Annotated in this window: 43 protein-coding genes and 14 pseudogenes (2 of these 57 only partly in view); 27 read left to right on the forward strand and 30 right to left on the reverse strand. The window is 69.0% G+C overall.

Features of this window, described 5'->3' with window-relative positions; all coding sequences use genetic code 11:
* The 4 genes from AB0J12_RS13740 to AB0J12_RS13755 all read right to left on the reverse strand — a co-directional run.
* Positions 1-487: the 5' end (the start) of a serine hydrolase domain-containing protein gene (locus AB0J12_RS13740; protein WP_363264472.1), read on the reverse strand. 1,046 nt of this gene lie to the left of the window's left edge; the window shows 487 of its 1,533 coding nt (coding positions 1-487); it begins with the start codon at positions 485-487; its stop codon lies beyond the left edge, outside the window.
* A 103-nt stretch (positions 488-590) separates the two neighbouring features.
* Positions 591-2,456 (reverse strand): alpha/beta fold hydrolase, encoded by a 1,866-nt coding sequence (locus AB0J12_RS13745; protein WP_363264473.1) that lies wholly within the window; start codon positions 2,454-2,456, stop codon positions 591-593.
* Positions 2,457-3,422: 966 nt separating this feature from the next.
* Positions 3,423-3,893 (reverse strand): DIP1984 family protein, encoded by a 471-nt coding sequence (locus AB0J12_RS13750; RefSeq protein ID WP_363264474.1) that lies wholly within the window; start codon positions 3,891-3,893, stop codon positions 3,423-3,425.
* 333 nt (positions 3,894-4,226) lie between these two features.
* The gene (locus AB0J12_RS13755; RefSeq protein ID WP_363264475.1) at positions 4,227-4,649 is read right to left on the reverse strand and encodes a MerR family transcriptional regulator; all 423 of its coding nucleotides are present in this window, start codon (positions 4,647-4,649) and stop codon (positions 4,227-4,229) included.
* 55 nt (positions 4,650-4,704) lie between these two features.
* On the opposite strand from AB0J12_RS13755, the gene AB0J12_RS13760 reads away from it, so the two are divergent.
* A complete protein-coding gene (locus tag AB0J12_RS13760) occupies positions 4,705-5,676 on the forward strand; it encodes an SDR family NAD(P)-dependent oxidoreductase (protein WP_363264476.1) in 972 nt (323 codons plus the stop codon).
* A gap of 365 nt (positions 5,677-6,041) precedes the next feature.
* On the opposite strand, the gene AB0J12_RS13765 is transcribed toward AB0J12_RS13760, so the two are convergent.
* Positions 6,042-7,004, reverse strand: coding sequence for an AraC family transcriptional regulator (locus AB0J12_RS13765; protein WP_363264477.1), 963 nt, complete (start codon positions 7,002-7,004; stop codon positions 6,042-6,044).
* 82 nt (positions 7,005-7,086) lie between these two features.
* Between AB0J12_RS13765 and AB0J12_RS13770 the strand changes: the two genes are divergently transcribed.
* The gene (locus AB0J12_RS13770) at positions 7,087-7,947 is read left to right on the forward strand and encodes an SDR family oxidoreductase (RefSeq protein WP_363264478.1); all 861 of its coding nucleotides are present in this window, start codon (positions 7,087-7,089) and stop codon (positions 7,945-7,947) included.
* 298 nt (positions 7,948-8,245) lie between these two features.
* Here the strand turns inward: AB0J12_RS13770 and AB0J12_RS13775 are convergent.
* From AB0J12_RS13775 to AB0J12_RS13785, 3 genes and pseudogenes are all read right to left on the reverse strand, one after another.
* Positions 8,246-8,658: pseudogene (locus AB0J12_RS13775) on the reverse strand (VOC family protein).
* Complete coding sequence (locus AB0J12_RS13780) at positions 8,655-9,239, reverse strand: dihydrofolate reductase family protein (RefSeq protein WP_363264581.1); 585 nt, start codon at positions 9,237-9,239, stop codon at positions 8,655-8,657. Before AB0J12_RS13780 ends, AB0J12_RS13775 begins: the two are co-directional and overlap by 4 nt.
* Positions 9,240-9,321: 82 nt before the next feature.
* Complete coding sequence (locus tag AB0J12_RS13785) at positions 9,322-9,711, reverse strand: hypothetical protein (RefSeq protein ID WP_363264479.1); 390 nt, start codon at positions 9,709-9,711, stop codon at positions 9,322-9,324.
* Positions 9,712-9,728: 17 nt separating this feature from the next.
* Between AB0J12_RS13785 and AB0J12_RS13790 the strand changes: the two genes are divergently transcribed.
* Positions 9,729-9,911: a hypothetical protein gene (locus AB0J12_RS13790; protein ID WP_363264480.1), complete on the forward strand. Its 183-nt coding sequence runs from the start codon at positions 9,729-9,731 to the stop codon at positions 9,909-9,911.
* 101 nt (positions 9,912-10,012) lie between these two features.
* On the opposite strand, the gene AB0J12_RS13795 is transcribed toward AB0J12_RS13790, so the two are convergent.
* Positions 10,013-10,459, reverse strand: a complete 447-nt coding sequence (locus AB0J12_RS13795) for a MarR family transcriptional regulator (RefSeq protein ID WP_363264481.1) — start codon at positions 10,457-10,459, stop codon at positions 10,013-10,015.
* Positions 10,460-10,626: 167 nt separating this feature from the next.
* On the opposite strand from AB0J12_RS13795, the gene AB0J12_RS13800 reads away from it, so the two are divergent.
* The 5 genes and pseudogenes from AB0J12_RS13800 (at position 10,627) to AB0J12_RS13820 (ending at position 15,745) form a co-directional block, all read left to right on the forward strand.
* Positions 10,627-12,123: an MFS transporter gene (locus AB0J12_RS13800; protein WP_363264482.1), complete on the forward strand. Its 1,497-nt coding sequence runs from the start codon at positions 10,627-10,629 to the stop codon at positions 12,121-12,123.
* A gap of 28 nt (positions 12,124-12,151) precedes the next feature.
* Positions 12,152-12,949 carry a maleylpyruvate isomerase family mycothiol-dependent enzyme gene (locus AB0J12_RS13805; RefSeq protein ID WP_363264483.1) on the forward strand — a complete coding sequence of 266 codons (798 nt, stop codon included), beginning with the start codon at positions 12,152-12,154 and terminating at the stop codon, positions 12,947-12,949.
* A gap of 625 nt (positions 12,950-13,574) precedes the next feature.
* The gene (locus tag AB0J12_RS13810) at positions 13,575-14,813 is read left to right on the forward strand and encodes an Ig-like domain-containing protein (protein WP_363264484.1); all 1,239 of its coding nucleotides are present in this window, start codon (positions 13,575-13,577) and stop codon (positions 14,811-14,813) included.
* A gap of 435 nt (positions 14,814-15,248) precedes the next feature.
* Positions 15,249-15,554, forward strand: a pseudogene (locus AB0J12_RS13815) (DUF2199 domain-containing protein).
* Positions 15,461-15,745, forward strand: a complete 285-nt coding sequence (locus tag AB0J12_RS13820) for a DUF2199 domain-containing protein (RefSeq protein ID WP_363264582.1) — start codon at positions 15,461-15,463, stop codon at positions 15,743-15,745. The pseudogene AB0J12_RS13815 and the gene AB0J12_RS13820 overlap by 94 nt, the downstream one beginning before the upstream one ends.
* 349 nt (positions 15,746-16,094) lie before the next feature.
* Here the strand turns inward: AB0J12_RS13820 and AB0J12_RS13825 are convergent.
* Positions 16,095-16,401 (reverse strand): annotated as a pseudogene (locus tag AB0J12_RS13825) (GNAT family N-acetyltransferase); the annotation flags it as partial.
* Between the two features lie 437 nt (positions 16,402-16,838).
* Between AB0J12_RS13825 and AB0J12_RS13830 the strand changes: the two are divergent.
* Both AB0J12_RS13830 and AB0J12_RS13835 read left to right on the forward strand, forming a co-directional pair.
* Positions 16,839-17,477 (forward strand): NAD(P)-binding domain-containing protein, encoded by a 639-nt coding sequence (locus AB0J12_RS13830; protein WP_363264485.1) that lies wholly within the window; start codon positions 16,839-16,841, stop codon positions 17,475-17,477.
* A 57-nt stretch (positions 17,478-17,534) separates the two neighbouring features.
* Positions 17,535-17,744, forward strand: coding sequence for a hypothetical protein (locus AB0J12_RS13835; protein WP_363264591.1), 210 nt, complete (start codon positions 17,535-17,537; stop codon positions 17,742-17,744).
* 117 nt (positions 17,745-17,861) lie between these two features.
* On the opposite strand, the gene AB0J12_RS13840 is transcribed toward AB0J12_RS13835, so the two are convergent.
* Positions 17,862-19,136, reverse strand: a complete 1,275-nt coding sequence (locus AB0J12_RS13840) for a geranylgeranyl reductase family protein (RefSeq protein ID WP_363264486.1) — start codon at positions 19,134-19,136, stop codon at positions 17,862-17,864.
* Positions 19,137-19,604: 468 nt separating this feature from the next.
* Here AB0J12_RS13840 and AB0J12_RS13845 point away from each other — a divergent pair, with 468 nt between their 5' ends.
* Positions 19,605-20,963, forward strand: a complete 1,359-nt coding sequence (locus AB0J12_RS13845) for a chloride channel protein (protein WP_363264488.1) — start codon at positions 19,605-19,607, stop codon at positions 20,961-20,963.
* Between the two features lie 104 nt (positions 20,964-21,067).
* Here the strand turns inward: AB0J12_RS13845 and AB0J12_RS13850 are convergent.
* Both AB0J12_RS13850 and AB0J12_RS13855 read right to left on the reverse strand, forming a co-directional pair.
* A pseudogene (locus AB0J12_RS13850) lies at positions 21,068-21,256 on the reverse strand (replication initiator); the annotation flags it as partial.
* Between the two features lie 396 nt (positions 21,257-21,652).
* A pseudogene (locus tag AB0J12_RS13855) lies at positions 21,653-22,616 on the reverse strand (DUF389 domain-containing protein).
* Positions 22,617-22,971: 355 nt separating this feature from the next.
* Between AB0J12_RS13855 and AB0J12_RS13860 the strand changes: the two are divergent.
* The 4 genes and pseudogenes from AB0J12_RS13860 (at position 22,972) to AB0J12_RS13875 (ending at position 28,011) form a co-directional block, all read left to right on the forward strand.
* A complete protein-coding gene (locus AB0J12_RS13860; RefSeq protein WP_363264489.1) occupies positions 22,972-24,792 on the forward strand; it encodes a glycoside hydrolase family 15 protein in 1,821 nt (606 codons plus the stop codon).
* Positions 24,793-24,795: 3 nt separating this feature from the next.
* On the forward strand, positions 24,796-25,734 hold the full coding sequence (locus tag AB0J12_RS13865; RefSeq protein WP_363264490.1) for a cyclase family protein: 939 nt from the start codon (positions 24,796-24,798) through the stop codon (positions 25,732-25,734).
* Between the two features lie 26 nt (positions 25,735-25,760).
* Positions 25,761-26,253 (forward strand): annotated as a pseudogene (locus AB0J12_RS13870) (gluconokinase).
* Between the two features lie 174 nt (positions 26,254-26,427).
* Positions 26,428-28,011, forward strand: a complete 1,584-nt coding sequence (locus AB0J12_RS13875) for a GMC family oxidoreductase (RefSeq protein WP_363264491.1) — start codon at positions 26,428-26,430, stop codon at positions 28,009-28,011.
* A gap of 10 nt (positions 28,012-28,021) precedes the next feature.
* Here AB0J12_RS13875 and AB0J12_RS13880 read toward each other — a convergent pair whose 3' ends face one another.
* From AB0J12_RS13880 to AB0J12_RS13895, 4 genes are all read right to left on the reverse strand, one after another.
* Entirely contained in the window at positions 28,022-29,062 is a 1,041-nt protein-coding gene (locus AB0J12_RS13880; RefSeq protein WP_363264492.1) for a cytochrome d ubiquinol oxidase subunit II, read from the reverse strand.
* Entirely contained in the window at positions 29,062-30,549 is a 1,488-nt protein-coding gene (locus AB0J12_RS13885) for a cytochrome ubiquinol oxidase subunit I (protein WP_363264493.1), read from the reverse strand. The genes AB0J12_RS13880 and AB0J12_RS13885 overlap by 1 nt, the downstream gene beginning before the upstream one ends.
* 88 nt (positions 30,550-30,637) lie before the next feature.
* Positions 30,638-31,978 (reverse strand): NAD(P)/FAD-dependent oxidoreductase, encoded by a 1,341-nt coding sequence (locus AB0J12_RS13890; protein ID WP_363264494.1) that lies wholly within the window; start codon positions 31,976-31,978, stop codon positions 30,638-30,640.
* Positions 31,979-31,984: 6 nt separating this feature from the next.
* The gene (locus AB0J12_RS13895; protein ID WP_363264583.1) at positions 31,985-32,824 is read right to left on the reverse strand and encodes an SDR family oxidoreductase; all 840 of its coding nucleotides are present in this window, start codon (positions 32,822-32,824) and stop codon (positions 31,985-31,987) included.
* Positions 32,825-32,967: 143 nt separating this feature from the next.
* On the opposite strand from AB0J12_RS13895, the gene AB0J12_RS13900 reads away from it, so the two are divergent.
* Entirely contained in the window at positions 32,968-33,348 is a 381-nt protein-coding gene (locus tag AB0J12_RS13900; RefSeq protein ID WP_363264495.1) for a DUF1214 domain-containing protein, read from the forward strand.
* A gap of 91 nt (positions 33,349-33,439) precedes the next feature.
* Here AB0J12_RS13900 and AB0J12_RS13905 read toward each other — a convergent pair whose 3' ends face one another.
* Entirely contained in the window at positions 33,440-34,084 is a 645-nt protein-coding gene (locus AB0J12_RS13905) for a GAP family protein (RefSeq protein WP_363264496.1), read from the reverse strand.
* Positions 34,085-34,258: 174 nt separating this feature from the next.
* On the opposite strand from AB0J12_RS13905, the pseudogene AB0J12_RS13910 reads away from it, so the two are divergent.
* The 4 genes and pseudogenes from AB0J12_RS13910 to AB0J12_RS13925 form a co-directional block, all read left to right on the forward strand.
* Positions 34,259-34,461 (forward strand): annotated as a pseudogene (locus AB0J12_RS13910) (transcriptional regulator); the annotation flags it as partial.
* Between the two features lie 1,917 nt (positions 34,462-36,378).
* Positions 36,379-36,963, forward strand: coding sequence for a TerD family protein (locus AB0J12_RS13915; protein WP_363264497.1), 585 nt, complete (start codon positions 36,379-36,381; stop codon positions 36,961-36,963).
* A 90-nt stretch (positions 36,964-37,053) separates the two neighbouring features.
* A complete protein-coding gene (locus tag AB0J12_RS13920) occupies positions 37,054-37,326 on the forward strand; it encodes a hypothetical protein (RefSeq protein ID WP_363264498.1) in 273 nt (90 codons plus the stop codon).
* A complete protein-coding gene (locus tag AB0J12_RS13925) occupies positions 37,298-37,612 on the forward strand; it encodes an ankyrin repeat domain-containing protein (protein ID WP_363264584.1) in 315 nt (104 codons plus the stop codon). The genes AB0J12_RS13920 and AB0J12_RS13925 overlap by 29 nt, the downstream gene beginning before the upstream one ends.
* On the opposite strand, the pseudogene AB0J12_RS13930 reads toward AB0J12_RS13925, so the two are convergent.
* Positions 37,602-38,057: pseudogene (locus AB0J12_RS13930) on the reverse strand (IS5 family transposase); the annotation flags it as partial. The gene AB0J12_RS13925 and the pseudogene AB0J12_RS13930 sit on opposite strands and share 11 nt — an antisense overlap.
* A gap of 234 nt (positions 38,058-38,291) precedes the next feature.
* Between AB0J12_RS13930 and AB0J12_RS13935 the strand changes: the two are divergent.
* On the forward strand, positions 38,292-39,494 hold the full coding sequence (locus tag AB0J12_RS13935) for an IS110 family transposase (RefSeq protein WP_363264499.1): 1,203 nt from the start codon (positions 38,292-38,294) through the stop codon (positions 39,492-39,494).
* Between the two features lie 20 nt (positions 39,495-39,514).
* Here the strand turns inward: AB0J12_RS13935 and AB0J12_RS13940 are convergent.
* Positions 39,515-39,613 (reverse strand): annotated as a pseudogene (locus AB0J12_RS13940) (IS5/IS1182 family transposase); the annotation flags it as partial.
* Between the two features lie 85 nt (positions 39,614-39,698).
* Between AB0J12_RS13940 and AB0J12_RS13945 the strand changes: the two are divergent.
* A complete protein-coding gene (locus tag AB0J12_RS13945) occupies positions 39,699-40,439 on the forward strand; it encodes an alpha/beta fold hydrolase (protein WP_363264500.1) in 741 nt (246 codons plus the stop codon).
* A 363-nt stretch (positions 40,440-40,802) separates the two neighbouring features.
* On the opposite strand, the pseudogene AB0J12_RS13950 reads toward AB0J12_RS13945, so the two are convergent.
* Positions 40,803-42,198 (reverse strand): annotated as a pseudogene (locus tag AB0J12_RS13950) (NAD(P)-binding domain-containing protein).
* Positions 42,199-42,308: 110 nt separating this feature from the next.
* Between AB0J12_RS13950 and AB0J12_RS13955 the strand changes: the two are divergent.
* From AB0J12_RS13955 to AB0J12_RS13965, 3 genes and pseudogenes are all read left to right on the forward strand, one after another.
* A pseudogene (locus tag AB0J12_RS13955) lies at positions 42,309-42,587 on the forward strand (FAD-dependent oxidoreductase); the annotation flags it as partial.
* A 167-nt stretch (positions 42,588-42,754) separates the two neighbouring features.
* Positions 42,755-43,129, forward strand: coding sequence for a metalloregulator ArsR/SmtB family transcription factor (locus AB0J12_RS13960; RefSeq protein ID WP_363264501.1), 375 nt, complete (start codon positions 42,755-42,757; stop codon positions 43,127-43,129).
* Between the two features lie 40 nt (positions 43,130-43,169).
* Complete coding sequence (locus AB0J12_RS13965; RefSeq protein WP_363264502.1) at positions 43,170-43,664, forward strand: N-acetyltransferase family protein; 495 nt, start codon at positions 43,170-43,172, stop codon at positions 43,662-43,664.
* A 3-nt stretch (positions 43,665-43,667) separates the two neighbouring features.
* Here AB0J12_RS13965 and AB0J12_RS13970 read toward each other — a convergent pair.
* The 3 genes and pseudogenes from AB0J12_RS13970 to AB0J12_RS13980 all read right to left on the reverse strand — a co-directional run bounded on the left by AB0J12_RS13970 (position 43,668) and on the right by AB0J12_RS13980 (position 46,145).
* Positions 43,668-44,725: pseudogene (locus AB0J12_RS13970) on the reverse strand (ArsO family NAD(P)H-dependent flavin-containing monooxygenase).
* Complete coding sequence (gene arsB / locus AB0J12_RS13975; RefSeq protein WP_363264503.1) at positions 44,722-45,840, reverse strand: ACR3 family arsenite efflux transporter; 1,119 nt, start codon at positions 45,838-45,840, stop codon at positions 44,722-44,724. The pseudogene AB0J12_RS13970 and the gene arsB overlap by 4 nt, the downstream one beginning before the upstream one ends.
* Positions 45,837-46,145, reverse strand: coding sequence for a metalloregulator ArsR/SmtB family transcription factor (locus AB0J12_RS13980; RefSeq protein ID WP_363264504.1), 309 nt, complete (start codon positions 46,143-46,145; stop codon positions 45,837-45,839). Before AB0J12_RS13980 ends, arsB begins: the two co-directional genes overlap by 4 nt.
* Positions 46,146-46,236: 91 nt before the next feature.
* Here AB0J12_RS13980 and AB0J12_RS13985 point away from each other — a divergent pair, with 91 nt between their 5' ends.
* Both AB0J12_RS13985 and AB0J12_RS13990 read left to right on the forward strand, forming a co-directional pair.
* A complete protein-coding gene (locus AB0J12_RS13985) occupies positions 46,237-46,671 on the forward strand; it encodes an arsenate reductase ArsC (RefSeq protein ID WP_363264505.1) in 435 nt (144 codons plus the stop codon).
* A gap of 1,234 nt (positions 46,672-47,905) precedes the next feature.
* A complete protein-coding gene (locus AB0J12_RS13990; RefSeq protein WP_363264506.1) occupies positions 47,906-50,071 on the forward strand; it encodes a carbohydrate-binding module family 20 domain-containing protein in 2,166 nt (721 codons plus the stop codon).
* A 149-nt stretch (positions 50,072-50,220) separates the two neighbouring features.
* On the opposite strand, the gene AB0J12_RS13995 is transcribed toward AB0J12_RS13990, so the two are convergent.
* The 6 genes and pseudogenes from AB0J12_RS13995 to AB0J12_RS14020 all read right to left on the reverse strand — a co-directional run.
* On the reverse strand, positions 50,221-50,580 hold the full coding sequence (locus AB0J12_RS13995; protein WP_363264507.1) for a TetR/AcrR family transcriptional regulator C-terminal domain-containing protein: 360 nt from the start codon (positions 50,578-50,580) through the stop codon (positions 50,221-50,223).
* A gap of 196 nt (positions 50,581-50,776) precedes the next feature.
* Positions 50,777-51,307, reverse strand: a pseudogene (locus AB0J12_RS14000) (hypothetical protein); the annotation flags it as partial.
* 702 nt (positions 51,308-52,009) lie between these two features.
* Complete coding sequence (locus AB0J12_RS14005; RefSeq protein ID WP_363264508.1) at positions 52,010-52,825, reverse strand: leucyl/phenylalanyl-tRNA--protein transferase; 816 nt, start codon at positions 52,823-52,825, stop codon at positions 52,010-52,012.
* Positions 52,819-55,851: an amino acid adenylation domain-containing protein gene (locus AB0J12_RS14010; protein ID WP_363264585.1), complete on the reverse strand. Its 3,033-nt coding sequence runs from the start codon at positions 55,849-55,851 to the stop codon at positions 52,819-52,821. Before AB0J12_RS14010 ends, AB0J12_RS14005 begins: the two co-directional genes overlap by 7 nt.
* A gap of 93 nt (positions 55,852-55,944) precedes the next feature.
* Positions 55,945-56,097 (reverse strand): annotated as a pseudogene (locus AB0J12_RS14015) (MbtH family NRPS accessory protein); the annotation flags it as partial.
* 85 nt (positions 56,098-56,182) lie between these two features.
* On the reverse strand, positions 56,183-57,219 hold the 3' end of the coding sequence (locus tag AB0J12_RS14020; RefSeq protein ID WP_363264509.1) for an EAL domain-containing protein. The gene runs 2,131 nt beyond the window's last position; 1,037 of the gene's 3,168 nt are visible here — the last part of the coding sequence; its start codon lies off the right edge, out of view; its stop codon occupies positions 56,183-56,185.

The raw sequence follows: 57,219 nt of genomic DNA on the forward strand, positions 1-57,219 counted from the left end.
GCGCGTCGTCGCCCGGGCCGAAGTCCTGGTAGTCGTCGCCCAGCCACCCGGCACTGTGATTGAGCAACTGCCGCACGGTGACCTGCGCCGACGCATACGGGTCGGCGACCGTGAAATCGGGGAGGTAGCGGCGCACCGGGGCGTCCAGCTCGACCTCGCCCCGCTCGACCAGCCGCATGATTGTCGTGCCGGTGAAGGTCTTGGTGGTCGACCCGACCCGGAAGACGGTGTCACCGTCGACCGGGACCGGATGGTCGACATTGGTGATCCCGTACCCCTTGACGTACTCCTGGCCGTCCAGGAGCACACCCACCGCCGCTCCGGGAATCGCGTACGCCCGCATGGCCTCCTCGATCTTGGCGTCGAGGGCGCTGAACAGTGAGGTCTCCGTGCCGTCGGCGTCGCCGGTGCCGCCGCCCTGTACAGCGGATCGTGGGGACGCGGCCGACGTCGCCGCCGGCCCCAGGGAGACGGTCGCGCAGCCCACCGCTGCCGCAGTGCTCAGAAAGCCGCGGCGAGACCACCGCGAGGGCCCGGGAAGTCCAGGCGACGCGGAGCGCACGGTGTCGGAGCCGGCCGACAGCAGGTCCTCATCCACCGGTACCGGCTCCCTCACTGTCGATGACGAACCGCGCCGGTTTCACGGAGCTCACGCATCGGGTGTCCGGGTTCTCAGGGTCGTCGAAGAAGGAAGTGATCACCTTTGCCCCGCACGGGTGGTCGAACGTCCCGTGGGCGACACCGGCCAGGGTCACCACCGTGGAGCGGGAGAGCGCCCGGGCGACATAGCGCCCCCACTGAGCCCCGGTCTGGGCGTCGAAACTGCCGGAGATGGCAAGGGTGGGGATGCTGCTCCGAGTGACCGCACGAACCGAGTCGGGTGCCTTCGGGACGTCCCAGGCCTGGCACGCCTGCCGCAGGAACGGCAGCTGCGGCGCCTGTGCCAGGACCGAGCGGGGGAGCTCGGGAAAGGCTCGCAGCCCCTTGGTGAGCTGCTCGTCGGGGGTCTCGAACGGAACCCATTCGCTGCACCAGACGCTCAGCGACAACCCGTGAGCGAACATCCCTTGCGAGCCGGGAAGCCAGGCGGCCGCCCACTGCTCGGCGATGCGCTCGGGGTGGCCGTGGGCCAACTCGTCCACGCCCGACGGGAAGGTGTCGGGGGCGTGACTGGCACGAACCAGCCAGTTCAGCAGCGCCCCGCCGTCGAGGACCACCTTCACCGTTCCGACCTGCGGAACCGTCACGTGCGTGGTGACCGGACGGGCCTCCAGCTGACGCACCATGCGCAGGAAGGTGGCACCGACGTCCGGGTAGCGCTGCCGGCAGGAGGGCTGGGCCGCGCAGGCGCTCACGATGTTGTCGAACGACTCCCTCATGCTGCTCCACGTCCACCCGGGCGTCGCCACGGACGGCGGTACGACGCCGTCGACGGTCACGGAGCGGATCCCTTCGGGGAACATGCGCATGTAGGTCAGCGCCAGTTGCGTCCCGTAGGAATGCGAGAGGACGTTCCACTGCCGGATGCCCAGGGCCCTGCGCAGATCCGCCACGTCGGCGGCGTTCTCGCTGGTGTTGTAGGCAGCCGGATCGACTCCCTGGGATGTCAGGCGCTCGCGGCACCGGGCCGCCGCCTGGGCGTATCGGTCTCCGGTGGATGGTGCGTCGTAGAGGAGGTGGACGCGCTCCCCGTAGAACCGGTCGATCTCAGGACACGTCAGCGGCCGCTGGGACGAGAACGTACCGCGCTGGGAAAGGACGACCAGGTCACGGTCGCGGTTCAGCCCGGCCTCGGTGAGTTCCGATATGTTCCCCAGGGCGTCCGCGCCGGGCCCGCCGGCGAAGAACACGATCGGATCGGGGCGCGGCCTCTGCGATGCCGAGCGGACGAGCGCGACGGCCAGTCGAAGGGTTCGCGTGGAGGGACGGGCCCGGTTTTCCGGTACGACGAGGAAGCCGCAGTGGGTGCCCTTCAGTACTCCGTAGGTGGTCGGGCACGGAGCGGGTTCGAACCGTGATGACGGCTGTGTCCGCGCGGGCGGGGGCTGGGGCAGGGAGAGCACGGTTCCCGGAAAGATCCAGTGGCCCTGGTCACTGGAGGCGTACCCGTGCCGACGGGCCTCATCCTCGATGCTCTGCCGGTTGAGGGTGTAGACGCTGTCCCACCGCAGTGCGTTTCCGAGGGTCTGCTGGGCGATGTCCCACAGCGTGTTTCCAGAGGTGACGGTGTGCGTGCCGGCCTTCGCGCGTGGGAGCAGGGACGCACCGGCCGTCCGTCCCGGCGACAGACCGGGCTGTGGCCGGCTGATGAGCGGGGGGTCGCCCTCCCTCGCTGCGGGCTTCTGGCGGGCGGTTTCCAGGCCGGACGCGCCGTGGGCCGGGGCCGCGCACAGCACCGTCAAGCCGACCAGGAACATGGCGGCTGCGGCAGCCGTGCCGCGGTTGCGTATGGGCATGTCGTCCTTCCGAACCGGTACCGGCGGCAACGCACCGGCACCGATCGAACTCGTCACCAAATGGTTGAGGTCGTCACACGCCATGCTGCGAAGACCACCCGTGCCCCGCACTCCAGCAGGCCCAATGGGGTCATACACGCGCCCGCCGGCGGCGACGGTGCCCTCGCTGAGCGGCGACCGCGGGCCGCAGAGAGCCAAGGGCCGAAAGAGTTCCCGAACCGCGTGTCACGTTCCGACGGCCTCCGGCCGAACCGTCTGCGGGGCTGGAACGCGAGCGACGGCCGAGGTCGTCGATGATGCCGCCGGCCGCCGACATAGGGGGCTCGTTCTGTTCCCGGAAGACGAGGACACCAGCAGCCTGGACGTCTCCTGGTCCTACCCCGGCTTCGGAGCGTTCCGGCGGTGGCCGGCACAGGCCGAGGGGTTCACATGGACGACGTCGTCCGACACGGCGCAGAGCCTCACCGGCGAACTGGCGTTGAGGCCGCGTACAGCTCACTCTGCGGTCTCATCGGCGGCCTGAGCCGCACAGCGGTCCCGATCGTCCTGTCGCACAGCGTCCGGCGTGTGTGGCGGGCAGCCTACTTGCGTGGTTGCCGGACCGTTCGAGACAGCCGGTGACGAGCGTTCTCAAACGACCGACTTCCGCGGACGTCACGTTCGCGATAGATCCTCAACACCATCAGAATCGCCAACAGCGTCCGACGGAGATCGCCGTTGCCCATGGTGCTGCGATGTGGAAAGCCCCGAACCCGCCCTCGCCGCCTCGGATCTGCACGTGGTGATGTGCTGTGCGGTGTGCACTGTTACCTGTACGCGGTGCTGAGCTGCACTGTTATAAGGGGAATCGAACCCCCGCGTTGCTCTTCACGCGCCAGGAGTGGGCTGGAAAAACCGCCGGCCCTCGGTGTGTGCACGCCTCCGACGCTGCTACCTGCTCCACATCGTCCCAGCTTGCCGGACTGCTCAGTCCAGCAGGTCAGCCTCCCAGTTCGTACGCTGGATCCGCACATCGACCTCGCGGATCTCCCGGGCGAGCGCATCCGCCTGACCGCGTAGTTCTGCGACCGGAAGCGCGGAAAGCATCATCAGCTCGGACCGCAGTTGCCGGCCGTATCCCCGCTCGCCCTTGCCCGCGGCCGCGTCCGCCGCCGCGGTGACCACAGAGTGACGCAACCGCAGTACATCCCGGCGCGCGAGGGCATCGGTGAGCGTGCCGTCCTGACCCATCTCCACAGTGGCGTTGGTGCGGTTGATCCGCCGGATCAACGTTTCCAGAGCGTCCAGCACCTCACCGGCCTCAGCCAACAACTGAGCTGCATCCTCGGCGGGTGTCTCCCCTTCCTGGAACCTCGCACTACTGACGACACGCGCTCGCAGTTGTTCTACACGGCGCATCGCCTCCGCACGTTCTGCCAGTGCCTCAGCAAGCTTCACTGTTTCCCGCCTCCCCTCCATGAGGTCGCACGAGTATACGAGTGCCAACCGGCTGATGCACACCTGGAATTGGATCCGCCGGAGCCCTGACCAGCCACTTGGTGCGAGCGGACAGCCGGTCGTGCGCCACGAAAGAGAAGCCGACAGCGCGAACGAAGATGGGTGGGAATCCGACAGTTTCCGCGCGACAGGACACCGATGGTCAGCCTGGCGCGCCCCCTCCGGCAGTTCTGGTGACAGCCCGCCTGCCCTGGTGACAACTAGCCTTTGCCGGTAAGGACGTTGTTGACGGCATCGGCAGGCAGACAAGACGCGGCCATGTCCGTCCTTGTCTCAGACTGTCGGGTCCCAGAGTCCGCCGGCCTCGCCGCGAGCAAGGTGTTCAGCGTAGACGCCGACCTTCCAGGCGATAACTGAGCGACACTCCTCCAGCGCCTGGATCTGTGCCTCGACGCGTTGCTGATGGGCGTCGAGGAGCTGCAGCCGTTCTGCCTCGTTGCCCGGGCCATGCCGTACCAGCTCGGCGAATTGTTTGAGGTCGGCCAGCGGCATGCCGGATTCACGCAATTTCACGCAGATCAGCAGCCAGTCGACATCGGCGGTGGTGTACCGCCGCCGTCCGCCCGCGGTGCGCTGGACCGATCCGACCAGCAGGCCCTCGCGCTCGTAGAAGCGCAGTGCATGCACGCTGAGTCCGGTCCGTTCGGACACCTCGCCGATGCTCAGCGGCTCCGCGCGGGATTCGACAGTTGCCATGCCGCCCAGCCTAGGACTTGATCTAGACCTCACTCCAGTTCCTAGCGTTGTCGGCATGACCATCACCGATCAGCAGCCGCTCGGCTCGCCCTTCTCTGCCACCAGCACCGCGGGAGACGTCATCGCCGGCCTCGACCTCTCCGGCGCAATTGCCGTCGTGACCGGGGGCTACTCCGGACTCGGTCTGGAAACCACCCGGGGCCTGGCGGCTGCCGGGGCCCGGGTCATCGTTCCGGCACGCCGGCCCGGCCTCGCCCGCGCCGCCCTCGCAGATGTGGATGGCTGTGAAGTCATCCCCATGGACCTGGCGGACCTCGACAGTGTGCGCGCCGCCACCGCACAGATCAATGACTCCCTCAGCAGGCTCGACCTCCTCATGGCCGTCGCCGGCGTCATGGCCACCCCTGAACGCCGCGTCGGGCCCGGCTGGGAAGGCCAGCTCGCCGTCAACCACTTCGGGCACTTCACCCTCGCCTGTGAGCTCTACCCGCTCCTGGCCGCCGCCGGCGGTGCGCGCGTCGTCGTCAACAGCTCCGCCGGGCACACCCTGACCGACATCCGCTGGCACGACCCGCACTTTCGCACCGGCTACGACAAGTGGCTGGCCTACGGCCAGGCCAAGACCGCCAACGCCCTGTTCGCCGTGCAGCTCGACGCCCTCGGGCGCAACGACGGCGTTCGGACGTTCGCCCTCCACCCGGGCAAGATCATCACCGGCCTTCAGCGAGAGATGACTCTCCAGGAACAGATCGACCGTGGCTGGGTGGACGAGCACGGCACCGTGATCGGCGCCGACTTCAAGACACCCTCCCAAGGCGCCGCCACCGGTCTGTGGGCCGCCACCTCCCCCCTCCTCGACGGCCGCGGCGGGCTCTATCTCGAAGACTGCGACGTTGCACCCGTCTCCGCCGCCGCCGCGCCCATGGACGACGGCGGCGTCCGCGCCTACGCCATCGACCCCGACGCAGCCGCACGGCTGTGGGAACTGTCCGTCGCGGCGACCGGCGCCACCGCGGTCATGCGATGAACCCGTGCTCTGCATGCGCCGGGCTGCGCGCCGCTGGGGTACTCGGCGCGGGACGGAAAGACTTCGGCCTCATCGCGGCCAACCCGAGCCAGGTCACCCGGCGATCGGATGTCGCCGGAGCCGGAGCCGGAGCCGGAGCCGGAGGGAGCGGAGCGACGGACACGTCCTGCACAAGCCGGTCGCCGAGGCCACGGCATTCGAGGTTGTGGAGTGGCTCAACATCGCCTTGTGAACACACCGAAATCGCGGCTGTCATAAACGTCTTCGCGAGCTGGACGAGTGCAGCGGCCTGTGCCGATACGTGGTCGGCGGGGCCGGCAAGGCACTGAGCAGACAGTGCGCAGGCCACCCCGTCCGATCATCCGTCATGAAGTGAACCGCTGACCCGAGCGCACCTTCCGCCGCCAGTCCGAGGGACTGACCCCACGGGCCCGCTTGAACGCGACACTGAACGCGAACGCATCCTCGTACCCGACCTCGCGCGCCACCGCGGCGATGGTTTCCTCCGTGTCGCGCAGCAGATCCGCTGCCAGGGCCATCCGCCAGCCGGTGAGGTAGGTGAGCGGTGGCTCGCCGACCGCGTCGGTGAAGCGCGCGGCAAAGGTGGCCCGGGACTGGCCGACCCGCGCGGCCAGCTCGGCGACCGTCCATCGGTGTGCCGGGTCCTCGTGCAGCAGCCGCAGCGCGTCGCCGACGGCCGGGGTGGCCAGTGCCCTGTACCAGGAAGGGAGTTCGGCCTGCGGCCGGGCGCACCAGGCGCGCAACGCCAGCACCAGTACGAGGTCCAGCAGACGGTTAAGGACGGCGTCCTGGCCGGGCTCCTCGTGGGCTGCCTCGGTGGCGAGCAGGTCCAGCGCCGCCCGGGTGGTGTGGGGTCCGGCGGGCACGACGGCCAGGGGCGGGAGCATGTTCAGCAGTCGCTCGCCCACGTCGCCGCGGAGTTCATAGGCTCCCCGGAGCAGGGTGGTGGCGCCAGGCAGTCCGTCCCCGTAGGTGCGGGGTGCCAGGCTCTGCCGGGCCGCCGTCCCGCTGTCGACGACGTGCTTCCTTCCGCCTCGGATCACCACCTGCGGCGGGGTGTCCGGGGAGTCGGCGATCGTGTACCGGTCGGTGCCGCTGATCAGGGCGATGTCCCCGGCGGCCAACCGCGCCGGCGCGGCCTGCGGGTCGTCGTCGAGCCGGACCGACGCGTGGCCGCCGAGGGTGGCCACGACCGTGAGCGAAGGAGCGTCGGCGAAGGTCATCGACCATGGCGGCCGCTGGATCAGCTGCCGGATCTGCGCGTTCCTCGCACGGGCCCGGTGCAGCAGATCGCTCAGGACGTCCATGCCGGTCACGCTAGACGATCGCAAAGGCATCGGCGACGTTCTCCCATGGATCGTCTGTGTCCACCGGGGTTGTCTGGAGGGCATGAAGAACATCCTCGTTCTCGGCGGCACCGGCACGACCGGCCGCCGTATCGCCCGCCGCCTGACGGCCATGGGCAGCCCCGTCCGCACCGCGTCCCGCACCGGCGGCGACACTCACTTCGACCTGGACAACCCGGCGACCTGGGCGCCCGCCCTCGAAGGCGCCGCCGCTGTCTACCTCGTAGAGCCCAACCTGCAGCCCGGCCCGGACCAGCAGGCGCGTATCCCGCGCCTGGTGACCGATGCGGTCGCCGCGGGCGTGCGCCGGCTGGTGCTGCTCTCCGCCCACGGCGTCGGCCGGGCCGACGACGCCCACCCGCTCAAGGCCGCCGAACGGGCCGTACGTGACTCCGGTGTCGACTGGACCATCCTGCAACCCGACTGGTTCGCACAGAACTTCAGCGAGTCCTTCTGGCTTCCGGGTGTCCTGGCCGGAACCCTCGCCCTGCCCACCGGTGACGGCCGCACGCCGTTCGTCGACGCCGAGGACATCGCCGAGGTCGCCGCCGCGGCGCTGACCGATGACCGTCACAGTGGGCAGACCTACCAGCTGACCGGCCCGCAGGCGATCGGTTTCAGCGAGGCGGCTGACCTGATCGCCGCTGCCACCGGTCGGACGGTCCGTCACCTCGATGTCGGTCCCGAGGCCTACGTGGACCGCATGGTCGCCGAAGGCGTGCCCGCGGACGTCGCCCGCCTGCTCACCGGCCTGCTCGTGGACATCCGCGACGGCCGGGGCGCGGACGTCTCCGACGGCGTTGAACGGGCGCTCGGCCGGCCGCCCACGTCGTTCAAGGACTTCGTCGCCGAGGCTGCCGCCGCAGGTTGCTGGAGCCGACCCGCCACCGACAGCCCGGCTTGACCGGCGGCCGTGTGCCGACGCTGGCACTCGGAGGTTCGCCGGCCCCGGTGATGGCTCGGTGATGACATGAGCTTCCCATGGGCCGCCGGGCCGTCGCAGTCTCCAGGACCGCATCGCTGCCGGTACTCGCCTGTAAGCCCCTGTCCCGGAGGGCGACGGGACTGCTGCTCGAAGGAAGCCGGTGGCCGCACTGTGGTGGTGAGCAATCGTCAAGACCCGTGGACGGGTGGGATGTCGGCTTCGGGCTGCGTCCCGCCCGTCCCGGGGCGAAGCATCTTGACCCCGCTCACCCGACCGATCAGGAGAAGTCCGCGGCGGTGATGCCGTCGGGGTGTCCGGGCGGCCACTCCACCAACTCGATCCGGTAGCCGTCCGGGTCGGTGAGCCACGACGTCTTCGGGCCCTGAGGGCCGCCCGGGTTCTGGACAGGTCCCGGCTTCAGGCCGGCGTCGGTCAGGCGCTCCAGGGTGGCGGCCAGTGTGTCCACCTGGATCGCGAGGTGGTCGAAACCGGTGCCCACGTCGACGCGTCCACCTTCGGGGCGGTGGACCAGTCGAGCGAGGCCGCCGGTTCGCCGGGGAACTTGAGGATCACGAGGTGACTCCGGTCGCCGGCCTCGACCCTGCCCAGCTCGACATAGCCCAGGGCGGTGTAGAAACCGAGCGAGCGGTCCAGGTCGGTGACGCGGTAGGAGACGAAGAGCGTCTTCACGCGGCCTCCTCGGGCCGGCGCACTCGGTAGCGCAGGTGCGTGACGTCTCGGTCCTCGAGCCGTCGGACGAGGTCGAGTTCGATGTGATCGTCACCGAGGTGGTCGAACAGCCGTCGGCCGTCCCCGAGGAGGACCGGAACCAGGTGGATCTCCATCTCGTCCATGTGCCCGGCTCGTAGGAGCGCTTGGGCCGCGCCCGCCCCATGGACCATGACCGGCCGGTCCCCGGCGGCCGCGCGAGCCTGACGGGCGAAGTCCTCGACGTCGGTGACGAATCGCGCGTGGCCGGGTGGCACGTCCCCGTCATCCACCTGGTGGGTGAGGACGAAGATCGGCACACCGTCGTGGTGGTCGCCCTGCCAACGCCCGGCGAGTTCGAAGGTCCGACGGCCGGAGATCACCGCGCCGGTCGCCAGCGCCTCGCGATAGACCTGTCCGCTGGGACCGTCGGATTCCCGGTCGTCGAGCCAGTTGAAAAGACGTCCACCGGCGCGTCCGAGCTCCTGGCCCGGCCGATCGTCCGGACCGGCGACGAAGCCGTCGAGCGACATCGACATGTACAGCCGAATCGGATTACTCATTCTGGTTTCCATCTCCTCGCCCATGGCATGGGGATGCTCCGCTTCTCGCCCCATCGGGGCGGGAGTGTCGAAGTGAAAGACTTCAGGCAGCAGGCAAACTCATCGCCCTGTGACCCGCGACGGGCCTTGCGCTGGGCCGGGACCGCCGGGACCGTCCGGGGATCAGCCCGAGGGCGGTGTCCCGTACGGCCTTCGAGAGCCCTGGCGACAGCTTCCGCTTCGGCATCGTCACGACCGCTCCCTGCGCGAAGTCCAGCCGTCCGCTGAGCGTCTGCACCGCCCGGCCCTTCTTTGACGCGAAGGTGATCGTCTGGGTGAAGGCGGCATTACCCGCCTGTTGGGTCCGGCGCAGCGCGAGGAAGATCTGGCGGTCCAGCTTCTGGCTGAAGACGGGGTGCGCGGTGGGCGTGGGGGCTGGGGCGTCGGGTGTGCTGGAGCAGACGGTCAGCACCAGGGATGCGGTGGCGAGCACCGCACCGGTACGACCTCTTGCGTGGCCTGCTCTCCGAGCAGGGGCTGCCGGTCATCCCCGCCGAGCTCGTCGCGGACACGGTGCTGCGGATCGTCACCGGGGACGGCACGGGGGAGTGCTGGTTCATCCAGGCCGGCCGTGCCCCGGAGCCGTTCCGTTTCCGTAACGTGCCGGGTCCGGGCAAGCCCGCCGGCGTCTGAGCGCCGTACATCGAGAAAACGTGCCCTGAAGTGCCGGGCAGCTCGCCCACTGTGGTGAGCTGCCCGGCCGCGGCCGCTTCGGGGCAGGCCCGTGGGCCACCTCAGGGTCGGGCGGCGGGAGCGGGCTGCCTGGTGAAGACGCGCTCCAGCAGGGCGCCCAGGGTGTGCTGCTCCTGTTCGTCCAGTCCGTCCAGTCCCGCGAGCGTGTGGTGCATGTTGCTGCGGATCACGTCGATGACCCGCTCGCCTTCCGCGGTGAGGACGACGTTCTTGACGCGCCGATCGGAGGCGCTCGGTTCCCGGCGCACCAGGCCACGTTTCTCCAGCCGGTCCACGATCCCGGTCATGTTGGAGGCGTCGCAGGTCAGGGTGGTGGCCAACGTGCTCATGGAGGCCGGTCCCCGGCGCAGCACATTGAGTGTCTTGCCCTGGCTGGCCGTGAGGTTCTCGCCGGCGGCGGCCACCGTGAAGTCGCCGTAGTAGGCGGCCAGTGACACCGAGAGCAGCTCCATGAGCCGGGCGGAGTCGACGCGGGGGAGTGCTGTCATGTGCGTCACCCTACGCCTGAAAACTTGACGATCTCAAATATTGCTGGCTACGGTCATCGGCAATTGCTTGAAGTTCTCAAGTTTCAACGTTGTCAAGTTTCGTTGTTCCTCAGCTTCGGCCTGCCATGCGGTCGCCGAGGCCGAGGTCTCACCAAGGAAGAGATTCCGTGTCACAAGCACCGCGCACGGCGGGCCGGAGGCGCGCACCGGACAGCGTGCTGGTCGTCACTCTGGGGCTCGCCGCGATGGTCGTCTCGATGATGCAGACGTTGGTCGTCCCGATCCTGGGCATCATCCAGAATGATCTCCAGGCCACCACTGCGAACGTGAGCTGGGTGACCACCGCCACGCTTCTGTCGGCCGCCGTCTTCACTCCGCTGCTCGGCCGCTTCGGCGACCAGCACGGCAAGAAGAGCACCCTGGTCGGTGCTCTGCTCGTGATGGTCGCCGGCTCGGTGCTCGCCGCCACGACCACCTCGTTGACCTGGCTGATCGTAGGCCGGGTGTTGCAGGGAGCGGCTACCGCGATCTTTCCGCTCGCCCTCTCCCTCCTGCGCGAGGAGATCGAGTCGGCGAAACTGCCCGGTGCCATGGCGCTGGTCAGTGGCACCCTCGCGTTCGGCAGCGGGCTCGCGCTGGTCGGCGCGGGACTCCTCACGCGGGGCACCGACCCCGACTACCACCGGGTCTTCTGGCTCGCGGCGGCGCTCGCGGTGGTGGCGCTGGCGGGCGTGTGGTTCGCAGTGCCCGCTTCCCGGGCGGCAACGGGAGGGCGGACGGACTGGCTGGGCGCGGTCACCCTGGGAGCGCTGCTCGTGCTGCTGCTCCTGCCCGTCTCGCAGGGGCACGAGTGGGGATGGACGTCCGGCCGTACCCTCGGCTCCTTCGCCGGGGCGGTCGTCATGGCAGCGGTGTGGGTCATGACCGAGAGCCGGGTCACGGAACCCATGGTGGACATGGAGATGTTCACTCACCGGCCCGTTCTGTTCACCAACCTGGCCGGTCTGTTGCTGGGTTTCGCGATGTTCGCCCAGTTCATCGGCGTCTCCTACCTCGTCCAGGTGCCAGAGGACATCGCGGGCTACGGCTTCGGCGCCTCCGTGCTCGGAGCGTCCGTCGTGTATCTGCTTCCGACCACTCTTGTCTCGCTCGTGGGTTCACAGTTCGGCGGTGTGCTGGTGCGCCGGCTCGGCGCGCGCGTCACCCTGGCCGCCGGGGCCTGCTTCGGCGTGGTCGGATTCACGTGGCTGACCATGGCGCACGAAAGGTCTGGCTCGGTGATCGGCGCGGGCATGGTCATCGGTCTCGCGATCAGCTTCGGTTACGCCGCCATGCCCGCCCTCATCGTGGCAAGCGTTCCCGCCCACCAGTCCGGCATTGCCAACGGCATCAACTCCATCTCCCGCTCGGTCGGCAGCGCCGTCGCCAGCGCGGTGATCACCACGCTGCTGGCGTCGAAGACCATCCCGCTGCCGGACGGCATGCCCGCACTGCCCCAGGAGAGCCAGTTCACGATCGGCTTCGCGATCGCCGGCGTGGCCTTCGGCCTGGTTGTCGCCGTTTCGCTCGTCGGCATCAAGTCGGCGCACGCGCCTCGCACGCCCGTCCTGAGGAAGGCCACCGAAAGCCGTTCCCGGGCCGTCCTCGACCAGCTGTCCGGCTGACCCGCACCTTCCCGGAAAGGCACTCACGATGAACATGTCCGAACACACCCACCACGCTTCCCTCGTCCCGCAGGTCGATCACCGCGCGGGGGTCGCGGCGGAGACCGCACGGTTCGTCGCCACGCTCAGTGACGCCGACCTGGCCACCGCTGTGCCCAGCTGCCCCGGCTGGACACTGGCCGACCTGGTCAAGCACACGGGCAGCGTCCAACGCTGGTTCTCGGTCCTGCTGCGGTCGCGTATCCAGGAGCCTCCGCGCACGCGTGAGGTGGACCTGCGGCTCCCGGAGCGGGAGGACGGATACCCCGACTGGCTGGCCGAGAGCGCGACCGTGGCCGCCGACGCCTTCGCCGCCACGGACCCGGACCTGCCGATGTGGGCGTGGGGCGTCGACCAGCACGCCCGCTTCTGGGCCCGCCGCATGCTCTTCGAGACGCTGCTGCACCGGGCCGACGCCGAGCTCGCCCTCGGCCTCCGGCCCGCGATCGACCGTTCCCTCGCCGTCGACGGGATCGACGAGTTCCTCGTCAATCTGCCCTTCGCCACCTCCTTTGCCCCTAAGGTGGCCGATCTGCGCGGCCCCGACAGGACCATCCGCTTCCGTACGACCGACGGCGACGACGCCTGGCTCGTTCGCCTGCGGCCCGACGGCTTCGGCCTGGACGCGGTCGGCGCAGCCGCGGAATCCGCTGACGCGACCGTGCGGGGAACCGCAGCCGACCTCGTCCTGCTCGTCTACGGCCGCCTGTCCTACCGTGCGCAGGCCTTCGCTCACGAGGGGGACGAGGACCTGCTGACCCACTGGTTCGCCAACTCCGCCTTCTGAACGGCAGGCGGGCCGACCTGGAGCTCCGGCGCCGCATTCAGGACAGAAGAGGTTCGGTGCTCGCAGAGGGAGAAATCCCGTTCGCAGAGCTGCTCGTTGTGTTCGTCGACGAAGAACTCGCGTTCCCGCATGAGTTGTTCGCGGCAAAACCGTCCCAGCCTCGTACACGGCCTCGACGGCTGGTGCCGCCGGCGGTGCCAGCTGATGGTGCTGGCGACCACGGCCAGCTCAACCGGCGGCGGAGGGGCCGGCACCTAGGATGCGACCGCCTTGGCCCCGTCCGGCTCATGGCCGGGCGGCGGCTCCAACGGCTCCTCGTGGGAGGCCGAGCTCGCCGCGCTGCGGTCCTACCGGCGGGCCAAGGGCCACCTCGCGCCGCGGCAGGATCCGGTGTGGGGCAAGGTGCGCCTTGCGCTGCCGGCGCACCCCACCGCCCCAAGGGAGAAGTCCTTGGCGACGCCGGCCTGGTGCACCGCACCCGGCCAGGCTCGCATTGCGAGTGGGTGTCCTTCACCACAATTCACCCGATGAGCGCGAATGAATGCGTATAAGTGATTTACGGACTGATTTCACTCCTGAGGTGACCAGTTTCCGGAGCTCGTGGAACCAACGGCAGGGAAAGCGCTTGATCACGGCACGTAAACGACGCACCAGTCTGACCGCTGCGGTCGGCGTCATCGGCGGCGTGCTCGCGGCTGCCGCCCTCAGCGGTACCAGCAGTGCTGCCACCGGCGGCAATGACGCCGGGAGCCGCCCGACACTGCACACCACGGTGAAACAGACGGTCGCCCAGGACGCTTCCGATGCCCGGATAAAGATCACTCCCGGGCAAGGCGCCCACGACGTTGCGATCAGCTACCCCGTCAAGGTCACCGTCAGTAGCGGCAAGCTCACCAAAGTGACGATGACCGCCGTCGCGACCGGCGCCGAGATCCCGGGCACCCTGTCCGCGGACGGGACGTCCTGGAAGCCGGACGGCCGACTCGAGCGGGCCACCGAGTACCAGGTCGCCGCAGAAGCCGAAGATGCCCAGCACCGCTCCGCCACCGAAAATGCGACGATCACCACGGTCTCCCCGGCCAACGACTTCATCGGGCACCTCTCCCCGGAGAACGGCTCGACCGTCGGCGTCGGCATGCCGGTGACGGTCGACTTCGACACGGCGATCAGCGACAAGGCCGCCATGCAGTCGCGGATCCAGGTCGAATCCAGCAGCGGCCAGCGGGTCGTCGGCCATTGGTTCGACGACGGCCGCCTGGACTTCCGCCCGCGAAACTACTGGAAGCCCGGCTCCACCGTCACCGTCAAGCTCTACCTTCACGGCGTCCGGAAAACGGTCACGTTCAAGGTCGGCCGCAGCCAGATCAGCACGGTCGACGCCGGGACGAAACGGATGACCGTCGTGCGGAACGGCAGGGCGATCAAGACCATCCCGATCTCGTCCGGCAGCGCCGAGCACCCGACGTACAACGGTCAGATGGTGATCTCCGAGAAGTTCCGGCACATCCGTATGGATGGCGCGAGCGTCGGCCTCACGGAGAAGAACGGCAAACCCTCGTACAACATCGAGGCCGTACCGCACGCCATGCGCCTGACCGACTCGGGCACCTTCATCCACGGCAACTTCTGGAGTGCCGACTCGGTCTTCGGCAAGGTCAACACCAGCCACGGTTGCGTGGGCCTGAGGGACGCCAGGAGCGGTGACGGCAAACAGCCCGCCGCGTGGTTCTTCGACAACTCGATGATCGGTGACGTCGTGATCGTCAAGAACTCCCAGGACAAGACGATGCTGGCCCCGGACAACGGCCTCAGCGACTGGAACATGCCGTGGCGCGAGTGGGTCGCGGGCAGCGCGACCGACTGACGTCAAGTCGTCTTCCACAAGCTCGGACGAGGACGGCCACATTTTCACGTTCCGTCACTGCCGCCGCTGTACGGCCCGCTCCACCGTCCGTGTCCACGGTGAAGGCCGCGACGGCCGTCACGACCTCGCTCGTCGCAGAAGGCAGGCTGCGTGACGTATGGGCGGAAGACCTCCGGCACGTCGTCGATCACGCAGGCGTATCAGCCAGCACTCCGGCGAGCGGCCGGGATCGCCATCCGCGAGGATCAGTCGGCCGAATGGCCCCGGTAGCTCGCTCGTCACAGTGACTGAGCGAGATCGTTTGCCCGCACGGCACCGGACAGGAGGGGGAACCGCCCGAGGTGATGCCGGAGGCCGTGAGTAGGCTCCGACCCCATGATCAGTGCTCTCGGGTTCACCTGCACGTGCTGCGAGGCCGACCACCCTGGACTACCGATGAACTACACGGCCGAGGCTCCGGCCGTGTGGGATCCGGCCTTCGTGGACGCCGACGACTGTTTGCTCTCCTCGGACGAGTGCGTGGTCCGCGGGCAGCACTACTTCGTCTAGGGCCTGATCGAGATACCGGTGATCGGCGGCGAGGAGGTGTTCTCCTGGGGGGTCTGGGTCTCGCTCAGCCACGAGAACTTCTCCCGGGCCGCAGATCTCTGTGGGACACCCCCGGCCGCGAGGCCGAGAGGCCGTACTTCGGCTGGCTCACCACCGACCTTCCGGTCTACCCGACCACGACCCTCAACCTGAAGACGCACGTCCACACCCGTCCGCTCGGTGAGCGACCCTTCGTCGAGCTGGAGCCCACGGACCACCCCCTCGCCGTCGAACAGCGCACGGGGATCACCCTGGACCGCGTTCCGGAGATCGCGGCGGCCGTGCTCCACTCGGGCGACGAGCAGCAGTGGAGCTCACCGCCCACGTGGCCGGCGCACGGGTAGCCTGCGCCCTGTCTCGGGCCCGGCCGCGTCTTGCCGGGGACGCGGGGCCAAGACGGCGACCGCTACCGCATCGACCAGGCCGGCCTCACCTCTCCCGGCAGGGCCGGCTGGTCTCCTGGCAGGTGAACGAGTTCCCGAGCCACTCCTCGGCCACTTCGGCACCGGTGCGAAGCCGACCAAGCTGTTGCGAGCAGCCGTGGCAACAGCCGCAGGAGCGCGCGCAGTTCGGCCGGACGGCGGCCGGCCGAGCCAACGACCCGCGGACTCGGCGTGGTCTGCCTCCGCCACGTCATGTCCAGGCATGGGCGCGCTACGCGGTGGCCGGACAGGTGGGGCCGCCGTGGGCCGGTCATGCGAGCGGCTTGCGGTACCGCACGTACTCGTTCTGCCGCCGGAAACCCACACTCTCGTAGAGATCGTAGGACCGGTGCGGGTTTGCCGTGCCGGTGTACAGCCGGGCCGTCGTTGCACCGTGCTCGCGAAGGCTTTGCAGCCCGTCCAGGAACAGGGCTCGGCCGATCCCGAGACGTCGCTCGTCCGTTTCGGACGCTCAGCTCCTCGACCTCGCCCACGGTGCGGTCGTGACGACAGATGGAGCAGAGGGCCACTCCGATCATGTCCCGCCCGCTCCAGGCAGCCCGCCAGCAGTCCGGGTCGCCCTCCGCCGAGGCACGACCTGGCGGCCAGGCGTGTCACCTTCTCCCCGTCTGGGGAGCCCGATCCGTCGCCGCCGCGAGCAGGCTCGTCAGCACCGGCAGCCCGCCGACTCTGACGTCGGCGGCGACATACGGGAAACATTTGTACCGGACCGGTCTCTCAGGCTCCGTTCATCGACGGCCATCGCCGGTACACGTTCGCTCCCCGTGGCCGCAGCATCAGCCGGACAGGGCGGCACTGAGGGGTGCCTCGCGCCACGTTGTCGGACGCAAGGGTGACGCGTGGACCTTCGGCGTATGCAAGCGGCGCGCCGCGGGATAGGTATGCAACTGCGCCAGGCGGTGTCCTGATGGAACTTCGGCAAGGGCCTTGCCCCACCTCTGTTCGCTGGCCGGACGCACTGCCGCTCACCCCAGCCCGACCGGAAGGCAGCAACTTGAAGATCAACATCGTGGGCCCCGGCAACATGGGCCAGGCCATCGCCGCCCGCGCGCTCACCGGCGGCCACGGGGTGTGCCTCGTCCACCCCGACGCCGACAGCGGCCGAGCGGTAGCCACCGAGCTGAAGCAGCGCTTCCCAGACGGCGAAACCGACTCGGCCACTGCAGTGCAGGCGGCCGACATGACCGTGCTGGCCCTGCCTTATGGCGTGACGCTGGAGGTCGCCGGATCCGCCCGTGCCACGCTGTCCGGGCAGGTGGTGGTGGACATCTGCAATCCCGTCGACTTCTCCACGATGGACTCGCGGGTGACGCCCGCCGACACGTCGGCGGCCGAGCAGATCCAGGAGATCGTCGGCACGGACACGAGGGTCGTGAAGGCGTTCAACACCACGTTCGCCGGGCTGCTCACGTCAGGCGAAGGCCACGGCTTCCCGCTCGACGTACTGATCGCCGGAGACGACGCCGCTGCCAAGGCCAAGGTCGCGGAGCTGGTCTCCTCCGGCGCGATGCGTCCCTTGGACGTCGGCCCGCTGCGCCGCGCCCGGGAACTCGAGGCGTTGGGTTTCCTGCACATCTCCGTCCAGCAACCCCTGGAGCTGGACTGGCAGAGCGCTATCAAGATCCTCCCCTGACGGAGCGGACGGGCCCACGGGCCTGGCGGTGCTGGTACTGCGCCGCACCAACCGTTTTTGACGGATGCGCAGGCTGCGGCGTACAACGGGGCACCGTCGGGTACGGAGTTGGATCGGGTCGTGGTGTTCCTGGACGCCCCGACCGATGGGCCGGCGGAGGCCGCCGACTGTCTCGCCGAGCAGCTCGGCATCGCGGACGCGTCGGTGCTGAAGACGTACGGCAGTCGGGAGAACAAACCTGGGGGCCGTGGGCAGACAGCGGCCTGAACCTCGAACAGATGCGGCGAGGCGCCCAGGCGGCAGCAGAGCAGGCGCTCAAGGAAGCGGGTGGCGAAGCTGCCGACGGGTTGCCCCTGGAGAACACCGTCTCGGTCGGCGGCACGCTCACGCCGGTGGTACCAGGCGTTGCAACGCGGTGATCACACGGTCGAGTGCGTCCTTGCTGTACGGGTCGGAGAGATTGGTCCACAGCTTGAACATGAGGGCGCGCAGAGCGGGGAGACGCATGCTGTTGGTGGCGACGGCTTCCATGATCGCGGGTCGGTTGAGAGCTCGCACGATGAGGCGTCCCAGTGTGAAGTAGCTGCCGTAGGAACTGCGGACCACGTGAGGGTAGGACTGGAGAACCTGCTCGCGCTGAGCGGCGGTGGGCTGGGCGAGAGCACGGGTGATGGTTTCGGCACTGAGACGACCGGATTCCATGGCGTAGTCGATGCCCTCGCCGCTGAGCGGGTTGATCATCCCACCGGCATCGCCGGTCAGCAGCACGCCCCGTGTGTACTGCGGATGCCTGTTGAAACCGGCCGGCAGGGGAGCTCCACGGACCGGGCTGATGGCGTGCGCCTCGTCGAAATGCCACGCCGCGGGCAGGCGCTGCGTCCACTCCTCCAGCATGCGCCGGTGGTCCACGTCCGGCTTGTGCCCCACATGAAAGGTGCCGAGACCGACATTGAAGGTGCTGCCGCCGACGGGGAAGATCCACGCGTAACCGAATGGCATGTACGTGCGCCCACTCCGGTTGCGAGTCTTCAGGTCGAGCCAGATCTCGAGGTGGTCGTCGTTGCGGCGCTCAGCGGTGTAGTAGCGGCGCACGGCCACACCCATGGGCCGGTCGATGCGCTGGTGCAGGCCGAGTGCGACGGCCAGGCGGCTGGAGGCACCGTCTGCGGCGACGACCACCGGCGCCCGGTAGGTGCGGCTCCTGCCGCCATGCTGGGCGATCACGCCGACGACGCGACCGGTCGCAGCGTCGAAGACAGGTTCGGTGACCTTGGTTGCCTCCAGCAGGCGGGCCCCGGCCGCCGCTGCGTGATGGGCCAGGAGCTGGTCGAAGTCCTCACGGGTCCTGACGAGACCAAAGGCGGGGAAGGAGGCCACCGTGGGCCAGGACATCTCCACCGTGTTCCCGACTCCATGAACGCGCAGCCCCCCGGTGCGCACCCAGCCGTCGCCTTCGATGCCGAGCCCCATCACGGTCAGCTCCTTCACGGCCCGGGGTGTCAGTCCGTCCCCGCAGATCTTGTCCCGGGGGAACGCTGCTTTCTCCAGCAGCAGGACGCTGCGGCCCGCCGCGGCCAGGTAGTAGGCGGCGGTCGATCCGGCTGGGCCGGCACCGACGACGATCACGTCTGCGGACTCATGAGCGGCAGGGGAAGGCATGGGCATCTCCTTCTGTTCCGGCAGAACTGCCGGAGTGGCGGGGCCGCCGTGTGTAACCGGACCCCGAGGTTTTGGTCACGCCGTCCTCAAGGGACGCTGAGGGCCACCGGGCCGCCACGTGCTGACATCGAGTGGAGCCGATTCGACGGTTGACGTGCCACATGCGAATCCGGTCGCGAGGCTCGAAGGACAGCAGACGCACCACACGCTCCGGTGCCGATGATCGAGCTCACACGGCCCTGCACCGGCTGTGGTGCCGGACGAGGCGCCGGCGAATGCGGTCGGCAGCGATACGACGCGCTGCACCCAGCCGTTCAGACCTGCATGTCATGCGATTGATCGATCGGTGCATCACATCGGCGAGCCGCTGACGGACAGGGCGGGGAAGACACCGACCATTGAAGAAAGGCCGGCCATGGGCCGGCCACGTCGACCGGCTCGGAATCACAGCTCTGAGGAGACGACTTCATGCCATCGGAGGCACCGGCCGGAGGCCCCGCCGTGGGGGAGGCCGCAGACCCTTACGCCCCGCTGCGGACCAACAACTACCTGGCTCTTCTTTTGATCACGGCCCTGTTGGGCGTCGTCCTGTCGGCCGGCGCCTATGGCTTCTTGCAGGCAGTGTCGCACCTCCAGAGCGCGCTGTACTCCGACCTCCCTGAGGACCTGGGATTTCACGGGGCGCCGATCTGGTGGCCGCTGCCCTTGCTGGTCACGGCGGGCCTGCTGGTGGCAGGGGCTGTCCAGTACCTGCCCGGCAACGGCGGTCATCCGCCGGCCGAAGGGCTCAGTACGGCGGGTGCCCCGACCGCGTCGGCACTGCCCGGCATCCTGCTCGCGGCGCTGGCTTCACTCGGCTTCGGCGCGGTGATCGGGCCGGAGGCACCGCTGATCGCGCTTGGTGGAGGCGTGGCGGTGTACGCCGTTCGTCTGCTGCGGCCCGGCACCGACGCCAAGACCCAGCGGGTGATCGGCGCCGCCGGAAGCTTCGCAGCCATCAGCGCGCTGTTGGGGTCGCCGCTGTTGGGAGCGTTCCTGCTGATGGAGGCGGCCGGACTGGCCGGTCCGGTCATGGGTGTGGTGCTGCTGCCAGGCCTGCTCGCCGCGGGAGTCGGCTCGCTCGTCTTCACCGGCCTCGGCTCGTGGACCGGCCTTGGCACGGCCACGTTGTCGATCCCCGACCTCCCGGGGGTGCATGTCCCGGACATCGCCCAGTTCGGCTGGGCTCTCGTCGTCGGGTTGGCGGCGGCGTTCGCCGGCACCGGCGTGCGCCGTCTCGCGCTGTGGGCCCAACCGCACGTGAACCAGCGGAGGCTGCTGCTGACACCGCTGGCCGGCCTGCTCGTGGCGGGGCTCGCCATCGCGTACGCCGAGGGGTCGGGCAAGAACGCTTCCGACGTGCTGTTCTCGGGGCAGGTTGCGTTGCCCGGCTTGCTCACGCACAACGCGACCTACTCCGCAGGTGCGTTGACCCTGCTGCTGGCGTGCAAGTGGCTCGCCTATGGCGCGTCACTGGCTGCCTTCCGTGGCGGACCGATCTTCCCTGCGATGTACCTGGGCGCTGTGGGCGGTATCGCCTTGTCCCACCTCCCAGGACTGCCCGTCATCGCCGGCGCCGCCATGGGCATCGGGGCGATGTCGGCAGCCATGCTGAGGCTGCCGATGACGTCCGTCCTGCTGGCCACGCTGCTGCTGGGGCGGGACGGCGTGACCGTCATGCCGCTGGTGATCGTGGCCGTCGTCCTGTGCCACGTCGTCACGGCCCGACTGACCCCGGCCCCCACCCCGGTGCCCGCCCGCACCCCCGAGGCGTCCCCGTCGGGCTGACGAGGGGCGCCTGTGAGATGAGTGGATCCCGCTGCGGGAGGTGGCCCCCGCGCGACGCGACCGGCCTCGTGCGCCCGGCATGCTCATCTGTCGACCACCAGCCGTCCGCGCCGCTTGGCGACTTCACGGCTGAGATGGATCGCGAAGCGCCGCCAGAGAGCGCCGGCGTGCGCGTTCCAGAACACGGCCGCTTCGTAGTCGTAAGTGCCGGGGGTGTGGTTCGTCGTCACAAGTGGCCCTTTCGATGCGGGGCGGTGGGCTGAGTCCGTGCTCTTGACGGCCGGCTGGCGGCCGACCGGGTCAGACCTCCGCTGCGTGCCGCGTCACTGCCGCGCAGATGGCCCTGGGGAGCCCGGCCAGTTGAGGGCACCAGGGACACAGGGACCGTGGAACCGCGGGTGCGGTGGCGATCCTGCACGACCACGGCATCGGCTGCGGCCAATTCCCAGGTGCGGCTGTGCTGCACACGTCGCCCCCTCGGTGCTTCCGGTCGGTGTCCTCGGCCGCCGACGTAGTGGTGGTCTGCGGCACCGCCGTGGGGAGCGTGTGGCCTTCGCATCGACACGGTCAAGCGCAACACGTCCCTGACGATGGAATCGGCGGGCAGGATCGCCCGCTGGGGCCAGCGGCAGTGGCAGGCGGCGGTCGACGCACGGGCACTCATGCGGTCGTCCAATGGCGCGGCGGCGTCATCCGCTGCCTGTGCGCACGCTGCGACGGCGGATACGCCGCCAGACAGCCCCTTGGAATCTGATCATCAGCACACCCACCAGGATCAGCAGCACGATGTCGAGCAGAAGTTGGGCCAGGGATCCGCGCGCCTCGCTCCAGCTGGAGAACGCGCAGGAGACGCCGATGTCGGCGGCGGCCCGGGATGGTGGTGACAGAGATGAAGACGCCGAGCAGCGCGGTCGTCCTGGCCTGGGTCAGGGACATGATCCCGACGATGCCCGCCAGCACCGCTACGACCACGGAGAAGAAGTTGGGGGCGTCGATCAGCGTCGAGACCGGCCTGAAGCCCAGTTCGTACGCCTCGGGTTGTTGCAAGTCGAGACTCCCGATCGTCCACGAGAACAGGAAGGTCACCACAACGGCCAGCGGAAATCCCACGGTCAGAGCTGACAGGCCTTGCCGGATTCTGGTGCCGTCGCCGCGGTCGATGCCCAGCGCAACGCTGGTGATGGCGCCGTACTCCGGTCGGACGACCATCGCCGCGACGATCAGGATCTGGGAGTTGGTGAGGATTCCCACCGCCCCGATGACGCCTGCGATGACCAGGTAGACGTAGAAGCTCGGCAGATAGGCACCCTCGGCGCGAATACGCGCTTCCACCTCCTCCCAGATCGGCGCGGCCGCAAAGCGCCCCGAGTTGGTGCTTCTCCGCCGCGGCCGCGGTGCCGGAGAAGGCCATCTCGACCGGCTCGATGACGATGGATCCGCGACAATCGAGTTCCAACTCGCGCAGACCGCGCAGCACGGCGTTGGCCGCACCCGCGAGGACGTCACACTGGATCGCGTCGCCGTCGGGATTGTGCGCCAGCCCGGGAAGGACGACCAGGTTGAAGACGTAGCCGTCATCGGTGAGCAGCCCGACCGCCCGGGGGGTGAGATCAGGGGGCTCACGAGCCGGACGTGGACGTGGATCATCTCCATGCACAACCTCCCTCGCTCGTCCGACGGACCCACCGAGGCGCCACGGTGTGCGCGCCGTATTTTGCCTCCTGTGATCGACCGACTCCGCTCAGTAACGCCCGATGGGCGGGGGCCGGCAAGCCGGGTATGGTGCTCGGCTCCGGCGCCCGCGGTCGCTTCGGTCGCCCGGCCAAGGCCCATGGCTGCGGTGGGTCTGCGGCAGGTCACCGTTGCGCCGAAAGAGTGCTGGTGCCGGCCGGCTGACTGTCGTCACCGGCTGCCGACGGCGAGCGGTCGCCGGCCGCTTCGACGCGCAAGGGCCACCCGAGTGGCCGATAGTGGAAGAAGGGGGCTCTGTCGAGACTTCGGAGCAGCCATGGACCGCTACCCACCTATCGCCGAACACGGCCTGGTGGGCGACCTGCAGACTGCCGTGCTCGTGTCGTCGCAGGGTGTCGTGGACTGGTTCGCCGCTCCCCGGTTCGACTCGCCCAGCATCTTCGCCGCCCTGCTCGACCACGACGGCGGTGGGTACATGCGGCTGGCCCCCGAGCATCCCGACGCGACCTGCAAGCAGCTCTACTACCCCGACACGGCCATTCTGGTGACCCGGTTCCTGTCGGCGGACGGCGTGGGTGAGGTGATCGACTTCATGCCTCCCGACCAGACCCGCAAGGCCACCGACCGTCACTCCCTGATACGCGTGCTTCGCTGCGTGCGGGGGGCCGTCGACTTCACGCTCGAGTGCCGGCCGCGCTTCGACTACGGCCGTGCCGAACACCGGCTCGAACTCGGTGAGAACAGCGGACTGTTCAGGGCTCCGGGCATCGACGCGCATCTGCAGGCCGGCTTCCCGCTGGAACAGGACGGCCAGGACGTACGTGGCGCCATCACGCTCAAGGCCGGTGAAGTCAGCGGCGTCGTGTTCACGGTGTGCGCGTCCGGTGGCGAGGCACCCGCACCCCCCACCATCGACGGGCTCACCGCACAGGTCCAGGGAGCCGCCGGCTTCTGGCAGCACTGGCTGCGCCAGTCCCGCTACCGGGGCCGCTGGCCCGAGTTGGTGCACCGCTCGGCGATCACCCTCAAGCTCCTCACGTACGCCCCTACCGGCGCCCTGGTCGCGGCGGCCACCATGGGCCTTCCCGAGCAGGTCGGTGGAGAGCGCAACTGGGACTACCGGTTCACCTGGGTACGTGACGCGGCGCTGTCCGTACGGGTCATGCTGGACCTCGGCTTCGTCGAGGAGGCCACCGGCTTCGTGCACTGGCTCGGGGACAGGCTGCGTGAGCGCGAGGGCAAGGAGGACGAGCCGCTCCAGACGATGTACCGGGTCAACGGCAGCCCCGACCTGCCGGAGGTGACACTCGACCACTTCGAGGGCTACCGCGGTTCCTCCCCCGTCCGGATCGGCAACGGCGCCGCCGACCAGCTCCAGCTGGACATCTACGGCGAGGCCGTCTACGCGCTGTCCCAAGGCCTCGGGATCGCGCAGCAGGCCACCTACGCGGGATGGAAGACACTGACCAGGACGCTGGACTGGCTCGCCGAGGCCTGGGACCGGCCGGACGAGGGCATCTGGGAGACCCGCGGCGGCCGCCAGGACTTCACCTACAGCCGGATGATGTCCTGGGTCGCCTTCGACCACGCGATGAGCCTCGCCGAACGCTTCCGCAGGCCGGCCGAAGTGGAAAAGTGGCGCACGGCCCGGGACGCCATCTTCGAACAGATCATGGAACGCGGCTGGAGCGACAACGAGAGCGCGTTCATCCAGCATTACGGAGGCGACGTCCTGGACGCCTCCCTGTTGCTCATGCCGGCGGTCGGCTTCATCGCACCGAAGGACCCGGCCTGGCTGTCCACGCTCGACGCCATGGACCGCAAGCTCGTCTCCGACAGCCTCGTCTACCGCTACGACCCGGCGGCATCGCCGGACGGGCTGCGCGGCTCGGAGGGCACCTTCAGCCTGTGCACCTTCCTCTACGTCGACGCGCTGGCCCGCGCGGGGCGGCTGCCCCGGGCCCGCTACACCTTCGAGAAAATGCAGACATACGCCAACCACGTCGGGCTGTTCGCCGAGGAAGTCGGCCCGAGCGGCGAGCAACTGGGCAACTTCCCCCAGGCATTCACGCATCTGTCGCTCATCATGGCGGCCACCACCCTCGGCGAGGCCCTCGACGCGGAGGAGGGGCGCTGACCGATGGTCACGCATGCCAGTCCGGCGCCACGGCTGACCGAGGACGAGTTCGGGGCGCTGTACCGATGTATGGTCTCCCGCGCCGCCTGGGCCGCGGGTGACCGAGGTGCTCTGGTCGCGCTCACTCCCTCGCGGGTGGCGTCGGCCGCCCGGGAAGTGCGGACGGGCCGGACGGTCACGCTCGCCTCGCCGGTGGAGACGCTGCCAGGACCCGACAATCCGACGCCCGCGCGGCACCGGATGAACAGTCACCCGGATGAAGACACCTCAAGCGGGCTCCACTTCGCAATGGACCGCTTCGCGATGAACGTCCACGGCGACGCCGACAGTCACATCGACGCCCTCTGCCACGTGATCTACGACGGCACGCTGCACGGCGGCGTGACCGCGAGCAGTGTCACCGAGGGCGGGGCCACGGCCCTCACCATCGACGCCGCCCGCGGCGGGATCGTCGGTCGTGGCGTGCTGCTGGACGTTCCCCGGCTGCGCGGCGTGCCCTGGCTCGAACCGGGTGATCACGTCACCGCCGACGACCTCACCGCGGCCGAGACCGCCCAGCACGTCCGCGTCACCGAGGGCGACCTCCTCTTCGTCCGGGTCGGCCATCGACGACGCCGCGGCGAACTGGGAGCGTGGCACGCGGCAAGCAGGCGCTCCGGGCTCCATCCGTCCGCGCTGGAGTTCCTGGCGGACCGGCGAGTCGCCGTGCTCGGCGGCGACGGGAACAACGACACCGCCCCGAGCTGCACCGAGAACGTCGATTTCCCCGTGCATGTGCTGGCGGTCCACGCCATGGGCCTTCACCTGCTGGACTACCTGCAGTTCGAGGAGCTGGCACCGCTCTGCGAGGCGGAGGGACGCTGGTCTTTCCTCTGCGTGATCGCCCCGCTGAGGCTGCCGGACGCCACCGGTTCACCGGTCAACCCGATCGCCGTCCTGTGACCCCGGTGCCGACGGTCGTGGTGGTCATGGGCGTCGCGGGATCAGGCAAGTCCACCGTGGGACTGCTGATCGCGGAGCGGCTCATGGTGCCCTTCCTGGAGGCGGACGACGTCCACCCGGCCGCGAACCGCGCCAAGATGACTGCGGGTTACCCACTGGACGACGAGGATCGCCGACCGTGGCTGCTGTCCATCGCCGAATGGATCCGGGAGGCAACCGACGCCGGCCAGGGCGGGCGGCGTGGTGGCGTGCTCGGCCCTCAAGCATGCGTACCGGGAGGTGTTCCGCAGGGCAGGCGCAGGCGTCTGGTTCCTCCACCTGGCGCTCGACCGGACGTCCGCCGACCGGCGGGTCGCAGACCGTGGGGACCATTTCATGCCCGCCCGGCTGGTTGACTCCCAGTACGCCGTCCCGGAACCGCTGCGGTCGGACGAGCCAGGCCTGACCGTCGACGTGGCGGCCCACGATCCGCAGACGGTCGTCGACCAAGCAATGCGCGCCGTCCGGGCCATGAGGTGACCGCGCCCCTGTGCGACTCCGACGGGTCGCCGCCCCCCGGCCCACCCGATAGTTTGGTCATTAGCCCCGAATGTTCCGATTATCGAGCGTCCCCGCGGAACAGCGCACCCCGGAGGCCCCCCGGATGGACGCTACGGCCAGGACAGCCGACGACTCCTAGAACGGGACCCTCTCATGGCCGACGATCAGCACTACGACATCATCATCATCGGCACGGGAGCGGGCGGCGGGACGCTCGCCCACCGGCTGGCACCCACCGGCAAGCGGGTGCTGATCCTGGAACGCGGCGGCTACCTGCCACGCGAGCGGGACAACTGGGACTCCACCGCCGTCTTCGTCAAGGGCAAGTACCGTGCCCCGGACTTCTGGTACGACAAGCACGGCAACCAATTCCCGCCGGAGGTCAATTACTACGTCGGGGGCAACACCAAGTTCTACGGCGCCGCGCTCTTCCGGCTCCGGCCCGAGGACTTCGGCGAACTGCGCCACCACGACGGCATCTCTCCGGCGTGGCCGCTCCGTTACGAGGACTTGGAGCCGTACTACACGCAGGCCGAGCACCTCTACCTGGTGCACGGCCGGCACGGCGAGGATCCCACCGGAGGACCGACGAGCGCGCAGTACGCCTACCCGCCGCTCGAGCACGAGCCGCGCATCCAGCAGCTCAGTGACGATTTGGAGAAGTCCGGCCTGCACCCCTTCCACCTGCCCATCGGGGTGAACTTCACCCAGGACGAGAAAGGCCGGGCCGCCCATGACAGCGTCTGCATCCGCTGTGACCGGCTCGACGGCTTCCCCTGCCTGATGGGCGCCAAGTCGGACGCGCAGGTGATCTGCGTCGACCCGGCGCTGAAGCACGAGAACGTCACCATGGTGACGGGCGCCCATGTGCGGCGCCTGGAGACCGACCCGACCGGACGCACCGTCACCAGGGTCGTCGCCGAGCTGGGCGCGAGCGCAACGACCGATGAGTTCAGCGCCGACATCGTGGTGGTCGCCGCCGGCGCCGTCAACTCCGCCATGCTGCTGCTGCGTTCGGCCAACGACAAGCACCCCGGCGGCCTGGCCAACAGTTCGGACGTGGTGGGACGCCACTACATGCGGCACAACAATCTGGCGCTGATGGCGGTGTCGAAGGAACCGAACCCGACCAGTTTCCAGAAGACCCTGGCCGTGCACGACTGGTACCTGGGCGCGGACGACTGGGACTACCCGCTCGGCGGCATCCAGATGCTCGGCAAGTCGGACGCCGACCAGATCCACGGTGAGGCGCCGCGCTGGGCCGGCGCGGTCGCGCCCGACATGCCGTTCGAGGTCCTGGCGCACCACGCCGTCGACTTCTGGCTGTGCGGGGAGGATCTCCCGCTGCCCGAAAACCGAGTCACCCTGGACAAGGACGGCGCCATCCACCTGGCTCTCGACGAGAAGAACAACATGGCCGGGCTCACACGCCTCCAGCACAAGCTGCAGGGGATGCTGGGCCACCTGGGCATGCACGAGCACCGCCTGCTGTCACACAGCATCTACCTGCACAAGGGCATGCCGATCGGCGCCACCGCGCACCAGGCCGGCACCGTGCGGTTCGGCGACGACCCGAAGACCTCGGCCCTCGACGTCAACTGCAAGGCCCACGACCTCGACAACCTCTACGTCGTGGACACCAGCTTCTTCCCCAGCATCGGCGCGGTGAACCCGTCACTGACCGCCATCGCCAACGCCCTGCGGGTCGGCGACCACATCGCCGCCCGGCTGGACTGACGCAACGCCACTACAGGCTCTCCCGCGGTGTTCTGGCAGCCTGCGCGTCGGCGTCGGTGAGCTCCTCCAGCTCACCCATCGTGTCGAGCCGGTACAGCAGCACCAGCGCCGGACCGACCAGCACGATCGCGATGCCCGTGACGATCACCAGCCAGCGCAGGGTGTGAGCGGCGCCGGCCGCCTCGGTCACGGTCAGCGAGATGGGCAGCACGTACGGTCGCTGCGCGCACCCCCAGGCGCCGACGATCAGGGCGACGCTCGCCACCGAGGTGTAGCGGGTCCAGCCGTGGGACCGGCGCAGCAGAAGCAGGACCGTGGCCAGAGCACAGGCCGCGGCCAGGATGATCAGGAGCAGTCCCAGGCCCCCGGTGAGGCCGTCCCAGACGTACCGGGCGTCGTCGTGGGTGACGGGCAGGCCGATGAGTGCAAGGACAACGACCGCGGCGAAGGCGATCAGCGCCCGCAGGCGGAAGTAGTCGACGAGGTCGTCGGCGCCGAACCGCAGGGCGTCGGAGCAGAGGAAGACCGCACCGAGGAACGCGGTGGCGGCGATGGCCAGCAGTCCCACGAGGACGGAGGTTCCGCTGGCCCAGGCGTCCGCGGAGGCGGTCGTGCCGACCTCGACCCGACCGGAGGCGATGCCGCCGAGCACTGCCCCGAGGAAGAAGGGCGTCACCAGTGACGAGATGGCGAACACCGCCCCGTAGACCCGTTGTTGGGCCAGGCGGCTGGTCGGCTTGCGCAGGGCGAACCCGGCACCGCGGAGCGCCAGGCCGACGGCGGCCAGCGCGAGCGGCAGCCACATCGCGGAGAAGACGGCCTGGAACATCGTGGGGAAGCCGGTCCACATGATCACCAGAACGAAGATCAACCAGACGTTGTTGACCTCCCAGACCGGTGCCATGGCGTGGTCGATCAGCCAGCGCGGCCGCTTGCCCCGGTCCGCTCCGCCGGCCAGGAGGTCCCAGAAGCCCGCGCCGTAGTCGGTGCCTCCGGCGCACGCGTAGGCGGCGATCGCAAGAACCATCACCCATGCGATGAGGTCGGCCATTACGACGCACCGCCAGAGGTGCGGCCGGACCCGCCAACAGGTTGGGCCCCGGTGGCTGTTAGCTCCTGCTCGCTTCTTGGTCCGTAAGGCGTGTCGGTCTCCGGCGGCAGCTCGGCGCGCGCGACGGCCAAGCCCTCATCGGCGATGCGCCAGCGGGTGCGCATCTTCAGGACGACCGCGAGGAACGCGCCGAAAACAGCCACGTACACGACCATGACGATGCCGAGCATCGCCCACAGCGATCCGGCACGAGTACTGGTCACCGCCTCCGAGACCCTCATGTGGTTGTAGACGATCCAGGGCTGGCGGCCAACCTCTGTAGTGACCCACCCGCACTCGACGGTGACCAGGCAGGCGACTCCCGCGAGCGCGGAACAGCGGTAGAACCATCGGCTGCCCGGGTTGTCCCGATGTCTGAACCAGGACCAGGCGTACCAGAGCGCGAGCAGGATCAGTACGCTGCCGACGGTGACCATGATGTCGAAGGCCCAGTGGGCGATGGTGGCCTGGACAACGGTGGGGCGGTCGGTGGCAGGCACCGACGTCAGTCCTCTCACCTGAGTGCTGGGCTTGAAGCCGGCGAGGATCGAGTCCAGCTGGGGGATCTTGAGGCCACCGGAGATCGACCCGTCGCTGTTCAGGCGCCCGAACATGTACTCGGGCACGTGGGTGTCCGTCTTCCAGACGATCTCCGTGGCGGCGAACTTGACCGGCTGCTTGTGGAAGACGGCGCGAGCGGCGGAGTCGCCGAGCATGAACTGGACCGGAGTGAGAATCGCGGCAACCGTGAACGGCACGGTGAAGCCGAGCCGGTGGTACCGGTCACGGCGCCCGCGCAGCCAACCGACCGCGTACACACCGGCGACCACGTAGCCGGCGGTCAGGAGCATCGCGACCACGAAGTGCCAGTACTCCGGGCCGAACATCGGCGTGAAGATCGCCTGCTGCACGTTGACGCCGACGGGCTTGCCCTGGGCGTCGAGGCTGAACCCCTGCGGAGTGTTCATCCAGGAGTTGGCCGCGACGATGCCGAACGCCCCCATCAGAGCGGCCAGTGGCAGGGGGACGGCGAGCCAGAAATGCGTCCAGGGCTTGAGCCGGCGCCACCCGTAGAGATAGATCGCGATCAGGACGGCCTCCAGGAAGAACGCCCACGCCTCGACGCCGAACCCGAGCCCGAAGACGTCGCCCCAGCGGCCCATCATGCCGGGCCACAACAGCCCGAACTCGAAGGACAGCACGGTGCCGGTGACGATGCCGATGGCGAACTGGACGGCCATCACCGCCGACCAGCGCCGAGCGAGCTGGAGGGCGACGGGATCGTTGCGGCGCAGCCCCCGGTGGTGCATCAGCAGCGTGATGAACGGCAGTGCAACGCCGAACGGGACCAGCAGGATGTGCGAGGCCAACGTGAAGGCCATCAGCTCTCGGGCCGGCAGGAGCTGGGCTGGGGTGCTGTTCGCCAGAAGGGCAGCGGTACTGAGCATGTGCGCCTCGATGGTCTGCCTGCGGGTGGCGGAGTTGAGGAGGGTCAGGAGGGGAGGGAACGGCCGGGCGAGCCGCCGATGGCCGTCGTCAGGCAGACCGCGAGGGCGCTTTCGGCTCGGGTGCGCGAGCGGCCGACGCGTCGGTGTCGGGCAGCGTGAAGGCGCGTTCGCGGCGCGAGCTGGTGGCGAAGGCGGCGGACCAGCTGAGCACCGCTCCCAGCCTGTTGCGGAAGCCGGTGAGAAAGGCCAGGTGGATGAAGAGCCAGGCCAACCAGCCTGTGAAACCGGACAGATGCAGCGGACCGGCCTTGACCACGGCCCGGCCGCGGGCGATATAGGCGGCGCTGCCGAGATCCAGGTACTTGAAGGGCTTCGGCTCCTTCGTCCTGCCTTCGACGGCGTGGCGCACCATCCGTCCCGCGTACGCGCCCGACTGCATGGCGACCTCGGCCAGGCCGGGCAGCTTGTTCAGGCTCATCACGTCGCCCGTGACGCGGATCTCCGGATGACCGGGGACGGTGAGGTCGGGTTCGACGAGGATGCGCCCGGCCCGGTCCTGCTTGGCACCGGTCGCCCGGGCCAGCGCGGCCGCGATCGGCGGCGCCTCGACTCCCGCCGTCCACAGCACGGTGCGTGCGTCGAACCGGGTCGTCCTGCCGTCATGGTCTTGTACCGCCAAGCCATGCGCGTCAACGTGGGTGACCCTCGTGCCCAGGTGGAGCTCCACACCGAGACCCTGCAGGATTCGGGCCGCACGGTGGGCCAGCCGAGGCCCGAACGCGCCCAGGACCGCTTCGGAGCCCTCGAAAAGCAGCACCCGGGCCTTGGCGGAGTCAATCTTCGTGAACTCCCGGGCGAGCGTGTGGCCGGCGATCTCCCGGATCTGTCCCGCGAGTTCGACACCGGTGGGCCCTGCGCCGACAAGCGCGAAAGTGAGCCATTGCTGCCGTTCCCGGTCGTCCGGGGCCGTTTCGGCCATCTCGAACGCCCGGTAGATGCGTCGCCGGATATCGAGCGCGTCGTCCAAAGTCTTCATGCCGGGGGCGTGCGCGGCGAACTCGTCGTGCCCGAAGTAGGACTGGCGCATACCCACCGCGACGATCAGATCGTCATACGGCAACACTACGGCTCCGCCCTCGGGTCGCCGGGCGTGGACCAGCCGGGCGTCGGCATCCACATCGGTGGCTTCGGCGAGCAGGCAGCGCACGTTGTGGTGGCGCCGAAGGATCCCGCGGAGCGGCTGCGCGATCTGCCCCTCGGACAGGATTCCGGAGGCACACTGGTACAGCAGTGGTTGGAAGAGGTGGTGGGCGCGGCGGTCGACCACGCTCACCGCGACCGGTGACTTCCGCAGGGCGCGGGCGGCGAACAGCCCGGCGAACCCCCCACCGAGGATCACCACCCGGCGGGGCGTGACGTGATCCTGCATCGGAGATCAGCCTCCGGTGGCGAAGCCGGGAAAGAGCGTCATGCCGCCGTCGACGTAGAGGGTGGTGCCGACGACGTAGTCGAGCAGGTCGGAGGCCACAGCGACGACGGCGTTGGCAATGTCGTCCGGCTCGCCCACGCGGCGGTACGGGATCAGGCGCAGCAGGTCGGCCTCGGCCTCGGGGGTGGACCACGCGTCGCGGTTGATCGGTGTGCGGACGGCACCGGGAGCGATCGCATTGACCCTGATTCGCTTGGGGGCGAGCTCCTGGGCGAGGGTCTGCATCAGCATGGCCACACCGCCCTTGGAAGAAGCATAGTTGACGTGCCCTGCCCACGGGACGATTTGGTGAACCGAGCTCATACTGATGATCTTTCCCGCCGAACGGGAGACCTCCTCCACCACGCCGCGCCGAATGAACTCCTTGGCGGCTTCCCGCGCGCACAGGAACTGGCCCGTCAGGTTGACATCGATGACCTTCTGCCACTGGGCGAGCGTCATCTCCGTCACGTCTGCGTCCCGCTGCAGGCCCGCGTTCGCCACCATGATGTCGATGGTCCCGAATTCCTCGACCATACGCGCGACCATGGCGACCACCTGGTCCTCGTCGGACACGTCGGCCTGGTGGGCGTAGGCGCGGACACCGAAGCCCTCGATCTGCTTCACGACTTCGTCTGCCTCGTCCGCACCGACGACATAGTTGACCACGACGTCCGCTCCGGCCCGGCCCAGGGCAATGGCGGTCGCCAGGCCGATGCCCGAATTGGCGCCGGTCACCAGCGCCTTCTGGCCCCTGAGGAGCTGCGCGGACACCACCCCGCGGCTCGCGTTGACGTTTCCTGTCACCACGTTCTCTCCTTCGGCCTTTTCCGCGGACGCCCTCAAGGACCGGACGACGCGCAGAAGGAAGGCTGGGCGCCGGCCGGCCCGTCAGGACAGACACAGGAGCCGTCGCATACCCGGCTTCCCACACGAAGGCACCCTGCACTGTGGGTGGGCAGACCGGCGCGCAACGCGACCGTACGTCACCCGAGCGCACCACGCGGTTGGGCTACGAGCTGCCCCAACCCGCCTGGAATGGGTGGTCATCCGGGACGATTCATGGTCGAGGAGAACGCGTACGCCTTCCTGCGGGACGTCACGGCTGCGCGCTGAACCGCTACGCGTTCGGCGACCGCAGCGGCATGCGGACCAGCCCCGACGGCTCCCTGGACACGCACCTCCAGCACGACAACCCCGGCCCCGACCGCGAGAGCAACTGGCTACCTGCCCTCGCGGGCAGCTTCCATGTTTTCCTGCGCCTTTACTGGCCCCGGCAGCCCGCCCTCACCGGCGACCGGACACCGCCGACGCTGCAACGCGCCAGCTGAATCCTGCAGGCCTCGGTACCTCCCCGAAGGGTTCCTCGTCGATCACTGTCGAGCCGGACGAGGGTGGTGATCGCAGCTTGGGCCGCTTGCGTCAGGCGACCAGCTGGTAGATGCTCGCGGCCGTCAGCCACAGGCCGGCGAGGAGGGAGAGCGTGACAATCAGCTGCTCCTGGTGTTGGTCCAGCCAGTTCCGCAGGGCGTTCAGCCGGGCTTCCGCGGCCGCAGGTGCCCAGACCGCGTACATCTCCATGACGAACAGGCTGAGGGTGGCCAGCAGGCAGTAGCCGGTCAGCGCGAGCCAGTCCTCGGTGGTTGAGAGGTTCGCCTCAAGGGCCGTCGCAGCACCGGCGCCGACCAGTCCCCAGGGCTGCAGCAGCCACGCCAGACCGGCTGCCGTAACCCAGGAGGCGTTGTCGATCCGGGCTGCCCAGCGTGGTGGGCCGTGCGGGCGGGACGGCCTGTGCCGCCGGTGCGCGCCGTACAGCACCAGCGCCAGACCGATGGTGAGTTTCGCGGCGAGGGCGGCGGTCGAGGGCGAGCTGTGGCGGGCCGGGGGCTGACCGCCGGTCAGCACCACCACGACGGCAATCAAGACGATCAGGTTGGCCAGCCACGACAACAGGAACGCCAGACCCTGACGGACGCCGCGCCGCGAGGAGAGCAGCAGGATGAAGGCGCTGTTGTGCAAAGGCCCCAGTGTGATGGCCGTGCCGATCACCACCAGGTCAAGGACCATCTGACCAGTCGCTCCTGGGCGTCAGGGCCGTCCGCCACCCATGGACCAGGGACCGGCCGGCAGAGGGACGCGGCGCTGCCACGGTGCCGCATCCCGACTTTGCGGGCGGCGGCCTGGTGGGTCAAGCAAGCCACGCCCATGAAGCCCTGCCAGTCCGTTGGGGCAATGCATCGCCAACCTAACCGCGACGGCCGCGGAACCCGTGTGGAGTTCCACCCGCACAACCAGTCTCAGGTTCCCGGGCCGTGACAGCGCGCCCCGAGCTACCGCGCACTCAACGTCCGCCGCTGGGCCGCATCGTCGCCGTATGGGCGGCCGGCGACGACCGTGCCCTCGACGACGCATGGGTCGACGATGCCGTGGTCGGCCTCGGGTCCGAAGTCTGTCTCTCTCCAGGTTCGAACCCCTCCACCAGCAGATCGTCCAGCACCGGACACTACTCTCAACTCCGCCGAAATCGCGTACGCAGAGTCTTGCAACGAGCGCTGACAGCCGCCCCTCACCACAAGTCCGCACAGCAGAACCGCAGTCGGGCAGATTTTCGGTCGCATGGATGGTCCGACCCGTGCCCCTCCGGATTCCCTGGCCGGAACTCGTGTGGTGGCGGCCCCGTTGATCCACGCCCCGGCCACAGGAAGCCATCGACGTCAGCGTGTTGCCCGAGCCTCTGCCGATGCGTGGCCCGGGAACCGTGCCGCCGGTCTGGAGGGCGCGAAGTGGGCGTGCGCTTGAACGCCCTTCCGGGTAGACCGCGCCCCGAGGCTGAGCGGCCAGGCTTGCCATATGGGGATACCGCGCCCAGGCCTTCCACGAGACGGTGTGACCGGTGCAGAGCCGGATGCCGGCCGACGCATCCGCGAGCCGGATGTCTCCCTCTGAGGGGAAGACGCGGCAGCACGGCGACGTGGGAGAGAAGACAGTAGGGCGAAAGCCGGTAGCCCGTGCGATCGGACCAGCCGTCGGCCTGGACCGACCGCAGCTCCGCGAGGATCGACCCGGCGTCGGCACGCAGAGCGGTGGTCGGCCCGGACGCGTGGATCCGCTGCCAGGTCCACCCCTCGCCCGACTCGGGTGCGAGCGCCGGCAGCAGGGACGCCAGTCGGTCCAGCGTCCGCTTCCAGCGATCCGCCAATGCCTCGGCAGCTCCTCACGAGGCCCCCAGAAACCTCGCACCACGCGACTCATGCTGTGCCTCTGTCCCTCTCGCTCGCCACTCCCAGCAGCTCAGTTCGTCAGCCTAGGCGAGCAGGGTTCCTGGGTCCCGCCCCGTTCGCCGGGCACGATAGGCCGCAAGACCGGCTACGGGCACGGAAGTGATTCGCCACCAGCGCCTTCACCCTGATCGGGGACGTCGTCGACGACGCGGAGCAGATCCTCTACACCCGCTTCGTCCGTCCAGCCCGCCCGGCCCCGCAAGCCCGGTGACACACCGGTCTCGCCGGGTTCCTTCGCGCTGCAGGGCGCCTGCTGGGATGTGGGAAGCCTGTCGGCTACGGGCACTCATCAGTGTCTCGGGCAGGTAGGCAGATTGAATGCCCCACTGCCAGCCGTGTGCGGTACAGGCAGGGCGGCAAGTGCCACGGCCCCCACCGGAAACAGGCCGCGGGCGGCGGGGTCAGCGCAGGCGCTCGCGTGATGCGCTACGAGTTTTTGTGGGGAGAAGCCGCCTCCTGCGTCGGTCAGAGCAGTTCTGGACCGGTCGCCTACCCTTCTCACGGGCCGCTGCCGTGAAGTGTCCGACGTGGTCGATCATGTCCGCTCCGGGGAGACGAGATGGGCGGGCAGGACGGCCAGTGAGGCGATCACCCAGCATCGGCCGCCCTCGCGATGCTCGCGGTGAAACTCGACGGGCGTTTCTGCGGTGAGATCGCACGCGGCCAGTGGGAACGCGAAGGGCTCGGATGGCGCGGCACCGGGGAGGCGGGTGACCGCCGTGACCGTGTGTTCATTCGCCTGGTGGATGAGCGGTACCGGGCAGCTGTGGCGGCGGGGTCGGGGTCCGCACTTCCGGAGTTTCAGGAGCGAGCGCCCCTGCGGCTTCGACAGAGCCGTCTACCGCCGGCTGCAACGTCGTCGAACGCTGCTTCCACCGCCTCAAACTGTGGCGCGGTATCACCACCGCTACGAGAAACAGCCCGACCGCTACCTTGCCGCCATCGCCCTGGCCGGCACACGCATCTGGCTCGTCACGTCGTCGACAAGACGCTGCCCAGGAGGGCCGGTCTCTTGGAACCGCCGAGGGCCCGGGCACACTCTGCATGTTGTAGTTGTGCTTTGAAAGGGATGGCCGATACATGATCACGCTCACCAAAGAAGACGGCCCGGCAGACCTCGACGGGGTGACCCATCTGTCCATCGGGGTGTCCTGGGACGCCACGGCCGGCAGCAGCGGCGGAGTGCTGGGCGCGCTGCGCCGCAAGCAGGGCACGGACCTTGACCTGATCGCCGTCGCCATGCAGGGCGGTGACCCGGTGCGCCTGGCTGGTCTCGACTCGCTCGACCCCATGGGAAACGGCTCGTTGGTGCACAGTGGCGACAACCAGACCGGACACGGGGACGGCGACGACGAGACGGTGACCGTCGAGTTTGCCCGGATACCGCCCCACATCACGTCAGTCGTGTTCGTCGCGGCCGCATTCAAGAAGGGCAGCTCCTTCCAGAAGGCGCGCAACATCAGCTTCAAGGTCTACGACGCGACCGGCGGCCACTCCCAGCAGGTCGCGGACATCTGGCCCAGCCTCCTCACCCAGGACAACGGCTGTGCCGTGGCCAAGGCGGTGCGCCACGGCGGGACCTGGAAACTCGAAGTGATCAACCAGACCGGGAAGATCAAGCAAGGCGACGAACACGCCCTGATGCGCTTCGCCATCAGCAAGTAAGGCGGCCCAAGGGCCCGGGTACCTGTGGTGCAGGTTGTAGTGAGCGAGACGCTCTATGGCGAGCGGTCATGGAATCCACTGGCGCGGACCATGGAGTTGACCGAGGACGGGCTGCGCAGAGGCGGTCGGACGACGCCGATGAGCGAGCTGAACCTCGCTGCGATGGCCGAGGCGTTCCAGCGTGGTTGCTGGCTCGGGGGCGGAGGGGTGGAGCGCCCGCTGGAGCGGCTGGCCAAGGTCGTCAGGCATCCGGGGACGCGGGCGAAGGACTTCCTCGGCCGGGCGCTGCGATGGGGTGCGTCGGGCCGTGAAAGCCGCGAGGCGCTCTGGTCCACTGGGCCGGAGCGCCTCGCGGGACTCTGAGGCCTGCGAACGATCCTCAGAGACCCTGGCCCAGCTGCTGGCCAAGGGAGCAGACCCCGATGAGGTATGCGGCAACATGACCCTCTTGACGCATGCCATTGACGCCGAAGGCGATGGCGCCTTGCACAGCGGCGGCCCGCTGACTGTGCATACCACCGCTGTGCTCCTGGCCTTCGGTGCTGACCCGCAACTGCCGGGGCGTGACGGGCAAAGGCCCATGGACCTGGCCCTTCACCACGGCCATGACGTGGCAGTCAGGTTGTTGCAACGGCACATCAGCGGGTGAGGCGGCGCAGGCAGATGAGCGTGCAGGCGATGCTGGTGAAGACGAGGAAGTGTTCGCCTCGCCCTTCGTAGCGGCGATGAAGGCGGCACCCGGCCAGCCAGGAGACAGTCCGTTCAACGACCCAATGGTGACGGCCCAGCCGCTGAGAGCTGTCCCTTCCCTTGCGGGCGATCCGATGCCGGATGCCACGTGCCGATGATCATCGCCGCAGGTGGGCGTAGTCGTATCCCTTGTCGGCGTGCAGCTTTGCCGGTCTGCGTGCTCGAGGTCCGCGGCGGGAACGGACCGGCGGGATGCCCTGCACGAGCGGGACCAGGGTCTGGCTGCCGTGGACGTTGGCCGCGGAGATTCCGACAGACAGGGGCAGACCGTTCCGGTCGGTGATCAGGTGGATTTTCGAGCAGTATTGGCCCCTGTCGGCAGGTTTCGGACCCGTCAGGTCCCCGTTACCTTTTCCGTGGCCCCGCTATTGGGGCTCCGGTCTCCGGGCCCGGTATGACTTGGTCCCCTCGTCGACATGATCGAAAAGGTGGTGTCACCGGGCTGGGAGGCATTGGCAGACCGCTGATCAGGGGCATGACCGCTCACATCCGCACCATGGATGAGCAGGCCTTCGTAACGTGGATGCCGGCACGCTGATGCCGCGCGCGAGACCGGGAAGAGGCTGCTGGGGAGGGGCATGAACCACGACGGTGAGATCGACGTCTACCTCGGTCTGGACGTCGGCAAGGGCGAACATCACGGCACCGCGCTGACTCCGGCGGGCAAGAAGGTGTTCGACAAGCCGATGCCAAATAGTGAATCGCGGCTGCGGGAACTGTTCGAGAAGCTGCAAGCCAAGCACGGCAACGTGCTGGTCGTGGTGGACCAGCCAGCCTCGATGGGTGCTCTCTCACTGGCAGTGGCCCGCGATACGGGCTGCCGGGTTGCCTATCTGCCAGGGCTGACGATGCGGCGCATCGCCGACCTCTACCCGGGCGAGTCGAAGACCGATGCCCGCGATGCGGCGATCATCGCCGATGCCGCCCGCACCATGCCCCACACCCTCCGCGACCTGGCCCCGGACGACGAAACCGTCGCCGAGCTGAACATGCTCGTGGGCTTCGACGACGACCTGGCCGGCGAGGTCACCCGCATCAAGAACCGTCTGCGCGGACTGCTGACCCAGATCCATCCCTCGCTCGAGCGGGTCCTGGGCCCTCGACTGGACCACCCGGCAGTGCTGGTCCTTCTCGAACGACACGGCTCACCAGCCCAGTTACGAAAAGCCGGCAGGCGACGGCTGGTGACCCTGCTGCGGCCCAAGGCGCCACGCATGGCAGAACGGCTCGTTGCGGACATCTTCGACGCACTCGACGAACAGACTGTCGTCGTTCCGGGCACCGAGGCCTCCGCACTGATCGTCCCGAGTCTGGCTGCCTCGCTCGCCGCGGTACTTGACCAGCGCAAAGTCCTTGCCGCAAGGATCGAGGAGCTGCTGGAGGCACACCCTCTTTCGCAGGTCCTGACCTCGATGCCCGGCATTGGGGTCAGGACCGCAGCCCGGATCCTTATCGACGTCGGTGACGGCAGCGGCTTCGCCACCGCAGGGCACCTGGCCGCCTACGCCGGCCTGGCACCCGCCACGCGCAGATCCGGCTCCTCCATCCGCGGCGAACAGCCCTCCCGGCGCGGCAACAAACAGCTCAAGCGGGCCTTCTACCTCGCCGCGTTCGCCTCACTGTCCCAGCCGGACTCACGTGCCTACTACGACAGGAAACGACGCGAGGGGAAACACCACGTCGCAGCCATCGTCTGCCTGGCCCGACGCCGCATCGACGTCCTCTTCGCGATGCTCCGAGACGGCACTTTTTACCAGCCACCTACTCCGGCCACCGCTTGACGAAGACCATAGGGGCACCTTTTCAGGGCTCGCATGTTGACCGAGTCGATCGCGCACCGGGACCAGTCGAGGTCGCCGCGGGAGCCGAGTTCGTCGAGGACGAGGCGGTGCAGCTTGGCCTCGCCTGCCTCTGACGGGAGTTGAATCTCCCCTTGGGGGAGAACGTACGTTCCACGCCGGTAGTACAGCCGAGTTGAGGAGTCGATGATGACGACGTTCCTGCTGGTTCCCGGTCTGTGGATGGGTGGTTGGGCGTGGGACGCCGTGGCCGCCGAGCTGTCCGCGCGGGGGCACCGGTCGATCGCGGCGACGCTTCCCGGCCTGGGAGACCGGGCCGGCGAGGACCCCGCGGGTGTCGGCCTCGCCGAACACGCGGACGCGGTGACCGAGCTGCTCGCTGCACAGGAGCAGGAGGTGGTCCTGGTGGCGCACAGTTACGCCGCCTTCCCCGCGGTCGCTGCGCTCGACCGGCGGCCCGACAAGGTTGCACGGATGGTGTTCGTGGACACCGGTGCGCCCGAGTCCGGTGAGTCGGTGGTCACCCAGATGCCGCACCTGCTGGAGATCGTCACCGGTGACGTCCTGCCGGTGCCCGAGGCGATCGACGCGGCGCATGGTGTGCCGGAGGCCGAGCAGGCACGGTACCGGCGTCTGGCCACGCCGCATCCCGCCCGCACCGTCACCGACCCGGTCACGCTGACCGGCGCGTGGCTGAAGGTACCGACCACCGGCGTCTTCTGCCTGGCGGGTGGCCTGAGCCTGGAGCTGGTCCGTTCTCTGTATGCCACCGGTGATCCCCGTTTCGCGAAGCTCGCCGAGCCCGGGGTGACCTTCTTCGAGATGGCCACCGGCCATTGGCCGATGCTCTCGGCGCCGACCGACCTTGCCGACGTACTGGTGCGGGCCGCCGCCGGCGAGGGCGAGAGCCTGCTGGAGAACGCCTAGGGCGGGACGAAGCCGACACGGCGGCAGGGCGCCGTGTCGGCGGTGCCGTCGAAAGGACACGCACCTCGGAGCCGACCGGCACCGGGGAACGCGCACCGCCAAGCTGTTCCGGTTCGCTGCAGATGGCGGCTGGTGAGGACGCCTGGCGATCCTCGCTGGCGTCGTCTGGTGCAGCACAGGGCGCAGCAAGCCCAGTGGCAGCAGCTGTGCAGCCGGGCGCTGGGTACGGCCTGGCGCAGCTGGACGCGCTGGGACACCGTGACTTCGAGTACGCCGTGCGGCGGAGTGCGGGCAGGGCGGCGCGGGGCCGCGACCGGTCCCCTGTTCCGGTCGCGGCCCCGCGTGCAGGGCTGGCCAGGTAGGTCACGAGCCGCAGCAGCCGCCTGCCGGGTTCTGCTCGGCAGCCGTCCCGGCCGTGGTGGGGGTGCCGAGCCGGATGAGCTGCGGCGCAGGCGCGCAGCAGCCGCCGCCGTCGGCTTCCTGGGCGTCGGGGGGCGTCGAACAGGCCGGCGCCGCCGCAGACTCCGGTCTCGGGGAGGGTGAGTTCCACGCGGTCGGCGGACTCCAGGTCGCCGGCGATCGCCGCGGCGACGGAGCGGACCTGTTCGTAGCCGGTCATGGCGAGGAACGTCGGGGCGCGGCCGTAGGACTTCATCCCGACCAGGTACACGCCCTGTTCGGGGTGCGAGAGCTCGCGGTGGCCGTGCGGGTAGACGGTGCCGCAGGAGTGCTGGTTGGGGTCGATCAGCGGGGCCAGGGAGACGGGCGCCTGGAGGCGCTCGTCGAGGCCCAGACGCAGCTCTTCGAGGAAGGACAGGTCGGGGCGGAAGCCGGTCAGCACGATCACCTCGTCGACCGCGTCCAGGCGGCGACCGTCCTCGCCGATCAGGACCAGGCGGCCGTGGGCGTCGCGCTCGATCGCCTCGGTGCGAAAGCCGGTGACCGCGTCCGCGTGTCCCTCGTCGACGGCGGCCTTTGCCGCGAGGCCGAGGGCGCCGCGGGCGGGCAACTGGTCGGCTTCGCCGCCTCCGAAGGTGGAGCCGGAGATGCCGCGGCGCAGGATCCATACGCCCTTCGTTCCCGCGCCGTCGTCGGACTTGGCGAGGTCGGCGAGGGCGGTGAACGCGGAGGCGCCGGAGCCGATGACAGCGGTGCGCTTGCCTGCGTACCGGGCCCGGACGGTGGGGGCCTTCAGGTCCGGGACGCGGTAGGTGATCCGGTCCGCAGCAGCCTTCTCGCCGAGCGCGGGCAGTCCGCTGCCGCCGGCGGGGCTGGGCGTGGCCCAGGTGCCGGAGGCGTCGATGACCGCGCGGGCGAGGAGGCGCTCCTCACGGCCGTCGGCGCGGGCGACGTGAACGACGAACGGCTGCTGCTCGCGGTCGGCGTCCACGATCCGATCGCGGCCGGCCCGGGAAACACCGGTGACGGTGGCGCCGGTGCGGACGCGGTCGCCGAGGACGTCGGCGAGCGGCTGCAGGTAGAGGTCGGCCCAGTCGTCGCCGGAGGGGTAGGTGGCCGGGTCGGGGCGTGTCCAGCCGGTAGGGGCGAGGAGCTTTTCGGCGGCCGGGTCGACGACCTCGCCCCAGGTGGAGAACAGGCGCACGTGCGCCCACTCGCGCACCGCCGCACCGGCGGTGACCCCGGCCTCCAGGACCAGGGGCTCGATGCCTTGGCCGACCAGGTGGGCGGCGGCGGCAAGACCGGCGGGGCCGGCCCCGATCACGACGACAGGCAGCTCGGTGGTGGCGGGCGCGTTCACGAAGACTCCTTGGCGTGTTTCGACATCTGTCGATGGCTTGCGCGGCCCAACATGGCACCTGTATTGATGAGCGTCAACATAGACGTTCATCGAAATCGGAAGGCTTCCTGATGGAGCGCATCGACGTCGCCGTCATCGGCGGCGGCCAGTTCGGACTTGCGACTGCCTACACCTTGCTGTGTCGCGGGCTGCGGCCGGTGGCGCTGAAGGCGTCCGACCGTACGGCTGGATCGGGGCCGCGTTACTACGACAGCGCGCGTTACTACGACAGCCTCAGGCTGTTCTCGCCCGCCCGGTGCAGCTCCCTGCCCGGGATGCCGTTCCCCGGCGAGGACCGCGACCGCTGCCCGCGCCGCGACGAGGTCGTCGCCTACCTCACCGCCTATGCCGGGGGCCGGCGCTCGTCGGGCTGGAGTGGCAGCGCAGTCTGTCGTCGAAGTCGCTGCGCGGCGTGGGTCGGGACGCGGACCGCGTCGCGCGATGCCTGGTCGCCCATCTCGCGCACCGGTGACGACGACCCTCCCCGCACTGGTTCGACGTGTGTCAACATAGACGCATGTCGAATGCAAAGGTGCTGCCGCTGCTCGAACCCGCCGACGTTCAGGGTGTGGCGCCGTGCTGCCCGCCGCTGACCGAGCGCCCGATGACCGCCGAGGAGGCCGAGACCGCGGCGCGGATGTTCAAGGCGCTTGGTGACCCGGTCCGGTTGCGGCTGTTCTCCGCCGTGGCCTCGCACGAGAGCGGCGAGGCGTGCGTGTGCGACATCTCCGACGTCGGGGTCTCTCAGCCCACGGTGTCCCACCATCTGAAGAAGTTGAAGGAGGCCGGGCTGCTCAGCTCCGAGCGGCGCGGCACCTGGGTCTACTACCGGGTCGAGCCGTCGGTCCTTGCCGCCATGGGCAAGCTGCTGACGCTGCCCACCGCGGCCTGACGAGCGACGGGACAGGAGGAGAGCCGTGGCAGGCGGGGCGTTGAGCACGGTGGTTGTGCCGCTGACTGCGGAGCACGCCGAGCAGGTGCTGGCGATCTACCAGGCGGGCATCGACGAGGGCAACGCCACCTTCGAGACGGTCGCCCCGACCTGGGAGGCGTTCGACGCCGCGAAGCTGCCCGAGCACCGCTTCGCCGCGCTCGACGAGGGCGGAGCGGTGCTGGGCTGGGTCGCCGCGAGCAGGGTCTCCGACCGTTGCGCGTACGCGGGTGTGGTCGAGCACTCCGTCTACGTCCACTCGGCCGCCCGCGGCCGCGGCGTCGCCTCCGCCCTGCTCAAGGCGCTGATCGACTCCACCGAGCAGGCCGGGATCTGGACCATCCAGTCGGGAATCTTCCCTGAGAACATCGCCAGCCTTGCCGTTCACCAGCGGGCCGGCTTTCGTGTCATCGGCACCCGGGAGCGGATCGGGCGCCAGCATGGCGTCTGGCGCGACGTAGTCCTCGTCGAGCGTCGCAGCCCTGTCATCGTGTAGCCGTCAGCTCAGCAGGGCGATCTCGTGGGCGGCGTCGCGGGCGGGGCGGCCGACTCCGATGAGAGTGGCGGAGGCCGGGCCGGTCCAGTCTCCGTAACCGAGCAGATGCGGCCGCGGCTCGCCGAGCGCGCGGGTGCCGCTGGTGGGGACGTGCCCGCGTGGACCGCGCAGGTTCAGCGGGGCGAGATGGGCCAGCGCCGGGCGGAAGCCCGTGCACCAGATCACCGCGTCCACTGTGGTGTTGCTGCCGTCAGCCCACTGGACAGTGCCGGCAGTCAGCTGCGAGAACATCGGCTTCGCGGTCAGGAGTCCGGCGTCGCGGGCGGCCCGGACGGCCGGCACGGCCACGATGTCGCCGAGCGAGGCGACACCGCCGGTGTCGGTGCGGCCTGCTTCGAGGGCGCGGCGGCGGGCGGTGGCGACGTCGAACAGGGCGCGGCCGTCGATGTCGTCGGGGAGGAAGCGGGGCGGGCGCTGGGTCACCCACCTGACATCGACGTGGCCGTCCAGGGCGAGGTCGGCGGCGATCTGGGCGCCGGAGTTCCCGCCGACGACCACGATGACCCGCCGGCCGGTGAAGTCGGCCGGCGAGCGGTAGTTCACCGTGTGGAGCTGCCGGCCGGTGAAGACGGATCGGCCGGGGACGGCGGGGAGGAAGGGCCGCGACCAGTTGCCGGTGGCGCTGATGACCGCGCGGGCCCGACAGGTGCCGGAGTCGGCTTCGACCAGGAGCCGGTCTGCGTCGCGGCGTACGGCTCCTACGCGGGTGCCGTGCTGGACGGGCAGGTCGTAGGCTTCTCGTACTCGGTGAGGTAGTCCACCGCGTGCCCGGCGCCCGGGTACGTTTCGCCTGCCTGGGCGGGCATGAGGCGGCCGGGTAGCGAGGAGTGCTGGGCCGGGGAGGACAGGTGCAGGGAGTCCCACGTGTGCTGCCAGGACCCGCCCGGCGCCGCGTCGGCGTCCAGGATCACGAATTCGAGGCCCTGGCGGCGCAGGTGGTAGCCGGCGGCGAGTCCTGCCTGGCCGCCGCCGACCACCACCACATCTACGTGCTGTGTCACGGGGCGGTCGTCATCGCGTCGGCGGCGAACTTCCGTCGCCAGGTGAGCGCGACGTAGACCAGGCCGATCAGCACAGGGACTTCGATGAGCGGGCCGACGACGCCGGACAGCGCCTGACTGGAGGTGACACCGAAGGTGGCGATGGCGACCGCGATGGCAAGCTCGAAGTTGTTGCCCGCTGCAGTGAACGCCAGCGTCGCGGTGCGGTCGTAGGCCAGGCCCAGGCCCTTGCCGAGGAGGAAGGTGCCGAAGAACATGAGCGCGAAGTACGCCAGCAGCGGCAGGGCGATCCGGGCGACGTCCAGCGGTTGCGAGGTGATGGTCTTTCCCTGCAGGGCGAAGAGGATGACGATCGTGAACAGCAGCCCGTACAGGGCCCATGGGCCGATCTTCGGCAGGAACTTCGCCTCGTAGTCGGTACGGCCCAGCTTCTGCTCGCCGATGCGACGGGTCAGGAAGCCGGCCAGCAGCGGGATGCCGAGGAAGATGACGACGTTCAGCGCGATGTGCCAGACGGACACGTTCAGGCCCTGGCCGTCGCCGAGGTTCATCCAGCGCGGCAGCAAGTCGAGGTAGAACCAGCCCAGCAGGCCGAACGCGAGGACCTGGAATACCGAGTTCAGGGCGACCAGGACGGCGGCGGCCTCGCGGTCGCCGCATGCGAGGTCGTTCCAGATGATGACCATGGCGATGCAGCGGGCGAGCCCGACGATGATCAGGCCGGTGCGGTACTCGGGCAGGTCCGGCAGGAAGATCCAGGCGAGGGCGAACATCACCGCGGGGCCGACGACCCAGTTGATGACCAGCGAGGAGACCATCAGCTTCTTGTCGCCGGTCACGCGGTCGAGCTTGTCGTAGCGGACCTTGGCCAGGACCGGGTACATCATGACCAGCAGGCCGAGTGCGATCGGCAGGGAGATCCCTCCGATCTCGATCTCGGCGAGCGCGTCGTTCATGCCCGGAATGATCCGGCCCAGGCCGAGACCGACGGCCATGGCGAGCAAAATCCACACCGCGAGGTAGCGGTCGAGGGTGGAGAGTTTCTTGACGATCGAGTCGTCCCCGGCCGGGCCGGCGCCCTGAGCAGGGGCGGTGGTGGGCTCGGTGGAGGTCACGGGCAGGCCCTCTTGTTCTCGGCGGCGGTGCGGGCGGCGGCGGCGAGTTCGGCGAACTGCTCGGAGAGCCCCGCCAGGACCTCGGGCTTGAGCCTGTAGTAGGTGAAGCGCCCGCACGGCTCGGTCTCCACAATCCCGGCCTCGCGCAGCACCTTCATGTGGTTGGACAGGTTGGTCTGCTTGGCCCCGGTCTCCTCCACCAGGTGCGTGGTGCACAGCGTCTCGCGCGCGAGCAGGGTCACGATCTGCAGGCGCAGCGGATCACCCAACGCCCGGATCACATCAGGATCGACTGAAGTCAGCATGCGCTGATATTGTCACATCACCGTTCGCCGATGTCAGCGGATGCTGATGGCGTGGGGTGACCCGCTGCCATTGCGAGACGAGAGAGCACCGATGCCCGAGACCCCTGGCGAGAAGCCGTCCGTCCTGTTCGTCTGCGTCCACAACGCCGGCCGCTCCCAGATGGCCGCCGCCTGGCTCACCCGCCTGGCCGGGGACCGCGTCGAGGTCCGCTCCGCCGGCTCCGACCCGGGCGACCAGGTCAACCCCGCCGCCGTCCAGGCCATGGCCGAGGTCGGTATCGACATCTCCGCCGAGACCCCGAAGATCCTCACTGTGGACGCGGTGAAAGAGTCCGACGTCTGCATCACGATGGGATGTGGCGACACCTGCCCCGTCTTCCCCGGCAAGCGCTACCTCGACTGGAAACTCGAGGACCCGGCCGGGCAGGGCGTCGAGGCCGTGCGCCCGATCCGCGACGAGATCAAGACCCTCGTCGAGGGCCTGATCGCCGAGATCGCCCCGGCGAAGCCGGAGGCGACGGCGTGAGCGAGATACGCGACGTCGTCATCATCGGCTCCGGTCCCGCCGCCCGCTCGGCCCGGCCCTGAAAGTCACCGGGGCCAAGAAGGCGTCGGGTCGGGGTTGCCAGGACTGAACTGGCGCCTACGCGAGCAGAGCCCTCGCCCCAGGGCCTGCTGACGTACGACTACCGCAGCCTTGTGTACGTGCCTGGTCCCAGCTCCGCGCCTGGACGTGACCGTTGCGGACGTGCCCGCGCTCGGCGAGGGCGCACTTGCAAGCGGGCAGGTGATCGGCGAGGAGGAGGCGGGCGTCCCGCTCCAAGCTTCGGCCATGGCGGCGATCGACACGGCCGGTCCAACGACATGAGGGAGGGCGACGTCCCTTCCATCTGCGGAGTTGCCCCCGGTTACGGCGAGGTCCTCCGGCCGCAGGACGCGATTCGCGCTGTGTCACCGAGTCCGTGAGGTCTGGGTTGTCAGATCGAGCGGTGACCGTACGGGCCCTGACTGCCCGTTAGGAGACGATCCCGGGCACCGGGCCGAAGCCGGCGGCCGTCATCGACGCCCCTAACAGTGCCCGTTCGCATCTCCCGTTCCGGGGACTGCGGGCGGACTTCTTCGGGGTGCCTCAACCGATCGGGACGGCCGTTGGTCTGATGCACGTGTCCGCTGGGCGACGTCGCGGTGCTGCGATCGCGCTCTTCCGCCGGAGTGGTTGGCCCCGGCTACCGCGGACCTGCCGGCCGCAGGGCGCGATTCGCGCTGTGTCACCGAGTCCGTGAGGTCTGGGTTGTCAGACCAACGCCCCGGCGGCGCCCCTTGCGGTCTCGGGGTACGTCGCCCCGGTCCGGGAGCGTGTGCCGGCCGAGTCGCTCGCTGCGCTCGTTACCGCCCGCCTCCACGGGCAAGTCGCCTTGGACTTGTCCACTTCCCCCCATGCCATCCCGCTTTGCGGGCGACGGGTGTGTCGGCCGCGGTGGCGCAACCGCGCGAGCGGCAGCAATATCTTGCTGCAATTTTCTGCAATGAATTGTGTCGAGTGTATTGACGCTGTCTCACTCCCGGCGCGATCGTCTTCTCGCGCGCACTACGCCGGCTGCGGGCCGCCTTTACAAGGCGGGGCGGCGGGCTGCCGGTTGTCATCCGACGGGCGCGGGTGGCGCGCGTCATTACGACGGGACAGAGCGGGAGCGTCCTGTTCCGGGCTGCCCCCGAGAGGGCGGCCGACCTGACCTATTGCCTACAGGGAGTACTCAGTCATGAGCCCAGTCAATGAGCCGCACAGACCGTCCCGCGGGGGAGCGGGCAGGCGTCTGCTGCCCAGCGGGTTTCTGCTCGCCGGGGCCCTGGTGGCGGGCGCGGCGCTTCCGCTGTCCTTCGGAGCGACCGCGCACGCCGCAGGACCCAACGGCGGTGACGTGATCGCCAACCTCTTCGAGTGGAACTGGCCCTCGGTGGCCAAGGAATGTACCGATGTGCTCGGTCCCAAGGGGTACGGGGCCGTGCAGGTCGCCCCGCCCGAGGACTCGATCCGCGTCGGCGGGGCCCCGCATGCCTGGTGGGACGTATACCAACCGGTCGGCTACGACCTCAACAGCCGCATGGGCAATGAGGCGCAGTTCAAGGACATGGTCACGGCCTGCCACAACGCCGGCGTCAAGGTGTACTCCGACGTGGTGCTCAACCACATGGCCGGCTCCGACCAGTCCAGCACCGACTCGTACGGCGGGGACACCTTCTCCGTCGGTTCGATGTCCTACGGTCAGGTGCCCTACGGCCCGTCCGACTTCCACCAGTACCCGGCGAACTGCCCGAACTCCAACCTGGCCATCAACGACTGGAACAATCAGACGCAGGTCCAGGAGTGCGACCTGTTGAAGCTGGAGGACCTCAACACCGAGTCCGACAACGTCCGGACCAAGGAAGCGGCCTACCTCAACAAGCTCATCGGCTATGGAGTGGACGGCTTCCGCGTCGACGCGGCCAAGCACATCAACAAGAACGACTTCGCCGACATCGAGTCCCGCCTGAACGCCACCCTGTGGGGTCAGCGTCCTTACATCCTGCAGGAGGTATTCCCCGGCAGCGGCGGCAACCTCGCACCCAGCGCGTTCGAGAGCAACGGCAGCGTCATCGGTTTCGACTACGCCGATGCGCTCAAGAGCCAGTTCCAGGGCAACATCGCCGGCCTTAAGAACTTCGGTGCCTCAGGGCTGGAGCCCAGCGGCAAGGAGGGTGCCATGGTGACCAACCATGACACCGAACGTGACGGCTCGACCCTGAACTACAAGAACGGGCCGCAGTACACGCTGGCCACGGAGTTCATGCTCGCGTGGGGCTACGGCACGCCGTCGGTGTACTCCGGCTTCGCCTTCGACAACAGGGACGACTCCCCGCCCGCCGACTCCTCCGGCTTCGTGACGAACACGGACTGCACGTCCGGCGCATGGATATGCACCGACCGGGTCCAGGGCGTCGCCAACATGGTCGGCTGGCACAACGCGGCGAGCGGCCAGCCGGTGGCCAACTGGTGGGACAACGGCAACAACACCATCGCCTTCTCCCGCGGCAGCGCCGCCTGGATCGCGATCAACAACAGCAGCAGCGCGGTCACGCAGACCTTCACCACGGGACTGGCCGCCGGCAGCTACTGCGACATCATCCATGGCGACATCAGCTCCTCCGGCACCTGCAGCGGAGCCACGGTCGACGTCGACAGCAGCGGCAAGGCCACCGTCACGGTGGCGGCCGGTGACTCCGTGGCCCTCTACGCCCGGACCGCTTCCTGCACCACCGCCTGCCCGACCACCCCGCCCTCGACGGGGACGGTCAACGAGACCTTCAACGAGACCAAGACCACCGTGCCGGGCCAGCACGTCTACCTCACCGGTTCCATCGCGGCCCTGGGCAACTGGTCCACCAGTTCCGCGATCCCGCTGTCCTCGGCGAACTACCCCCTCTGGAGCGCCACCGTTGCGCTGCCGGCCAACACCCGCTTCGAGTACAAGTACATCGTCAAGGACTCCGCAGGAAACGTCACCTGGGAATCCGGCAGCAACCACACCGCCACTACCGGCGCGACCGACGGCACCCTCAACGACACCTGGGGCAGCAGCACCAGCACCACCACCGGCCAGGTCACCGTCAACTTCAACGAGGCCAAGACGACCGTTGTTGGCCAGAACGTCTACCTGACCGGTTCCCTCCCGGCTCTCGGCAACTGGTCCACCAGCTCCGCGATCAAGCTCTCCCCGACCAACTATCCGACCTGGTCCGCGGCGGTGAGCATCCCCGCGAACACCTCCTTCGAGTACAAGTACATCGTCAAGGACGGCGCCGGGAACGTCACTTGGGAATCCGGCAGCAACCGCACCTACGCCACGGGTGCCTCGGGCACGGTAACCCTCAACGACACCTGGAAGTAACACACACGGCAGAGCTCCGCGGATGAATGATGCGTGCGGCGGTCTCCCCGGCCGTCGCACGGTCGTACGTCCACCACTCCCGCGGAACCGCATCCCCTGTCCCTGACCAGCAGAGACGCAGCCCTCAAGTACGGAAAGACAACCGCGGCTCAGTGGCTGGCGTCGTCCTGCCGCAGGTATGCGGCGTGGCGTTCCATGCCGCTGATCAGGCAGTCGAGGCCAAAGCGGAATTCCTCGGCGAGCGGCACGGAGGTGAGTGTGCCCGCGGTCCGGGTGAGGGCCGGGTACATGTCTGTATCCAGGTTGCGGTAGAGCGCGGCGAGTTGGGGGGCCGTGGCCGGGTCGGCCGCAGCGGGACCGTGCTGCTGGATGGTAAAGCCGATGACATAGTGGCCGACGGCGGTGAACGCGCGTGCGGCGAGGTCGGCGGGAAGTCCGCGGTCGAGGAGCGCGTGCAGGACGCGCTCGCGCTGGGCGAGGCCGTTGGGGCCGACGGGGACCTGGGCCATGAGCGGGGGGGATGACGGCGGGGTGGCGGCGCAGCACCTCGTACAGGCGGTGGCCCATGGCGGCGAGCGTTTCCTGCCACGTGGTGAGGGTGCTGAGGTCGCCCAGGTCGGGTTCGCCCAGGACGCGGTCGACCACGTGGGCGAGGATCTCGTCCTTGCTGGCGAAGTGGCGGTAGAGCGTGGCGGTACCGGAGCCGAGTCGGTCGGCGAGCATACGCAGGGAGAAGTCCTGGACCCCCTGCTCGTCGATGAGGAGCAGGGCCGTCTTGACGAGCTCTCCGGCAGCGGCATCGGTTCCTTCGACATTCGCCGCTACCTCGTTCAGGCGCAGGCGTATCTCCGGGTGATCGTGGACGGAAAGATCACGGTGGACACGACGGTATACCCCCTGTCGCGGTGCGCCGAAGCGTGGACGGACAGGGCCGGCCCCCGCCCCGTTCTGACCGCAGGGTAGACCGGCCGGTGCGAAGCCTGCCGTCACTGGCCGAGACCCCGTCGGGCGGCGCGGTTCACGCCCGGCGTTGTCGGCGTGCGCCAAGGCTTCGGTGTTCGAGGCTGAGGCCGATCTATGTGTCACGGCGTGTGATCTGGCCCCAGTCGGCGACCTCACCTTCACTGCTGTGGCTGTGGCCAGCGCTTTCCCGAGACACGGAAGTCTGCAAGTCGTTTCAGAAATTTGCAGAAAGATGTGAACTGCCTCTTGACGGTGGAGGTGGCGGCGAGACATGGTCGACGTCAGCCCTTCATTTCAAGCCAGTTGGCTGCCGTATGACCCCACGGCGGTCTCATCCGTTCGCCTCTGTGAGCCGCAGCGTTGCAGGAGACACCATGACTGTGATCCCTCCATCCGTGAGCTCCCTGCCTCAAATGGTGCCGGACCGCTGGCCGGGCACTCTCAGCTCCGCGGAATGGGTCCCGGACACGCTTCCCGTGTGGCTCGTTGCCATGCCCACCGTTGCCACGGACGGCACCTGCGGAACGCAGTGGTTCGCAGTCCGCACTCGCACAGCAGCGCAGGCGACAGCCGACGCCACCGTGTATGCAGGCAGCACCCAAGCGGTCATGCGCCGGAGGGGCGCCCGCATCTGCATCGAGCAGGCCCAAGTCACCCTGTGGAACGCCGATGGGGCCTGGTGACGGCAACCCGGCCTGGCCCCTATGACGCGGAGCGGTCGCGTTCTGGCTGGCCCCTTCCTCAGGCAGTCGACGGACAGGTCGCAGACGGGTGCGCACTCGATGCCGTAGTAGTCGACAACCTGTGGGACGGTGAGCCCGCAAGTGCTGGATCGGCAACTGGGAAGGCGAGTACTCCCGCAAGGCCCGGTCGCTGTACTGGCCGTCCCTGGTTATCCACGCCTCCAACCCGGCGAGCTGCTGCGCGTGGCTGGCTGCCCACAAGGCTCAGCTTTTGCGCGAGTCCGGCGGCGGGTCAGTGAGTTGCCGGACCGTCCGGTGAGCATGTGTCCGCGGGCTGGGCGAGGCGGCTGGCGGGCAAGGTGACGGCAGGCATCGGGAGGCTGTCCCGCGGCGTGCTGCGCAGGAGACGCACGTACTCCTGCCGGGTCAGGAGAACGCCACCCAGGCTGCGGACGAGCGGGCTGTCCCGCTGAGCGTCGAGCAGGACACCACCGGCCTGTGCGAAGCGCACCGCGAGGTCGGTCACTGCCACTTTCGATGCACCGGGACGGCGGAAGAACATCGAGTCCATGCTGAAAACCGGTCCGATCAGCAGGCCGAAGACCCCGCCGACCAGATCGCCGTCCTCCCACACCTCGACGCTGTGCGCATGACCCAGATCATGCAAGCGGACCAGGCTGGTGATCAGCTCATCGGTGAGCCACTGGGGCACACGGTCCGTTCGGCATTCGCGTACGACCCGCTCGAAGCCAAGGTCCAGGCTGGTCCACCACGGCAGCCGATTGCGCAAATGCCGGGCGAGGCTCCGGCTGAGATGCACGGCGGAGACAGGCAGCACCGGCCTGGGGTCGGGCGACCACCACGAGACTGCGTAGGGGTCGGCCGATTCATCCCCCACGAGCGGGATGCGGCCCTCCTCGACCTGATCGCCGTAGACCACCTCGTTGAGGGCGCGGGCGTACTCGTCGGGTGCCGGGAAGGGGTAGTACCCGGCGCGGTAGGCCGCCAGGAGACTGCTGTGAGACAGGTCGGCACAGAAGGCCGCCGGACCGTCGGGTGGTGCTTTCCCTACATCCAGCGCCTCCCAGCTGGGGCATCGGTTCACCACCGCGTCGATCCTTGTTCGCGGCTCGTCACCGGCCGGAGGTACTCCGCCTGCTGGAGGAAGTCGATGTGGAGGTCGAGCATCTCCGCGTCGACGGGCATGATGTCGATGCGGGCGTCCGCCAGGGCCTGCTCGGCGTTGCAACTGGTGAACTCCGGGAAGACGCCCCGGAAGTACATCTCGCTCACAGTGATGTCGGCGCGGGCGCACCGGTCGACGAAGAGCGGGACGAACGGCGTGATCGGGTCTGTGGGGTGCACGGCCGCGTACGCCACCAGAGCGCCGATCCACTCCGCGTACGGGAGCTCCTGGATGGGATGACCCTGCTCACGCAGGCGTTCGGCGAGTGAATCCAGCAGTACGGGCCGGGGATTGGTGAGGTGGTAGACCTGACCACGAGCCGGACAGCGGGTGGATATGTGGCCGAGCGCGCGAGTGAAGAGGTCGGCCGGCAGGAAATCCAGCGGAAGCGGGACGTCGGGGCACAGCCCGGTCCGCGCGATGAAGCCGATGAGAGCGGCCATCTCGCTGCTGGTATTCATCACACCGGTTCCGCTTCTGCCTGTGATGTCCATCAGGCGGTAGATGGCGACCGGCAGTCCCGCGTCGGCCGCCTTCTGCAACAGCGCCTCGGCGACCCACTTGGTCTCCACGTAGCCCACCGACAGATACTCCGGGAAGCCCAGCGGCGTGCTCTCCGTCACCTCGCGTACCCCGGCGGGCCCGAATCCGGCCAGCACCGCCATGCTGGAGGTGAAGTGCAGGGGGATGGCCCGGCCCGCGGCGAGGCGGATGATCTCGTAGGTGCCATCGACATTGGCCGCGCGCAAGTCGTGGTACGGATAGATGAAGTTGACCTGGCCGCCGAAGTGGTAGATGGCGTCGATTTCCGATCCCAGCTCCTCGAACCGGTCGGGTGACAGGCCCAGGAGCGGCTTGCCCAGGTCCCCGACGACCGGTTGGACGCGCCCTCCACCAGGCAGGTCGCTGTACACGAACCGCTGATGGCTCGCACGCAGCCGCTCCATGCCGTGCTGCTCGTCGGAGGCCCTGACCAGGCACATGATCCTCCCCGTCGTCCTGCGCAGCAGCTCGTCGATCATGTACGCACCGCAGAATCCCGTCGCGCCGGTGAGGAGGACGTCACCGGGGCGCGCGGAGGTGGGAGCCGGTCCTTCGACGCCGATCGCCGGAATGCGCCGATCGGTCTCGGCGGCGAAGTCGACGCTGCCGCCGCCCAGGCGGGCCAGTGTGCCTGCACGTGCCTGGCGCACGGACTCGGCGAATGCCTCGAGCGTCGGATGCCGCAGCAGGGAACGGGTCAGGTCGCGGATCTGCGAGACGCCGATACCAAAAATGACGCGGGTTCGGGCGAGCATCTCCATGGCCAGCAGCGAGTTGCCGCCCAGCTCGAAGAAGTCGTCGTGCGGACGGACATGCTCCACATCCAGGATCTGGCGCCACAGCTGGGCCATCCCCTGGGGCACCGGACGGTCTTCGGCGCCGGCCGTCCTCGGCGCCGCGGTCGCGGGTTCCAACGCGGCCCGGCGATCGACCTTTCCGCCGGGCGTGAGGGGCAGCCGCTCCACGGCGCGGAAGACCGCCGGGATCATGTAGCTCGGCAGGGTCTCGGCGAGTGCCGACCGAAGTCGTGCACGCAGCTCCCCCTCGCCGTCGGCCACCGGCGAGGCCGGCGTGTAGTACGCGACGAGGTCCCGGTCGCCGTGGTTGCGTGCCCGGGCCACCACCATCGCCTGGCCGATCTCCGGATGGGAGGCGAGGGCGGCCTCGACCTCGGCCGGATCGACGCGGAACCCGCGGATCTTCATCTGGTCGTCGACCCGGCCCATGATCTCCAGGTTGCCGTCCTGGCGCCAGCGGCCCAGGTCCCCGGTGCGGTACATGCGGTCTCCCGGGGCCAGGCCGTGCGGGTCGGGCAGGAACTGCTGCGCTGTGAGGGCGGGCTGACACCAAACACCGCGCGCCAGCCCCGGGCCCCCGATGTAGATCTCGCCGCGCTCGCCCGGCCGCACCGGGTGCAGTCCGGCGTCGAGCAGATGGACGTGACTGCCTTTCAGGGGCCTGCCGACCGGGGCCACGGCGGTGTCCGGCGCGGTGAGCGTCTCCTGGTTCAGGTCGCACAGCGTAGAGGTGATCGTGGTCTCGGTGAGGCCGTAGGCGTTGACGAGCCGCACACCGGGAATCCGGCGCAGAATGTCGCGGCAGTCCACCGTGGTGACGATCTCCCCGCCGACGATGGCGAGCCTCAGCGAGGCGAGGTCCTCACCGCGGTCTGTGGAGGACAGGAGCTGCCGCCAGTAGGCGGGAGTCAGGTCGGCGACCGTGATCCCGTACTCGGGGAGGCGGGGCAGCAGGTCAGTCGGCGCCCAGGTCCGGGTTCCCGCAAGGACGAGCGTCGCGCCGCTGATCAGCGTGGCGAAAATCTGCTCCAGTGAGGTGTCGAAGCCGAGTGCCGCGGCGTGCAGCACCCGGTCACCGGGCGTCAGCTCGTACGCCCGGGTCACAGCGGTGAGGGAGTAAGCCATCGACCGGTGAGTGATCATCACGCCCTTGGGAGGGCCGGTGGATCCGGAGGTGTAGATCACGTAGGCGAGATCGTCCGGAAGGGGGCCGTCCGGCGGACGAAGTCCCGTCTGTGCTTGCGGGGAAGGTCCCCCGGCATGAACGATCCGCGCCTCGCATCCGGCGAACACCGGCGCGTGCTCGCGGCTGGTGATGACGACGCTTGAGCCGGTCTCCCCGACCAGTTGGACCATCCGCTGCCGTGGAGTCGCCGGGTCGAGGGGGAGGAACGCGCCACCGGAGTTGAGCACTGCCAGGAGTGCGACGACCAGTTCGGGCATGCGGTCGAGACACACGGTGACGACGGACTCCGCACCCACACCCCAGGTGCGCAGCTCGTGAGCCAGCTGGTCGGCGTGATCGGTCAGCTCGGCGTAGCTGAGCCGGCCCTCGTCCGAGAGGACCGCCGGAGCGGACGGCGCACGCCGCGCGCGTTCCCGGACCATTTCAGGCACGGTGCTCGGTGCGGCTCCCGGAGCCAAGCGCCGGCTCCGGGCGCTCGCGGGCCGCATATCGGTCCACAGGCGATCGACCAGGCTCGCACATGATGGGGCCGGGGCCGGTCCGCCGATCTGGCGCCAGCCGGCCGGAATCCGGCGATCGGTGGGCCAGATCGCGTACTGCTCCTCGTCGTTGCACAGCACGACGCACAGTGCGGCAGAGTCTGCCGACCTTTCATCACTTTCCGTCACCTTCGGTCTCCTGCCTCGCCGGCGGCATGCGGAGCAACCCCCCTGCCGCCATCGCGGGAGAGGGCCTCCCGCCGTCAGCGCTCGATCACCGCTCAAGTCCGTTGGCGACCTCAGACAAGTCGGCCACTCGGCCGAGCGGCGGTGCGAGGACGAGCTGCTCCGCCTCCTCGGCTCCGATCGGCTCGGCGAAGAGGTACCCCTGTGCGAACCGGCAGCCCATGGAGATCAACGCATCCCGTTGTCTCACGTTCTCCACTCCTTCGGCGATCACCTTGAGACCAAGTGTGTCCGCGAGGTGCGTGATGCCCTCGACCAGGGCGTACTGCTCAGGCGAGCGTCCGAGTTCGTCAACGAACGATTTGTCGATCTTGAGGATCGAGATCGGGAATTCCCGCAGATAGCTGAGTGACGAGTAACCCGTTCCGAAATCATCAATCGCGATGCGGATACCAAGGTCGGTGAGCGATCTCATTTCAGCCCGGATACGTTCGTCGTTGTACATCAACACACTCTCTGTCAGTTCCAGAACCAGGAAGCGCGGTTCTATGCCGGAGAGGTCCAGGGCACGCTGGATCATCTCGCGGAAATGCTCGTCGCGGAACTGACGTGGCGACACGTTCACGCTGACGTACGGAGCTGTGCGGCCAGACGCACCGTCACGCTGCACGGAGCCCTTCCACCGGACAGCCTCGGCGGCGGCCTGGTCGAGCACCCAGGCACCGAGCGGAACGATCTGCCCGCTCTCCTCGGCCAGCGTGATGAACTCCTCCGGCAGCACCATGCCGCGCGTGGAGTGCGGCCAGCGAACGAGTGCCTCGAAGCCGGTGATCCGCCCGCTGGTCAGCTCCACAATGGGCTGGTAGAGCACCATGAACGAGGTCTCGATCGGCGAAGTGTCCAGTCCCGCCTGCAACTTGGCGCGCTCGGCCATGCCGCTCTGCAACTCGGGGTGATAGCGGCGCCACTGCCGCTTGCCCGCCGTCTTCGCGGCGTACAGCGCGAGGTCGGCGTGTTTGAGCAGTTCGATCGAGTCGACGCTGTCCTCCGTCGTCGCGACGCCGATGCTGGCGTACGCGGTCACCGGCCCCACGCTGAGCCGGAACGGCTTGGCGAACGCGCTCG

This window comes from Streptomyces sp. NPDC049915 (assembly GCF_040656475.1).
In the GTDB taxonomy this organism is placed as follows: Bacteria; Actinomycetota; Actinomycetes; order Streptomycetales; family Streptomycetaceae; genus Streptomyces.

Bases quoted from the DNA above. Each gene is read 5' to 3' on its own strand.
- AB0J12_RS13745 (WP_363264473.1), bottom strand. From the start codon at position 2,456: ATGCCCATACGCAACCGCGGCACGGCTGCCGCAGCCGCCATGTTCCTG.
- AB0J12_RS13755 (WP_363264475.1), bottom strand. From the start codon at position 4,649: ATGGCAACTGTCGAATCCCGCGCGGAGCCGCTGAGCATCGGCGAGGTG.
- AB0J12_RS13760 (WP_363264476.1), top strand. From the start codon at position 4,705: ATGACCATCACCGATCAGCAGCCGCTCGGCTCGCCCTTCTCTGCCACC.
- AB0J12_RS13765 (WP_363264477.1), bottom strand. From the start codon at position 7,004: ATGGACGTCCTGAGCGATCTGCTGCACCGGGCCCGTGCGAGGAACGCG.
- AB0J12_RS13770 (WP_363264478.1), top strand. From the start codon at position 7,087: ATGAAGAACATCCTCGTTCTCGGCGGCACCGGCACGACCGGCCGCCGT.
- AB0J12_RS13780 (WP_363264581.1), bottom strand. From the start codon at position 9,239: ATGAGTAATCCGATTCGGCTGTACATGTCGATGTCGCTCGACGGCTTC.
- AB0J12_RS13795 (WP_363264481.1), bottom strand. From the start codon at position 10,459: ATGACAGCACTCCCCCGCGTCGACTCCGCCCGGCTCATGGAGCTGCTC.
- AB0J12_RS13805 (WP_363264483.1), top strand. From the start codon at position 12,152: ATGAACATGTCCGAACACACCCACCACGCTTCCCTCGTCCCGCAGGTC.
- AB0J12_RS13840 (WP_363264486.1), bottom strand. From the start codon at position 19,136: ATGCCTTCCCCTGCCGCTCATGAGTCCGCAGACGTGATCGTCGTCGGT.
- AB0J12_RS13845 (WP_363264488.1), top strand. From the start codon at position 19,605: ATGCCATCGGAGGCACCGGCCGGAGGCCCCGCCGTGGGGGAGGCCGCA.
- AB0J12_RS13860 (WP_363264489.1), top strand. From the start codon at position 22,972: ATGGACCGCTACCCACCTATCGCCGAACACGGCCTGGTGGGCGACCTG.
- AB0J12_RS13865 (WP_363264490.1), top strand. From the start codon at position 24,796: ATGGTCACGCATGCCAGTCCGGCGCCACGGCTGACCGAGGACGAGTTC.
- AB0J12_RS13875 (WP_363264491.1), top strand. From the start codon at position 26,428: ATGGCCGACGATCAGCACTACGACATCATCATCATCGGCACGGGAGCG.
- AB0J12_RS13880 (WP_363264492.1), bottom strand. From the start codon at position 29,062: ATGGCCGACCTCATCGCATGGGTGATGGTTCTTGCGATCGCCGCCTAC.
- AB0J12_RS13885 (WP_363264493.1), bottom strand. From the start codon at position 30,549: ATGCTCAGTACCGCTGCCCTTCTGGCGAACAGCACCCCAGCCCAGCTC.
- AB0J12_RS13890 (WP_363264494.1), bottom strand. From the start codon at position 31,978: ATGCAGGATCACGTCACGCCCCGCCGGGTGGTGATCCTCGGTGGGGGG.
- AB0J12_RS13905 (WP_363264496.1), bottom strand. From the start codon at position 34,084: ATGGTCCTTGACCTGGTGGTGATCGGCACGGCCATCACACTGGGGCCT.
- AB0J12_RS13915 (WP_363264497.1), top strand. From the start codon at position 36,379: ATGATCACGCTCACCAAAGAAGACGGCCCGGCAGACCTCGACGGGGTG.
- AB0J12_RS13920 (WP_363264498.1), top strand. From the start codon at position 37,054: ATGGAGTTGACCGAGGACGGGCTGCGCAGAGGCGGTCGGACGACGCCG.
- AB0J12_RS13935 (WP_363264499.1), top strand. From the start codon at position 38,292: ATGAACCACGACGGTGAGATCGACGTCTACCTCGGTCTGGACGTCGGC.
- AB0J12_RS13945 (WP_363264500.1), top strand. From the start codon at position 39,699: ATGATGACGACGTTCCTGCTGGTTCCCGGTCTGTGGATGGGTGGTTGG.
- AB0J12_RS13960 (WP_363264501.1), top strand. From the start codon at position 42,755: ATGTCGAATGCAAAGGTGCTGCCGCTGCTCGAACCCGCCGACGTTCAG.
- AB0J12_RS13980 (WP_363264504.1), bottom strand. From the start codon at position 46,145: ATGCTGACTTCAGTCGATCCTGATGTGATCCGGGCGTTGGGTGATCCG.
- AB0J12_RS13985 (WP_363264505.1), top strand. From the start codon at position 46,237: ATGCCCGAGACCCCTGGCGAGAAGCCGTCCGTCCTGTTCGTCTGCGTC.
- AB0J12_RS13990 (WP_363264506.1), top strand. From the start codon at position 47,906: ATGAGCCCAGTCAATGAGCCGCACAGACCGTCCCGCGGGGGAGCGGGC.
- AB0J12_RS13995 (WP_363264507.1), bottom strand. From the start codon at position 50,580: ATGGCCCAGGTCCCCGTCGGCCCCAACGGCCTCGCCCAGCGCGAGCGC.
- AB0J12_RS14010 (WP_363264585.1), bottom strand. From the start codon at position 55,851: ATGGTCCGGGAACGCGCGCGGCGTGCGCCGTCCGCTCCGGCGGTCCTC.